This is a genomic window from Saccharothrix isguenensis, from assembly GCF_052936305.1.
The window spans coordinates 2,742,983-2,800,653 of record NZ_CP193626.1; the positions used below are offsets into that span (position 1 = coordinate 2,742,983).

At 70.7% G+C, this 57,671-nt stretch carries 44 protein-coding genes and 1 tRNA gene (2 of these 45 running past the window's edge); 22 read left to right on the forward strand and 23 right to left on the reverse strand.

Translation table 11 applies throughout. The annotated features are described in order from the left end of the window. Window positions 1-87 carry the 5' portion of an RNA polymerase subunit sigma-70 gene (locus ACRAKI_RS13010; protein ID WP_447007321.1) on the reverse strand. Its footprint begins 924 nt before the window's first position, so 87 of the gene's 1,011 nt are visible here — the first part of the coding sequence; its start codon is at window positions 85-87; the stop codon falls past the left edge of the window. A 193-nt stretch (window positions 88-280) separates the two neighbouring features. On the opposite strand from ACRAKI_RS13010, the gene ACRAKI_RS13015 reads away from it, so the two are divergent. Continuing rightward, on the forward strand, window positions 281-1,132 hold the full coding sequence (locus tag ACRAKI_RS13015) for an alpha/beta fold hydrolase (protein WP_447007322.1): 852 nt from the start codon (window positions 281-283) through the stop codon (window positions 1,130-1,132). A gap of 564 nt (window positions 1,133-1,696) precedes the next feature. Next, window positions 1,697-2,113: a DUF6892 domain-containing protein gene (locus ACRAKI_RS13020; RefSeq protein ID WP_447007323.1), complete on the forward strand. Its 417-nt coding sequence runs from the start codon at window positions 1,697-1,699 to the stop codon at window positions 2,111-2,113. Between the two features lie 132 nt (window positions 2,114-2,245). On the opposite strand, the gene ACRAKI_RS13025 is transcribed toward ACRAKI_RS13020, so the two are convergent. After that, window positions 2,246-3,253, reverse strand: a complete 1,008-nt coding sequence (locus tag ACRAKI_RS13025) for an alpha/beta hydrolase (RefSeq protein ID WP_447007324.1) — start codon at window positions 3,251-3,253, stop codon at window positions 2,246-2,248. A gap of 17 nt (window positions 3,254-3,270) precedes the next feature. Next, window positions 3,271-4,593: a cytochrome P450 gene (locus ACRAKI_RS13030; RefSeq protein WP_447007325.1), complete on the reverse strand. Its 1,323-nt coding sequence runs from the start codon at window positions 4,591-4,593 to the stop codon at window positions 3,271-3,273. Between the two features lie 155 nt (window positions 4,594-4,748). On the opposite strand from ACRAKI_RS13030, the gene ACRAKI_RS13035 reads away from it, so the two are divergent. The 4 genes from ACRAKI_RS13035 (at window position 4,749) to ACRAKI_RS13050 (ending at window position 8,611) form a co-directional block, all read left to right on the forward strand. Then, window positions 4,749-5,564, forward strand: a complete 816-nt coding sequence (locus ACRAKI_RS13035) for an SAM-dependent methyltransferase (RefSeq protein ID WP_447007326.1) — start codon at window positions 4,749-4,751, stop codon at window positions 5,562-5,564. 10 nt (window positions 5,565-5,574) lie between these two features. Then, complete coding sequence (locus ACRAKI_RS13040) at window positions 5,575-5,838, forward strand: hypothetical protein (RefSeq protein ID WP_447007327.1); 264 nt, start codon at window positions 5,575-5,577, stop codon at window positions 5,836-5,838. A 400-nt stretch (window positions 5,839-6,238) separates the two neighbouring features. After that, window positions 6,239-7,444 (forward strand): Cmx/CmrA family chloramphenicol efflux MFS transporter, encoded by a 1,206-nt coding sequence (locus ACRAKI_RS13045; protein ID WP_447007328.1) that lies wholly within the window; start codon window positions 6,239-6,241, stop codon window positions 7,442-7,444. A 162-nt stretch (window positions 7,445-7,606) separates the two neighbouring features. Next, complete coding sequence (locus tag ACRAKI_RS13050; protein WP_447007329.1) at window positions 7,607-8,611, forward strand: DUF2399 domain-containing protein; 1,005 nt, start codon at window positions 7,607-7,609, stop codon at window positions 8,609-8,611. A gap of 188 nt (window positions 8,612-8,799) precedes the next feature. Here the strand turns inward: ACRAKI_RS13050 and ACRAKI_RS13055 are convergent, their stop codons facing one another. The 3 genes from ACRAKI_RS13055 to ACRAKI_RS13065 all read right to left on the reverse strand — a co-directional run bounded on the left by ACRAKI_RS13055 (window position 8,800) and on the right by ACRAKI_RS13065 (window position 12,163). Then, a complete protein-coding gene (locus tag ACRAKI_RS13055) occupies window positions 8,800-9,444 on the reverse strand; it encodes a class F sortase (protein ID WP_447007330.1) in 645 nt (214 codons plus the stop codon). Between the two features lie 60 nt (window positions 9,445-9,504). Continuing rightward, window positions 9,505-9,909 (reverse strand): excalibur calcium-binding domain-containing protein, encoded by a 405-nt coding sequence (locus ACRAKI_RS13060; RefSeq protein WP_447007331.1) that lies wholly within the window; start codon window positions 9,907-9,909, stop codon window positions 9,505-9,507. 1,039 nt (window positions 9,910-10,948) lie between these two features. After that, window positions 10,949-12,163: a hypothetical protein gene (locus ACRAKI_RS13065; RefSeq protein WP_447007332.1), complete on the reverse strand. Its 1,215-nt coding sequence runs from the start codon at window positions 12,161-12,163 to the stop codon at window positions 10,949-10,951. Between the two features lie 185 nt (window positions 12,164-12,348). On the opposite strand from ACRAKI_RS13065, the gene ACRAKI_RS13070 reads away from it, so the two are divergent. The 3 genes from ACRAKI_RS13070 (at window position 12,349) to ACRAKI_RS13080 (ending at window position 14,828) form a co-directional block, all read left to right on the forward strand. Next, window positions 12,349-12,549, forward strand: a complete 201-nt coding sequence (locus tag ACRAKI_RS13070; protein WP_447007333.1) for a hypothetical protein — start codon at window positions 12,349-12,351, stop codon at window positions 12,547-12,549. Between the two features lie 352 nt (window positions 12,550-12,901). Beyond that, window positions 12,902-13,147 (forward strand): hypothetical protein, encoded by a 246-nt coding sequence (locus ACRAKI_RS13075; RefSeq protein ID WP_447007334.1) that lies wholly within the window; start codon window positions 12,902-12,904, stop codon window positions 13,145-13,147. 256 nt (window positions 13,148-13,403) lie between these two features. After that, window positions 13,404-14,828 carry a glycoside hydrolase family 76 protein gene (locus ACRAKI_RS13080; protein WP_447007335.1) on the forward strand — a complete coding sequence of 475 codons (1,425 nt, stop codon included), beginning with the start codon at window positions 13,404-13,406 and terminating at the stop codon, window positions 14,826-14,828. Between the two features lie 174 nt (window positions 14,829-15,002). On the opposite strand, the gene ACRAKI_RS13085 is transcribed toward ACRAKI_RS13080, so the two are convergent. Both ACRAKI_RS13085 and ACRAKI_RS13090 read right to left on the reverse strand, forming a co-directional pair. Further along, window positions 15,003-15,185: a hypothetical protein gene (locus ACRAKI_RS13085; protein WP_447007336.1), complete on the reverse strand. Its 183-nt coding sequence runs from the start codon at window positions 15,183-15,185 to the stop codon at window positions 15,003-15,005. Between the two features lie 575 nt (window positions 15,186-15,760). Further along, window positions 15,761-17,023, reverse strand: a complete 1,263-nt coding sequence (locus tag ACRAKI_RS13090; RefSeq protein ID WP_447007337.1) for a hypothetical protein — start codon at window positions 17,021-17,023, stop codon at window positions 15,761-15,763. A 483-nt stretch (window positions 17,024-17,506) separates the two neighbouring features. Between ACRAKI_RS13090 and ACRAKI_RS13095 the strand changes: the two genes are divergently transcribed. The 3 genes from ACRAKI_RS13095 (at window position 17,507) to ACRAKI_RS13105 (ending at window position 20,377) form a co-directional block, all read left to right on the forward strand. Next, on the forward strand, window positions 17,507-18,268 hold the full coding sequence (locus tag ACRAKI_RS13095; protein ID WP_447007338.1) for an HpcH/HpaI aldolase family protein: 762 nt from the start codon (window positions 17,507-17,509) through the stop codon (window positions 18,266-18,268). A 109-nt stretch (window positions 18,269-18,377) separates the two neighbouring features. Continuing rightward, entirely contained in the window at window positions 18,378-19,337 is a 960-nt protein-coding gene (locus tag ACRAKI_RS13100) for an alpha/beta fold hydrolase (protein WP_447007339.1), read from the forward strand. A 188-nt stretch (window positions 19,338-19,525) separates the two neighbouring features. After that, window positions 19,526-20,377: a trypsin-like serine protease gene (locus ACRAKI_RS13105; protein WP_447007340.1), complete on the forward strand. Its 852-nt coding sequence runs from the start codon at window positions 19,526-19,528 to the stop codon at window positions 20,375-20,377. A 93-nt stretch (window positions 20,378-20,470) separates the two neighbouring features. On the opposite strand, the gene ACRAKI_RS13110 is transcribed toward ACRAKI_RS13105, so the two are convergent. Both ACRAKI_RS13110 and ACRAKI_RS13115 read right to left on the reverse strand, forming a co-directional pair. Continuing rightward, the gene (locus ACRAKI_RS13110) at window positions 20,471-21,076 is read right to left on the reverse strand and encodes a CAP domain-containing protein (protein WP_447007341.1); all 606 of its coding nucleotides are present in this window, start codon (window positions 21,074-21,076) and stop codon (window positions 20,471-20,473) included. Window positions 21,077-21,170: 94 nt separating this feature from the next. After that, the gene (locus tag ACRAKI_RS13115) at window positions 21,171-21,821 is read right to left on the reverse strand and encodes a hypothetical protein (protein ID WP_447007342.1); all 651 of its coding nucleotides are present in this window, start codon (window positions 21,819-21,821) and stop codon (window positions 21,171-21,173) included. Window positions 21,822-22,193: 372 nt separating this feature from the next. Between ACRAKI_RS13115 and ACRAKI_RS13120 the strand changes: the two genes are divergently transcribed. The 4 genes from ACRAKI_RS13120 to ACRAKI_RS13135 all read left to right on the forward strand — a co-directional run bounded on the left by ACRAKI_RS13120 (window position 22,194) and on the right by ACRAKI_RS13135 (window position 31,789). After that, window positions 22,194-26,486: an alpha-L-arabinofuranosidase C-terminal domain-containing protein gene (locus tag ACRAKI_RS13120; RefSeq protein ID WP_447007343.1), complete on the forward strand. Its 4,293-nt coding sequence runs from the start codon at window positions 22,194-22,196 to the stop codon at window positions 26,484-26,486. Window positions 26,487-26,491: 5 nt separating this feature from the next. Next, complete coding sequence (locus ACRAKI_RS13125) at window positions 26,492-28,933, forward strand: OmpL47-type beta-barrel domain-containing protein (protein ID WP_447007344.1); 2,442 nt, start codon at window positions 26,492-26,494, stop codon at window positions 28,931-28,933. A 423-nt stretch (window positions 28,934-29,356) separates the two neighbouring features. After that, entirely contained in the window at window positions 29,357-30,910 is a 1,554-nt protein-coding gene (locus tag ACRAKI_RS13130; protein WP_447007345.1) for a cellulose binding domain-containing protein, read from the forward strand. A gap of 312 nt (window positions 30,911-31,222) precedes the next feature. After that, entirely contained in the window at window positions 31,223-31,789 is a 567-nt protein-coding gene (locus tag ACRAKI_RS13135; protein ID WP_447007346.1) for an AAA family ATPase, read from the forward strand. A 51-nt stretch (window positions 31,790-31,840) separates the two neighbouring features. On the opposite strand, the gene ACRAKI_RS13140 is transcribed toward ACRAKI_RS13135, so the two are convergent. Further along, entirely contained in the window at window positions 31,841-32,251 is a 411-nt protein-coding gene (locus ACRAKI_RS13140; protein ID WP_447007347.1) for a hypothetical protein, read from the reverse strand. A gap of 239 nt (window positions 32,252-32,490) precedes the next feature. Here ACRAKI_RS13140 and ACRAKI_RS13145 point away from each other — a divergent pair, with 239 nt between their 5' ends. Continuing rightward, window positions 32,491-33,960 (forward strand): aldehyde dehydrogenase family protein, encoded by a 1,470-nt coding sequence (locus tag ACRAKI_RS13145; RefSeq protein WP_447007348.1) that lies wholly within the window; start codon window positions 32,491-32,493, stop codon window positions 33,958-33,960. Between the two features lie 120 nt (window positions 33,961-34,080). On the opposite strand, the gene ACRAKI_RS13150 is transcribed toward ACRAKI_RS13145, so the two are convergent. After that, window positions 34,081-36,336 (reverse strand): rhamnogalacturonan lyase family protein, encoded by a 2,256-nt coding sequence (locus tag ACRAKI_RS13150; RefSeq protein WP_447007349.1) that lies wholly within the window; start codon window positions 36,334-36,336, stop codon window positions 34,081-34,083. Between the two features lie 1,433 nt (window positions 36,337-37,769). Here ACRAKI_RS13150 and ACRAKI_RS13155 point away from each other — a divergent pair. From ACRAKI_RS13155 to ACRAKI_RS13170, 4 genes are all read left to right on the forward strand, one after another. Beyond that, window positions 37,770-37,841: transfer RNA gene (locus tag ACRAKI_RS13155), tRNA-Arg, on the forward strand. A gap of 22 nt (window positions 37,842-37,863) precedes the next feature. Next, window positions 37,864-40,173, forward strand: a complete 2,310-nt coding sequence (locus ACRAKI_RS13160; protein ID WP_447007350.1) for a hypothetical protein — start codon at window positions 37,864-37,866, stop codon at window positions 40,171-40,173. A gap of 137 nt (window positions 40,174-40,310) precedes the next feature. Further along, window positions 40,311-41,180: an AraC family transcriptional regulator gene (locus ACRAKI_RS13165; protein WP_447007351.1), complete on the forward strand. Its 870-nt coding sequence runs from the start codon at window positions 40,311-40,313 to the stop codon at window positions 41,178-41,180. A 226-nt stretch (window positions 41,181-41,406) separates the two neighbouring features. Further along, entirely contained in the window at window positions 41,407-45,675 is a 4,269-nt protein-coding gene (locus ACRAKI_RS13170; RefSeq protein WP_447007352.1) for a S8 family serine peptidase, read from the forward strand. A 106-nt stretch (window positions 45,676-45,781) separates the two neighbouring features. On the opposite strand, the gene ACRAKI_RS13175 is transcribed toward ACRAKI_RS13170, so the two are convergent. Together ACRAKI_RS13175 and ACRAKI_RS13180 are read right to left on the reverse strand one after the other, a co-directional pair. Continuing rightward, a complete protein-coding gene (locus tag ACRAKI_RS13175) occupies window positions 45,782-46,957 on the reverse strand; it encodes an MFS transporter (protein ID WP_447007353.1) in 1,176 nt (391 codons plus the stop codon). Next, window positions 46,954-47,730, reverse strand: coding sequence for a DeoR/GlpR family DNA-binding transcription regulator (locus ACRAKI_RS13180; protein ID WP_447007354.1), 777 nt, complete (start codon window positions 47,728-47,730; stop codon window positions 46,954-46,956). The genes ACRAKI_RS13175 and ACRAKI_RS13180 overlap by 4 nt, the downstream gene beginning before the upstream one ends. Before the next feature lie 608 nt (window positions 47,731-48,338). Between ACRAKI_RS13180 and ACRAKI_RS13185 the strand changes: the two genes are divergently transcribed. Then, window positions 48,339-48,644 (forward strand): hypothetical protein, encoded by a 306-nt coding sequence (locus ACRAKI_RS13185; protein WP_447007355.1) that lies wholly within the window; start codon window positions 48,339-48,341, stop codon window positions 48,642-48,644. A gap of 62 nt (window positions 48,645-48,706) precedes the next feature. Here the strand turns inward: ACRAKI_RS13185 and ACRAKI_RS13190 are convergent, their stop codons facing one another. The 9 genes from ACRAKI_RS13190 to ACRAKI_RS13230 all read right to left on the reverse strand — a co-directional run. Beyond that, on the reverse strand, window positions 48,707-49,540 hold the full coding sequence (locus tag ACRAKI_RS13190) for an AraC family transcriptional regulator (RefSeq protein ID WP_447007356.1): 834 nt from the start codon (window positions 49,538-49,540) through the stop codon (window positions 48,707-48,709). A 171-nt stretch (window positions 49,541-49,711) separates the two neighbouring features. After that, window positions 49,712-51,706 carry an NAD-dependent DNA ligase LigA gene (gene ligA, locus ACRAKI_RS13195; RefSeq protein WP_447007357.1) on the reverse strand — a complete coding sequence of 665 codons (1,995 nt, stop codon included), beginning with the start codon at window positions 51,704-51,706 and terminating at the stop codon, window positions 49,712-49,714. Window positions 51,707-51,899: 193 nt separating this feature from the next. Continuing rightward, window positions 51,900-52,478 (reverse strand): hypothetical protein, encoded by a 579-nt coding sequence (locus tag ACRAKI_RS13200; RefSeq protein WP_447007358.1) that lies wholly within the window; start codon window positions 52,476-52,478, stop codon window positions 51,900-51,902. 238 nt (window positions 52,479-52,716) lie between these two features. Next, the gene (locus ACRAKI_RS13205; protein ID WP_447007359.1) at window positions 52,717-53,949 is read right to left on the reverse strand and encodes an Nramp family divalent metal transporter; all 1,233 of its coding nucleotides are present in this window, start codon (window positions 53,947-53,949) and stop codon (window positions 52,717-52,719) included. A 98-nt stretch (window positions 53,950-54,047) separates the two neighbouring features. After that, window positions 54,048-55,037 carry a VOC family protein gene (locus tag ACRAKI_RS13210; RefSeq protein ID WP_447007360.1) on the reverse strand — a complete coding sequence of 330 codons (990 nt, stop codon included), beginning with the start codon at window positions 55,035-55,037 and terminating at the stop codon, window positions 54,048-54,050. Between the two features lie 2 nt (window positions 55,038-55,039). Next, on the reverse strand, window positions 55,040-55,270 hold the full coding sequence (locus ACRAKI_RS13215) for a 2-hydroxymuconate tautomerase (protein WP_447007361.1): 231 nt from the start codon (window positions 55,268-55,270) through the stop codon (window positions 55,040-55,042). A 2-nt stretch (window positions 55,271-55,272) separates the two neighbouring features. Beyond that, complete coding sequence (locus tag ACRAKI_RS13220) at window positions 55,273-56,073, reverse strand: 2-keto-4-pentenoate hydratase (RefSeq protein ID WP_447007362.1); 801 nt, start codon at window positions 56,071-56,073, stop codon at window positions 55,273-55,275. Window positions 56,074-56,092: 19 nt separating this feature from the next. Continuing rightward, on the reverse strand, window positions 56,093-56,746 hold the full coding sequence (locus ACRAKI_RS13225; RefSeq protein ID WP_447007363.1) for a 2-keto-4-pentenoate hydratase: 654 nt from the start codon (window positions 56,744-56,746) through the stop codon (window positions 56,093-56,095). 77 nt (window positions 56,747-56,823) lie between these two features. Next, window positions 56,824-57,671: the 3' portion of an aldehyde dehydrogenase gene (locus ACRAKI_RS13230; protein WP_447007364.1), read on the reverse strand. 676 nt of this gene lie beyond the right edge of the window; 848 of the gene's 1,524 nt are visible here — the last part of the coding sequence; its start codon lies off the right edge, out of view; its stop codon occupies window positions 56,824-56,826.

The window sequence follows — 57,671 nt, forward strand, 5'->3', positions numbered from 1 at the left end:
GACCAGCGCGAACCGCGCCGTATCGCCTGAGCGGGCCGCTGCGATGAACGTGGCCTCGTCGGCGTCCAACGGTCTGGCGTCGGTCATGGTCGTCAATCCTTCCACCGGTGCGAGGGGTTACCAGAACTGACGGCGTGGCGGAGGATTTCTGATCGGTTCCGGTCACAGCGGGGGTCATCAGGTTCATTGAGCCTCGCCGGCGTGTTGATGCGGCCGTCGTGAGCGGTGGTGGTGGCAGCGTGCTGCGGACCCGGTCACGGCCGGATGTGAGGATCGCGGCATGAACTCGATCTTCGTCTTCGTCCACGGCACGGGCGGCAACTCGTTCCACTGGGCGCCCATGACCCGCGAGTTGACGCTGCGCGGCCACCGGGCACTCGCCGTCGACCTGCCCGGTCACGGCTTCGGCGCCACGTTCACGGCGGCGTACCAAGCACCTCAGGACCCTGCCGCGCTCGCCACCGCGCCGGCCGGCGCGGCACGGGTGAGCCACGCCGACGCCGTCGCGCACGTCATCGACGTGGTGCGGCGGGCGGCCGAACTCGGACCGGTCGTGCTGGTCGGGCACAGCCGGGGAGGGATGACCGTGACATCGGTCGCGAACGCGGTGCCCGACCTGCTTCACCGGGTGGTCTACCTGTCCGCGTGGTGCTGCGTCGAGCTGGGCGCCGCCGGGTACATGGCGGAGCCGGAGAACGCGTCGAGCCTCCTCAACGACCTCGGTGACGTACTCGCCGCCGACCCGGCCGACCTCGGGGCGTTCCGGTTGAACTGGCGCACCGCGAACCCGGCCGTGCTGACGAAGCTGAAGACCGCGCTACTGGCCGAGGGCACGGAATCGGAGTTCCTGGCCGCCCTCAACACCCTGGAGCCGGACGACAGCCTGGACTCGGGAGACGACCGCGTCGCCCCGACCGTCTGGAGCCGCCTGCCGCACACCTACATCCGGCTCACCGCGGACCGATCCCTGCCGATCGAATTGCAGGACCGGTTCATCCACGAGGCGGACGCCCTGACGCCGGACAACCCGTTCGACGTGCACAGCCTCCACACCAGCCACCTCGGGCCGCTCGTCCACCCGGAGGAAGCCGCCACCGTGCTCGCCGGGCTGGTGATGTCCCGCAGCAGTTGACCCCTGCCATCCACCATCGTGCCCCCGTTCCCACGACGCCAGGCGGCTGTCCTGGAACCATCACTACGGGGGCGCGAGGTGATCGTGCGCACCCGGTCCACTGAGATCGAGGATACTTCGGAAAGGGCGGGGACAACGTCAGTACGGATGATGGCGGTCCGCTCCGGCCTCATCTCGCGCACAACGCGGCACGATCCTCCGCTTGGTCCTCCGGTGTCACCCTTGTGAGTCGTCGACACCGGTATCGCCTGTTCCTCGCGCCGACCAAGGTCGCCGTGGACCAGGCGGTGGGGCGGCTCTGCGAGCTGTTGAGCGCCGAGAGCGGATTCGCCGACGGCTCGTGCAGCGGGTCGGGGACATCCGGTACGTGCCGCACGACACGCCCCGGCACCTCGTGGAGCGGTGGCTGTAGCACGCTCGGTGCGGCAGCCGACGTCGAGCGGTGGAACCAGTCCGCTCGACGTCGGCCGGTCAGGGGCACCGTCACCGCCCCGACCGCCGGGTGGGTCGAGGGCAAGACGACTCCCCGGATGGCGGTGTCATCACCGCCTATACGGTTCGGGCATGAGTCAACCGATTCCGTTCGCCGACGCCAACTTCAAGCTCGCCGTGGTCCAAGAGCTGATGTACAACCAGGACCTCTTGCCGAGGTTCGACCTGCGCGAGTACGCCGCCGAGCAGGGTTTCACCTACGACGGCGGGAGCGTCGAGGCGGTGCCTGAGGCTCTGGCCTACTTCGAGGCGCTCGCGGTCCCCGTCGAGCTCGCGGAGAAGGTCACCGCGATCGAGATGGACGGCGGCAACGAGATCTACCTCGAGATCGCGCCGAACTGGGACGGCGAGGACGGACTGTTCGACGTCGACGAGTTCGCCGACCTGCGGCACTTTCCCAACCTGAAGTCGATGACACTGCTCTACACGGGCAACGAGGAGGCGCTGGAGGCGCTGCGTGCCCGCGGGATCGAGGCAGACTGGCTCTGAACCGGCCGCCACCGCTGGGGTACAGCAGAGCGCGAACCTCATCTGCTTCGGGTGCGTCGAGTTCACTCTCTGCCTCGACCCACCGACAAGGCGTGTCGAGGCGCGGGCGGCACAGCGGCAGGCCGGGGCCCGTCAGCCGATCCCGTTCGTCCACTCGGCGACCGCCCGGTGGTAACCCGGCGCGTTCGGCGAGAAGTTGAGCGAGTGCCCGTAACCGGGGACGACGTAAGTGCTCAACCGGGCCTCGGGTGCGTAGAACCGCCCCTCGGACACGCGCAACGCCTCGCTGGACGAGCAGTCCGCGCCGAGCGGTGGGCCGCAGAAGTTCCCGTCGCCGCCGCCCATGACGACCATGACCGGCACGGTGATCCGCCGTGACACCGGGATGAGCTGGCTGATCAGCACGGTGCTCACGGTCTCCGTCGGCGTGACGACGTCCTTGGTGGCCTCGTCGAAGTCCAGCGCGCCGCGCTCCGGCACCCCGGGGGCGTGGAACGACGAGTGCCGGGAACCGGCGATCGTCGTCAGGTAGCCGAGGTCGAGGCCGAAGCCCTTCAGCCGGGGGTCGAGCGCGGCCGGGGCCAGGGTGGTGAACACCGGCACGGCGCCCGGGAGGTTGATCTGGTGGGTGAGCCCGGTGATCACCACGCCGTCCACGTCGCGGTACCTGACCGCCTCGGTCGTGGCCACCGCCGAGCCGACCGAGTGGCCGACGAGCACGACCCGGTCGAACCGCGGCCGCAGCGACTGGACCACCGCGTGCACCGCCTTGGCCTGCGTGGAGAGGGTGAGCAGGATGCTCAGCGGCTTGGAGCTGCGCCCGCTGCCGAGCCGGTCGACGGCGACGGTCGCGATGCCGGCCCGGTTCATGGACTGCCGGTAGGACCGGGTCTCGGAGGCGTGCCCGATGTCCCAGTACGCGCTGTTGTACGTGCCTCCGGGCACCAGCACCTGGAGCGTCGTCGCACCCCGCGGCACGCACAACCGGCCGTGCACCGAGTGCGCCGCCAGGCCGATCCTCACCGGCACCCTCACGTCCTCGCACGTGACCTCCGCCGCGCCGGCCGTGCCGGGTGTCAGACCGATCCCGGCGGCGAGCAGCACGACGGCGCCGATCCGACGCAAACGCAACCAACCCACGGAGAACAACCTCCAACTCAGTTTCGGGCAACCGCCGTCATCAGCATTCCGCTGGGGTATGCGGCGGACGTGAACTTGACCCGCACGGGCTTGCCCGGCACGGGGACCAGCCGCCACCGCGCCGCGACGGTGGCGGCGGCGACGACGAGCTCGGTGTGGGCGAACAGGTTCCCGACGCACTGGCGCGCACCAGCGCCGAACGGGACGAACGCGCCTTTCGGGATCCCCGCGGCGCGTTCGGGGGACCACCGGTCGGGGTCGAAGCGGTAGGGGTCCGCGAACGACGCCGGGTCGTGGTGCAGCGCGTGCGGGCTGAAGATCACCTCGGCGCCCTCGGGCAACGCCACGCGACCCAGCTCGACCGGCGCCACCGTGCGCCGCATCAGGAACCACACCGGGTACATCCGCAGCACTTCGTTGACGACCCGCTTGAGGTAGACCAGGTCGCCGACGTCGGCGAAGGTGGGCGTGCGCCCGCCCAGCACCTCGTCCAGCTCGGCGTGGACGCGGCGCTCGACCTCCGGGTGCCGGGCGAGCTCGTGGAACGTCCAGGCCAGCGCCAGCGCGGTGGTCTCGACGCCGCCGACGAGCAGCGTCATCACCTCGTCGTGCACCTGATCGTCGGACATGCCCGCGCCGGTGTCCGGGTCCTGGGCCATCAGCAGCACCGACAGCAGGTCACCCCGGTCGACGCCGTCCTCCCGCCAGCCGCGCACGACCTGGAGCACGATCGCCCGCATGCGCGCGACGGCCTCGTCGAACGCGCGGTTGCCGGCCAGGGGCAGCTTCTCGACGAAAGACGGCGACAGCGCGCGGATCATGCCTTGCTTGAGCACGGTGAACAGCGACCGGCGCACCTCTTCGACCGCGTGCCTGCCCAGTTCGGTGGAGAACAGCGCCTCCCCGACGACGGTGACGGCGAGAGCCTGCGCGTCCTCTTCGAGCACGCGCACCTCGCCGGGGCGCCAGTCGGCCGTCCAGTCGGCCGCGGCGCGCGCCATGGTCTCGACGTAGTGGGGCATGCGGTAGCGGTGGAACGCGGGCTGCACCATTCGGCGCTGACGCTGGTGAACCTCACCGTCCGAGTTGGCCAGACCGTTGCCGAAGATCGGCCGGAACCTGTCGAACAACGCGCCCTTCCTGAACGACGATCCCTTGACGACCAGCAGGTCGTGGACTAGTCGAGGATTCGTCACAAAATAGGTGCGCATCCCTCCGAGGTCAATCCGGACGACGTCGCCGTGATTCCGCAATAGTGCGGTGAACTTGTGCCGGCGGCGCAACATCGACACGGTGTGGCCCAGCAGTGGAAGGCGACCCGGGGCAACCGGGACGGGCATGTCCGCTCCTCGCCTAGTTGACGGGACGGATCACAATAGAATCCGTTCGGATGAGCTTGACAGTGCCCGATCGGGTGACTGCGCACACTCGGGTGGCGCAATGACGCAATCGGCCCCGTGGTTAGGATGATGCCTCTACCGAAGGGGTGTTCGCAGTGGTGCAACCGGAGTGGGTTCCCCCGAGCGTCGACATCTCGGTGCCGAACATGGCCCGCACCTACGATTTCCTGCTGGGCGGCGCCCACAATTTCGCGGTGGACCGCCGGCTCGCGACCCAGGTCGAGGCCATCATGCCCGACGCCCGTTCCGCGGCGCGCGTGAACAGGGCCTTCCTCGGTCGGGCCGTCCGGTACATGATCGGGCAGGGAATCACCCAATTCCTCGACATCGGCTCCGGCATTCCCACCGTGGCCAACGTGCACGAGGTCGCGCAGGCGGCGGACCCGGAGTGCCGGGTCGTGTACGTCGACAAGGAACCGATCGCGGTGGCGCACAGCGAGCTGCTGCTGGCGGACAACGACCGCGCGGCCGTCGTGCACGCCGACATGCGCGACCCCGAGGCGATCCTCGGCCACCCGGAGACCCGACGGCTGCTCGACTTCGACCGGCCCATCGGCCTGCTGGTGCTGATGATGCTGCACTGGCTGCCGGACGAGGACGACCCGTGGCAGCTGATGGCCACCTACCGCGACGTGCTGGCCCCCGGCAGCCACCTGGCGATCACCCACGTCACCGCGGAACACCAGGACCGACGCCTGGCCGACGTGACGGACGCGATCAAGGACAGCCGCAGCGCCGACCAGCTCAACGAGCGCTCGCACGAGCAGGTGCTGGCGCTGTTCGGGGACTTCGACCTGGTCGAGCCCGGCCTGGTCGGGTGCGCGGCGTGGCGGCCCGTCGGACCGGGCGACTTCTCCGACACCCCGGGCATGAACATGGTGATCTGCGGCGGGGTCGCCCGAAAGCCGTGACCGCACGGTCGTGAGCGACCTCGGGCCGGACGGACCGAGGTCGCAGCCAGACCACGCGCCCCAGCCCCGACCTGCCCTCCCGGACGGCGCATGCACGCGGGACCTCCTCGCCCGCACGTGGGCCTACCTGCTGAGCGCCGCCGCGGCGATCTCCCTGCGCAAGGAGGAGCTGGAACGGGCCCTGCGCGACCAGCTCGACGCGTTGTGCTCGGTCCTGACCATCGACCCGTTCGACGCCGCGGCGGTCGAGCGGTCGGCGAGGATGTCGTCGTGACCGGGTGCGTCGGGGAGGACGGACTGCGGCGCACGTCGAGGTCCTCGGCAAGGGACTTCCGGCGCTGCCCGAGTTCCGGCCGGCGACGCGCACCCAGGTGGCGGTTGGACATTCCCGAAATGGCGTTGCTACCTTGTTGTGCATGTCCAGCCCTGAGGCAGCGAGTAGGTAGCCACCGGACCTCTCCGGTGGCGTTCTCCGCAGTACGCGCCCACTTGGCGCTGACACCTCGGGCCGTGCCCTGCCGCTGTCGCGGGCTGCTCCCCTGCGGTTCTGGCCACCGTTTCGAACCTCCCACCCGGATCCGTTCCGGGTTCTTGTCGCGCCCACGGCGGCCGTAGCGCCGCTTGGGCAGCTTTGTCGCACACACGGTCTTCCAGAGCAGTCGTGGAGCCTTTCCATGCCATTCGCCGTATACGTCCTCGCGCTGGCGGTCTTCGCCCAGGGGATGTCGGAATTCATGCTGTCCGGCCTGGTGCCGGACATCGCCGACGAACTGTCCGTGTCCATCCCGGCTGCGGGATCGCTGACCTCCGCCTTCGCCGTCGGCATGGTCGTCGGCGCACCGGTGGTGGCGATACTGAGCCTGCGTTGGCCGCGCCGCAACGCGCTGCTGGCCTTCCTGGTGACCTTCCTGGTGATGCACGTCATCGGCGCCCTCACCGACAGCTTCGAGATCTTGTTGGTCACCCGTGTGGTGGCCGCGCTGGCCAACGCGGGCTTCCTGGCTGTCGGCCTGGCCTCCGCTGCGGCCATGGTGGGCCCCAACGACAAGGGCAGGTCGACGTCGATCCTGCTCAGCGGCGTCACCCTCGCCTGCATCGCGGGTGTGCCGGCAGGTGCCTTCATCAGTGAGCTGTGGGGTTGGCGCTCGGCGTTCTGGGCCGTGGCCATCCTGTCCGTGCCGCCGGTGTTCGCCATCCTGCGCGCGGTCCCCTTGACCGCTCCGGACCGACAAGCCCCAAGCGCGCTGCACGAGTTGCGCGCGCTGCGCACTCCACGGTTGGTCGTCGTCCTGGTGTTGGGCGCCCTCGTCAACGGCGCGACCTTCTGCTCGTTCACCTACCTCGCCCCTGTGGTCACCGACGTGGCGCACCTGTCGTCGAGCTGGGTACCGCTGGCGCTGCTGCTGTTCGGCCTCGGCTCGTTCGCGGGCGTGACCATCGGTGGTCGGTTCGGCGACCGCAAGCCCCTCCAGCTGGTGGGATTCGGCGCTGTCGCGCTGCTCGCCGGCTGGTTGTTGTTCGCCCTCACCTCGGGCAACGCGGTCGTGGGCTTCGCGTTCATGTTCATCCAGGGAACGCTCTCGTTCGCGGTCGGATCGACGCTCATCGCCCAGGCCTCCTACTCAGCCAGGGGAGCCCCGACGCTGGCCGGTGGTTTCGCCACCTCCGCGTTCAACGTCGGCGCGGCGGCTGGGCCGGCCCTGGGTGGCATCGCCATCGGCGCGGGGTTGGGCTTCCGCTCGCCGCTGCTGGTGAGCGCCGCGATGGTGGCCGTGGCGCTGGTGGTCGGCGGCATCGCCTTGCTGGCCGCTCGCGGCAAGTCCGCTGGTGGGCCGGTCGAGGAGGGCGCGCGGTCCTCTGCGCAGACCCCCGCGGTCTGACGGGCGGTCGGTGCGGGGCCTACCGCCGGAAGAGCGGCGGCAGGCCCCGCCCGGCCTGCGGCGGATCTCCCAGTGCCCCCTGCGCCATAGGTCGCCCCTGGTCACGGCGAGTGTTCAGAGGTGTCGTGTGCGCCGTTCGGATCGCGAAACTAGGCTCGGGTGGTGCACCTTGACCAACCTGAACTCGCCGAGCTGTGGCGGCTGGCTCGAGAGACCCTGGAGGGCGGCGGCCGGTCTGCGTTCAGCATCCGTGTCGAGGACGAGAAGACCGCCGCGGCGCTCAGCGAACTGTTGCGCAAGCCGGTCGCGCACCCGGCCCGCCGGCAGATCTCCCTGGCGCGCCTGGACGACCACGTCCGCACGCACGGCAGCACGCTGACCGAGGTGCTGGAAGCGCTGCACGGCAAGCCGATCGGCATGTCCACGACCGAGGAGGCGTCGACAGCCGACGCCGTGTTGAAGTTCGCGCTGCGTGAGCACAACCTGTTGCACGAACCGTGGGCCGCACCGTGGATCGCGCACGTGCGCCGGTACGGCAAGATCCCGCAGCCCGCGTTGCCGATGCTCGCCAACCAGGCCGCCAGGGTGCTCGGCAAGCTCGGACCGACGACGACCCGGTTCGCCCTGGCCGGCAACGACCTCGACGACGGGCGGCCGCTCACCCGGATCGTGGGCAAGGCGCTCGAACTCATGGGCACGAGCTGGGAGCGGGCTGGAATCCTGAGGGACGCCTACAGCGACCCGGTGCTGACCTCGCAGGGCTACCTGACGCTGAACGACACCCTCGAGACCTCGGAAATCACCGTCGTCCGCAGCCCACGCCTGCTCGAATCCGGCATGCCCGGCCCGTTGATGGTGCTCCCGAACGGCCTCACCGCACAGGCCAAGCACCACCTCACCGGCAAGGCGGTCCGCTGCCACAACGACTTCACCCCGGACGGCATCCGCGCGACCAACGAGATCCTCGCCTGGACCGGCGGCACGGCGTGGCGCATGTCGGCGAACGACTACCGCGAGGCCGTCGCCACCCTGATCGCCCGCAGTGTCGAGCTGCCGACGTTGAACAGCCGTCCCGCAGACGCCACCTGGGACGCCGACCTGGCCAAGACCATGGCCACCACGGGCCTGGTGGTCACCGAGGAGCACGTGCTGCCGTCACTCCTCTGATGGTGCGGACCACTCCACGTCCCACCGCAGCGCGCCGCCGGCCGCACGATGGGACAGCCGGATCGAGGACACGCTCAGGTGAGCGTGCACCCGCTGCACGAGGTGACCCGCAAGGTGCTCGCGCACCATCGCCGCCGCTCCACAGCAAGGCGGCGAAGGACACCGGACCGCTTCCCATCGAGGGGACCTCACCCGGAAGACCCGTCGCGATGGCGGCTTCCCGTCATCTGCGCGTAGACCACGATGTTGTCCCGGTAACTGCCCGCTTTCCGGTCGAATGGCCCGCCGCAGGTGACGAGCCGCAGCTCGGGCCCCTCGACGTGGCCGTACACCGCCTGGGTGGGGAAACGGTCCTTCGGGTGCTGCTCGACCCGCTGGACCGCGAACGACGCGGCCGAGCCGTCGGCACGTTCCACTGTCACCTCGTCGCCGGGCTTCACCTTGCGCAAGTCGTAGAACACTCCCTGTCGGCCTTGCCAATCGACGTGTGCGGCGAGCAGGGCGGGCCCGCTCTCGCCCGGAGTCGGCGAGTTGGTGTACCAGCCAACGGTTTCGGCATCGGCCGGGACTTCCACGGCGCGGTCGGCGCGCAGCCCGAGATCGATGATCCCGGCCGTGTCGACGCCGATCGCCGGGATGGTCACCCGGGTCGGGCGCGATGCGTCGAGCGCCACCACCGTCGGGTTGTGCGGTGTGCTCGGTGCGGGCGTGAGGAACGATCCGGCCGGTTCGTGCGCCGACGCGGCGGGAGCCGTGTCGACCGGGTGGACGTCGTCGGCTGAGTGGACGTTGTCGACGCCCGTCAGAACCGCCAGGCCCAATGCCGCTGCCATCCCCGCCAGCAGAGGTGTTGTGCTCCGGCGGGGATGGCGGCGCGAGCGGTCGCGCATGCGCTAGCTGCTCCTGCGTGCGCGCCGTGCCGCGACAGCGGTGGCCGAGGCTGCACCGAGTCCGGCCAGCCCGAGGAGGAGTGGCAGGGCGCCCGAGTCGCCAGTGGTCGAGCCGTCGACGGTGGAGCCGTCACCCGTGTCGATCGCGCCGACGGGCGGCTGGGGAGCCTGGGTCCGACGGGCTGTCGGAACGTGGCTGGGCGCCGGGAGGTGCTCGCAAGCGATGCCGTCGTTGTTCGCGTCGAGCCGGTGGTAGTTGACCGCGGCGGAATCGAAGAACCGCTGCGCTTCGGCCTGGTTGCTGAAGTCCGCGCAGTCGCGATCTTGATGCGCGTTCGCGGCCCCGACGAGGGACAGCGTGGTACTCGCCGCGAGGACAGCGGCGCCGGCAAACCTGGAAAGCAGCATGTCGCACATTCCTTCCATGTGGACGAGATAGTGTCTTCGTCGTCGAAACGGCTGCGCCCGGCAGCCGGAGGACCCCGGTGACGCGGTCGGTCCGATGGCGAGGTCGGCGACCTCTGCCCGGCGCGCTCGCGGCGAGGTGTTTCGCAGGTGGTATCGGGTGCCGCCACCGGATCGCAGAACCACCGACGCGACAGGGACCGGGCCCACGTCGAAGTCCTTGGCGACCTCAGAGGTGGTGGTTGCAGGACTCGGAGGGGTGCCTGCGAGGTTCGGCGGGGTGAAGTGAGCGGTGCAGGGCCGAGACTCCGAAGAGGGAGCGGTGAGTTCGTGCCCTTGTCGGGCGGCTATTGCCACGCGTGCTGAGGAACCCCACGGCCGTACCCCCGGTTGCGTCCAGCCGGGCTGCGAGCCGGGCCGTCACGAACAGGACGGGTGACACGGCGGTAGTGGACCCTGCGCATCCCGGCGACCTCCTCGCGAATCGACCACCGATCCTGAAGACGCTAACCCCGTCCCTCGCCCGGTTGGAGGCCGTTCACCCGATCCATCAGCGTCGTGGCCCTATCAGGGACATGGCACCGCAGTGCGGTCGCCGACAGTGCACGGCCGACGCCGCTGAACGGAGGTGCATCGGCGCAATCAACGCCACTGCGGTGTCGTCGGCCGGTGGTGCCGTGATGCCGCCGCGTCCTGGGATCGTCAGTTCCCCGAGCACGGTCTGCGTGGGGGTGGAACTGATCGGTGCCGGCAGCTCGTCCGGGGTCGTCGCCGCCACCACGGTCCCGTACGCGGCATTGACGTCGAAGGCCGGTGACGGAGAGGTCGGCGGCGAAGTGGTCGCGGTGGTACCCGCAGGTGCGACGGTGTGCTGCGGCACCGCTCGGCACATCGGGGAACGCGCACGGCGGCCAGGCGCTGCCCTGGCGGTGACGGCGACGACACCTTGGCGCGTGAGCGCGAGGTAAGCCTCACGCTCACGCGCCGGACGCGGACCGCACCGTTTGATCGACCAGCCCGCGGTGGAGCGGGACGGGCTTCGCTACCCGGTGGTGATCGTGCTCGACCAGACGCTCAGCGCCCTCGGGACCTCGGTGTAGACGCAGTTGCCGTTCTCGTAACCGGAAGCGATGATGCCGACCGCGATCACGCCGCCCTGTCCGTTGTGCGCGAACACCGGGCCCCCGCTGTCGCCACCCTGGCACAGGCTCCCGCCGGAGGTGGGGGTGATCACCTGCTGGCCGCAGTTCTCGTAGTAGCTGCCGTTGCTCGGGTCGTAGGAGGTGATGCAGCGATTGCCCGGACCGGTCAACAGAGCCGCGCGGAGGCCGCTGTACGACCCGTTGACGAAGACGCCGCAGCCCTGGCAGGAGTTGGCCGCACTGTGCACCGGCAGTGAGTAGCTGCTGTTGTCGGTGAGGTTGCTGTGCGCCCACATGCGGCCGTCGTACCCGGTCCCGCCGATGAGCGCGGCGTCGAGGCCGCCGCCACCGAGCCGCCGGAACTGCATCGTCCCGAAGTGCGCGTAACCGACTCCCGCGTCATTCGTGCCCCCGGAGTACGTCGTCGCCGCGAAGGACATGCCGAGCGTGCCGCAATGACCGGCGGTGAGCGAGTAACGCGTGCCGTGGAGGTTCGTCACGGAGAATCCGTGGGTGCACGACTTCTGCGTGTTGCCGTACCGGATGCCCCCGAAGAACGGCGAACTGTCGTTGAACCTGCCGTACACCAGCTTCGGGCGCGCTTCCTGGTGGACCACCACCGCATCGCCGAACTTCGCCCGCACCTCCGCCTCGACCTCGGCGGTCAGCTCCGTCACGCCGACGTCCACCCGGTTGCTCGCCACGTCGATCCCGCGCGAGGCCAATCTCGACGCCAGCACCCCGTTGTCCCGGACGGCGTCCATGACCTTCTCCAGGTCGGCGGAACTCCGCTCGACGAACACCACCTTCGCCCCGATGTCCTCCGAGCGCGCCTCGCGCTGGAGGGCATCGGCGTCGGCGCCGGCCTGACGACCCCTCACCACGTGGATCGTGAGATCCGAGGGACCGTTCGTGCTGATGCCCGCGTAGACCTCGGGCCGGTTCTCCACCCTCGCCCTGATGCGATCCATCGCGGCGAGCCGCCGGGCGTTCACCTTGTCCGCGTCGGACCAGGCGCTCACACCGACGGCGCCCTGCTCAGAAGTCGTGCCGTTGTTCGGCGCGGGCGCGGCGGTGGCCACCGCCGCGCTGGACGCGACGGACAAGGCGACCACAGCGTATAGCGCAAATCTCTTCACAGACCCATCCGATCGTCGAATGAAGAATGGAAACGAACGAGATCGGGCATGACTCACCGACCTGTGGAAATGGTCAACCGAGAGGTGGTGTGAGTCGGTCTGGTCAATTCGCCCCAGCGCCCGTTTCGACGTTATCGGGCACGATCTCCCCGGTCAACGAGATGGTGCCCGCACCGTCTCGCGGGCGGGACGGTGGCCGCTCGATCGCCGACGTGCTGGAGACCACGATCGAGGAGGCCGTCGAGCAGTTCGACGCCGCCGCCTCTCCCGGTCCGCTGCCGCATGGCCCTCTGCGTCACCTTGGCGCGCTCACCCTCCTCCGCAAGGCCGTGGCCCCGGCGGACAAGACCGGGAATGGATGATCCACCGCCGCGTTCCCTTTTCGTCGATGCTATTCGAAAGAAGCACGACCGCATTCCCCGCAACCGGTGTTCTCCCGTGCCAACCGCTCGATCACCACCACGATGGCGTCGTCGGTCGGCGGGCGCCCGATTCGGTTCGGGTGGGTCCACTCCTTCGCCACCGGACATCGGCCGTCGCGGAGCCGGTCGACCGCCGAGTCGAACGCCGAGCGGGCACGGCAGGACCGTCCACGGCTCCGGTCGTTCCGGAGCGTTCTGCCGATCGGCGGTGCTGTGGTTCCCGGTCCGGCTGTCATCCTGAACCGAGTCCCCCCTGCGCGTCCGGGGCCTGTTCCGAGCAAGGAGGCCCACCGTGATCCGTCGTCTGCTGGTCGCCGTCGTGGCGGCACTCGGCGTCGTCGCCCTCGTGCCGGCCTCCGCCCAAGCCATCCCGATGTGCAAGAGCGGCTACGCGTGCCTGTACCAGTGGTACGCCGACCCGGGGCACACGAAGTTCAACGGCTACCGGGCCATCGACTGCGACGGCAGCGTCGACAGCTCCGGTCTGCAGCGCGGTTACCTCGTGTTCGGCGAGGCGCGCTGCAACACCCCCGGCTGAGCCCGATCGAGGGTCGCACGGTCCGGTCGCGGACGTCGCCCGATCGGGTGCGTCCCCGCGCGGTCGCCACCATCCGTCTACTCGGGACTTCGCCGGTGTGTTGCGGTGAAGCTCAAGACGACGACCACCCTCTTGCCGGGCTCTGACACGAACCTGTCCGGTCGGTCGTGTTGACGCCTTCTCGCGGACGGTCCTAGCCTCAGAGGTGAGAGCGCTCTCACGCTCTGTCGGCCATCCCCCCTGCCCGGGAGGTCCCGTGCTGAACATCGCTGTTCCGGCATCCCTGCTCCTGTCCCTCGTCGTCGTTCCGGCCGCATCGGTCCCCACGTCGCCGACCGCCGTCGCCCCGGTGTGCAACCGCTACTGCGACGGGCGCGATCCCGCCCTCTCGGCCGGCGAACGGGTCGCCCAGACCGTGCCTCTCGGTACCCGCCGGGTCGCGCTGCACTTCGACAGCTCCGAGACCATGGGGTGGGCGGTGGTGTCGGGCGGCGGTCAGGGCGACTCGGTCTGGCTGGACCGCTCCTTCGACGCGGGGGTGACGTGGCAGCCGAAGCTCGGCTCGACCACGACCCCGGCCGGCTACGGCGGCTGGCGCACGCTCATGCACAACGTGGACGACTGGGCCGGCCTGGGTGTCGGGCTGCTGCGCGCCTGCGGCCAGCCGGCGGGGTCGTCGTCCATCGCCTGCACGAGTTGGTACCGCACGACCTGGAACGCCGGGGACCGCCGCACCGCCGCGGCCACCGCCCTGATGCAGCGGTACAACCTGAACACCGGTCTCTTCGACACCACCGGCTGGTGGAACTCCGCCAACGCGCTCACCGCGATCATCGACAACGCGCGGGTGAGCGGCATGGGCAGCTACCGGTACGCCATCGCGCGCACCTTCGACCTCAACCGCACGGCCTGGGACGGCAACTTCATCAACGAGTACAACGACGACGTGGCGTGGTGGGGACTCGCGTGGATCGCCGCCTACGACCTGACCGGCGAGCGCCGCTACCTGGACACCGCCCGCATCGACGCCGACCACATCCACCGGTACTGGGACTCGACGTGCGGTGGCGGCATCTGGTGGACGTCGAGCCGGACCTACAAGAACGCCATCGCCAACTCGCTGTACGTCCAGCTCAACGCCGCGCTGCACAACCGGCTGCCCGGTGACACGACCTACGTGCAGCGCGCCCGGGACGGCTGGCGGTGGTTCGAGGGCAGCGGGATGATCAACGGCTCGAACATGGTCAACGACGGGCTCGTCACGTCGACGTGCCGCAACAACGGCCAGACGCCGTGGAGCTACAACCAGGGCGTGCCGCTGGCCGCGCTGACCGAGCTGCACCGGGCCACCGGCGACCAGGCGTACCTCGGCAGGGCGCGCACCCTGGCCAACGCGTCGACCACCGACACCGCGCTCAACCCGGGCGGGATCGTGTTCGACGACGGAGGTGGCGGTGACGTCCCCTCGTTCAAGGGCGCCTTCGTGCGCGGACTCGGTCAGCTGAACCAGGCCCTGCCGGACCGCCCGTACACCGCCTACCTCAAGCGGCAGGCCGACACCGCCCACGCGCGGGACCGCTCCAGCAGCGACTCCTACGACCAGCCGTGGGCCGGGCCGTTCCAGCGCAGCGACGCGGCTCGCCAGCACAGCGCGGTGGACCTGATGAACGCCGCCGGCTGACCGGTAGTGCGCCCGTCGGGGGAGGACCACCGGTCAGCCGCGACCCCCTCGCCGGTCCGCGTGGCCGGCGGCGCTGCCCTGATCCGGTCCACTGGTGTCGGCGGGGGAAGTGGGCGGTGCACGACAGGTGACGTGACGGCGTGAGCACCCCTCCGAGCTCACGCCGCGCAGGTGTCAGCCCGCGTAGGCCGCCGCAACGGTGGCGTGCACCGTCGTCGAGTACTCCGGGTCGGAGATGTGGACACCGCCGAACACCCGCCCGCTGCCCCTGGTGAACGTCCGACCACCGGTGGACTCGAAGTCGGGGTTCGCGATGTGGCACCCGGTCAGCTGGACGTCGTCGAACCGGGCGAGCACCCGGTAGTTCGCGACGCCCTCGGTGCCCTCGCTGGCACGTGCTGCTGGGGCTGACCGAAACCCACCTGAACCTGGGTGAGCTGGAGAAGGCGGAGGAACTGGACAGACCCACGTCATCCTCGCGTCGGCCCACATGCGGCAAGGCGATCACCGTGCGGGCGCGGACAACGCCGACCGTGCCCGATCCCTCCACCGCGACATGTGGCACCCCCTGGCTCAAGCACAGGTCCTGATGCCGGAGGGCTGAACGCCGGGCCGTCGAGCCGTTGTACGCGGAGGGGCCGGCCGCTCCAGCACCCGCACGTGTTGGGAGCCGTCCCGCCATCAAAGCCCGGGTGGTCGTGTCGTCGCCGAGGTCGGTGAATCCCGGCGGGCGGTCGGGTCGGGCGGCCCGACCGCCATCGCAGTCCGGTAGGTGCTGCAGTCCGGAGCCGGGGTGGAGGACTGCCGTGGCCGCCGAGGCCGACGCACGCCGTTTCCGGCTACCACCAATGCACGTCCCACCCTGGCGAGCCGGCACGACGCCCGAGATCGGCCGGTCGGGCAACGCCGGGCAGAACCGACCAGCCGTCGCCTCAGCCGACCGAGATCGTGCCGTTCGACGACCGGGCGCAGGTGACCGCTCGGGTCGTCGTGGCGGCGGCCCCGGAGAGGCAGCGGCCGAGGACCGCGTGGCCGGCGGCGTTGGGGTGCCACGACTCCTGGCAGGTCTGGAAGTACGTCACGCAGGTGTTGGCGATGCGCTGCACGTAGAGCTTGTCCCTGCCGGACAGGCTGGTGACGAACGTGCCGCTCGGGCCGTCCTGGAGCCGGATGGGGGTGGCCAGGGTGTTCGCCGGGCTGTCGCCCTGCTCGCACAGCCGTGCGCCGTCGAACGCGCGCTGCACGTTGAGGTGGACGAGGTCGGCGCCGGGGAACTCGGCGGACAGCCGGGCGTGCGCGCCCTGCACCACGGTGCCCAGCCGGGCGGAGAACACGTGGCCCGGGGCGAGGCTGGCGCGGTGCACCGGGCACCCCGCGGCGTAGCGCTCGGCGCCGAGGTCGCGGAACTTGTCGCGGGTGTCGCTGCGCCCGTCCTCCTCGTGGTACCGGGCGGCGATGTCCAGCGGCAGCGGGTTGGTGTAGTCCTGGAAGACGATCCGGTGGCGGCCGTCGGCGTCGACCTGGGCCAGGGTGGTGAGCAGGGACCGCAGGGCCGTGGTGGTCTCGTCGGTGGCCGCGGCGATCTCGGCCTCGGTGGCCAGGTCGGACACCGCGCACGGTTCCTGCGGCACCGGGCCGCCGAGGTAGGACCAGAACTCCCACCAGCCGGTCCAGGCGTCGGCGATGAAGCGGTTGGCGCACAGCGTGGCCACGTCGCCGAAGGTGAACGAGCTGTTGTTCGAGCCCAGGCCCACCAGGACCAGGTCGATGTCGTGGGTGGCGGCCACCGCGCGGACCTGGTCGAGCTGGGAGGCCACGGTGCGGCCCTTGGCCCGGTTGCCCGAGGGGTTGAGCACGTCGTGCGGCTGCCCGCCCGAGCACGCGAGGTTGAACCGGGCCTGGATGCCGGGCAGGTCGGCCTTGTGCAGCGACGCGTTGGCGGACCGGTGGCAGAAGAAGGCGTTGTTGTTCGGTGCGGACCAGCCGGGGAACCCCTGGGCGACGCCGTTGACGTCGGTCACCGGCTGGTAGGAGCCCGCGCCTTCACCGCTGACGAAGCTGTCGCCGATCGCGACGGCGGCGGTGGGCAGCGCGGCGGCTCCCGGAGCGGGCTCCGCAGCGGCGCCGGCGGTACTGGACCAGGCGAGGGCGACGGCGAGCACCGTCGTCAGCACCGGGCGTCGAAGCAGGGACATGATGACCTCCTCGTTGACGGCCGATCTGACGTGAAATGTGTTCACGTGGGGTGGTGGCGGTCAAGACCGAAGGCGTTTCCGGAATGCCGTTGACGGAACGAGGTCCGCACCGGAACGCGAGGAGGGCTCACTGACCCGGATGTGCGCCCGGGATCGTCCTGCCGGGGCCTCACACCACCCAGCGCCGGAGTGCTCCTCATTTCACCGTGCGCCGCTCGAAGGACCATCGTCGCTGGTTGAGCGACATGTCTGCACCCGTTCACGAGTCCCGCGCAGGAACCGCGCGCACGGCAGTCCGTGGTCCAGGTCGTGCTCCGTGGCGGAGTGCTTCCGCGCTTCGGACGGTGGTTGCTCGCGGTCTTGGTGGGTCCGGTACCGGGTGCAACTGGCTTCGTGGTTGTGACCTGCGCGAAGCCGGCTGTCCATCGCGGGGTTGGGCATGATCTGCGCTAGAGCGCTTCGACGACGACCACGGGAGACACGATGACCCAGACCGGCCGGAACACAGGCGCACCACGCGATCTCAACGTGGGGCTGTGGGTCGGGAGCACCGACCGGCGGGTGGTCCGGGCGACCTCCGGCGGCGGGTTCGACTGGGCGTGCGTCGACGAGCAGCACGGAGGCGCCGCCGGCGGACGGGACAACACCGACCTGATCGCCGCTGTGCGCGCGGCGGGCATCCCCGCCTTCGTCCGCGTTGCCTGGAACCGGCCCGAACTCATCGGCAGGGCCCTCGACAGCGGCGCTGACGGGGTCGTCGTCCCGATGGTCGACACCGTCGAGCAGGCGCGGGAGGCGGCTGCGGCTGCGCGGTTCGCGCCACGGGGCACCCGCAGCTTCGGGCCGATCCGGTCCACTGACGCGTTGACGACCGCGGTGCCGGAACAGGCGAACGCGACTGTCCTGTGCCTGGTGATGATCGAAACGGTCCGCGGCCTCGACGCGGTCGCCGACATCGCGGCGGTGGACGGCGTGGACGGCGTCTTCGTCGGCCCGTTCGACCTGTCGCTGGCCCTCGGCCTGGACGTGAACGAACTGCTGACCGACGGCAGGGAGGACGCCCCGCTCCGGCGGGTGGTCCACGCCTGCCGGAGCAATGGCCTCGTGGCGGGTGCGTACGCGGGGTCCGTGGAGCGTGCCGCCCACCTTCGAACGGCGGGCTTCACGATGATCGCCGCGGTCGACGACATCGCGATGATCGCGCGAAGCGCGAGCGAAGCCGCTGCTGCCGCGAGGACGCGCTGATCCTGGTAGACGGGACGACGTGCCGCTGGGCGCGGTCCGACTTTCGTGGACGCGGGTGTCCACCTTCTCCGCTTCCGGCACGACGGCTCGCTGCGGTCCACTCGGTGTCATGACGAACTCCAGGCATTCCAGGCGCACGGCGTTGCGGGCCGCCGCGGTCGCCGGCGGGTACACCCTGACGACGGGCGGGACGGCCGCGCAGGCGCGGAACGGCAGGCGCGGCACGACGACGTTCGTGGTCGTCACCGGCGCGAGCGGCACACCGGGCGGCATCGACGCGCTGTCGTTGCGCGGGCATCGGACCGTCGGGGTGGACCTCCCGGGGCACGGCGCCACCGACGCGCAGTTCGCTCTCGACTACCAGTGCCCGCAGGACCCGGCGTCGCTGGCGATCCGACCGTCGCCGATGGCGGGTGTCGGCCTGGACGCCTATGTCGCGGCGGCCGTCGAGGTGGTTCGCGCGGTCGCCCGGTTCGGCCCGGTCGTCCTCTACGGCGGCAGCATGGGCGGAGCGACGCTGAACCTCGTCGGCAACGCGGTGCCCCACCTGGTCGACCGGATCGTCTACGACGCCGCGTTCTGCTGCGTGGACCTGGCCTGCCCGGAGGACTACCTCGCCACCCCGGAGGGGGCGACGACCCTGGCCGGCGCCATCATCGCCTTGGTGGCCGCCGACCCCGCGGTCATCGGCGCGGTGCGCGCCAACTACCGCACCGCCGACCCCGACGCCCTGGCCGGGGTGAAGGAGGCCTTGATGGCCGGCGCGAGCGACGCGGAGTTCCACTCGCTGCTCGCGTACCTGCAACCCGACGAGTCGCTGACCGTGGGCAGCGAGAACTCGCAGGTCCAGGAGCACACGTGGGGCCGCATCCCCCGAACGTACATCCGGCACACCGCGGACCGCATGATCCCCGTCGCGCTGCAGGACCGGATGATCACCGAAGCCGACCGGCTGACCCCGCACAACCGCTTCGACGTGCGCACCGTGGACGCGGGACACGCCGCGACCGCCGAGCAGTTCCGACAGGTCGTCGACATCCTGGACGGCTTGCCGGAGTGCCGCCGTTGAGGTCCGGCACGGGGCTGCGCCCTCGGTGCCGGCTACCCGGAAACCGCGGTGGCGGCCATCCGGCCCGTCACCGACCCGGCCGAGCCGCCCCGAGTTCCTGGCATCTGTCAACCACCGCAGGTCGTTGTCATCCGGGCGAGGTAGGGGGTTGACTTCCGGGACTACGCTGCTTGGAGCAAGGAGTGCACATGCGCACAGCAACCGTGGCCGCGGCAGTTGTCGCCTTGGTCGCCCTGACCGCTTCGCCCGCTTCCGCGATCAACACCTACAACGCCGTACCCGCCCCGGAGCGCACTGAGGTCGGCGCACTGGTCGCTACCTGGGACAACGACGGCGACCCCGCCACGCCGGACCGCGTCGACTGGGTGTGCAGCGGCACGATGGTCGACGCCGACACGTTCCTCACCGCGGCGCACTGCGTCGACGGGTGGCCCTCGAACGTCGAGTTCTACGTCTCGCTGCTGCAGGACGTGCAGTCCGCGCTCGACACCGCGACAGGGACTCCGGCGCAGAAGGCGGCAGCGGTCGGCGTGCCGGGCGTGGCCCACGGCGACCCCGCCTACCCCGGCAACGCCGCCGATTCGCACGACATCGCGGTGGTGGAGCTGCCCGCCGATCAGGTGGCGGCGCGCTGGAGCTTCACACCGGCCACCCTGCCGACGGCGGGCAAGCTCGACACGATCGGCCCGAAGGCGCTGGACGCCACCGAGTACACCGTCGTCGGCTACGGCACGGAGGAAGCCCAGAACGGCCCCGGCGGCCACACCCACCCTGGTGGCGGCGTGCGGATGAAGGCCCCGCTGGGCTTCAACGCGCTCAACAAGACCTGGCTGCGGCTGTCGATGATCGAGGCGAAGGGCAACGGCGGAGCGTGCTACGGCGACTCCGGTGGCCCGAACTTCGCCACCATCGACGGCAAGCGCGTCCTGGTGGCGACGACGATCACCGGGGATGCACCGTGCTACGCGACGAACGTCGTGTACCGCCTGGACACCCCGTCGGCCCGCTCGTTCCTGGCCCCGTTCGTCGCGCTCCCCTGACCCGGACGTCGACGCGCAGCGCTGGTTCCCGCCACACCAGGGGAACCAGCGCTGTGGTGAACCGCTGGTCCTGGGAATCGGAGGGGGCCACCCTCAGCGGCACTGCGGTCCCGTCGCCTCCGGGCGCGCGATGGGCTCCACCGGGGGAGTCTCCTCCGCCACCGGCGGCCGGTCGGCGTCGGAGGTCCGGCCGAACTCCTCCGTCGCCCAGACCGATCCGTCGTCGGCGCAGAACACGCCGACACCCAACCGGTTCCACCCGGGGTTGACGACGTTCGCCCGGTGCCCGTCCGAGCGCATCCACCCCGCGTGGATGGTCCCGGCCGGAACCGGGCCGGTGGCGCGGAAGATGTTCTCCCCGACCGCGACGAACCCCGGCAAGCGGTCGCCCCGCAGCAGCCCGCCGGTGTCCTGGTGCTCGAACCGGCCGGTTCGGGACATCTCCTCGCTCCACGTCCGTGCGACCCCGGCCAGGTCCTCGTTCCACGAGACCGGTTCGAGCCCGCGTTCGGCCCGCTCCGCGTTGACCCGGTCGAAGATGTCCCGCGCCATTCGCTGCGCCGGGGGCGCGTCGGCGCGATCGGCGGGCGGCGACTGCGGGGGAGGACCGGTGGAACCGTCCTGGCTCACGACGACGCAGCCGCCGGTGGTCGCGAGCGCGACCGAGGCCGCCGTCACCACAGCCACAAGGAACCTCATGCGCTGAGGCCTACCCGAGGGTGACGTCCTGACACATCGCGGACGACGCCGTGAGCCGCTCCGGAACACCTGACCGTCGGGCGAGCGGGGTCGGTCAGGCGGTCAGCAGTGGCGCGGTGGCGTGTCCGATCCTCTCCAGGACGCCTGCGGCGTCGGCTTCCTTGGGACCGTAGAACAGGGTGCTGGTGAGGAGGTCGGCCTTGCTCATGACGAGTTGGCAGATCCGCATCAGCCCGTGCGTGTAGCAGAAGGCGAACTGGGCGTCGACGTCGAACGCGGGCAGCGTGAGTTCGCGTTCGGGGGCGTAGGGGCCTTCGTCGCCGAACATGAACGGTGCGCAGTCCAGGGCCTCGCGGGCGTGCTGGACGGTCTCGGCCGCGGCGGCGACCCTGCGGTAGGAGACGCGGAACTGGTCGATGTAGGAGAAGGCGGGCTTGTTGGCCCAGCTGGTGGAGAGCCGGGTCACCGACATGGCGCCGTCGGTGGGCAGTTCGTTCGGGCAGAGGACGACCGGGTAGTTCCTCTGCGCGGAGGAGTCCTTGCGGGTGTAGCCGAGCGGGCCGAGCACGTCGTCGGGGATCTCGGCCTTGATGAGGCGGGACTCGATGAGGGCGGGGTCGGGTGCCGCCGGGGTGCCGCTGGTGGTCGTGGTGGTCGGTGTGGTGCTCGACGGCGGTGCGGCAGCGGGTGCGGTCGAGCACCCGGCCAGCACGACGGCCGCGAGGATGGTCCCCCCAAGTCGCATGGGCGGGGACGGTAACACCGCCGGGTGGGTGGTGTTGCCGGTTCATGCGCCGGTCGTCCCGCGCGTGGTGGTGATCACGTGCTCCCCGGCGCGGGCTTGAGCGGTGGTCGTGCACAAGATCGAACCCGCACCGGGGCGGGCTGCTGCGGCGCTGCCTCCCCACTTGTGAGCGCTCACTATGGGCTGTTCTGGGACCCTGAGCCGGTCCGTCGTGGCAAACCGTCCCTTGACGGTCACCGCTGTTAACGCTCACACTCCCCGGTGGTAAACGCTGGCATTTCCTACGGCGGTGGAACTCAGAGTGGAGCACCCCTCATGACGACAGCGCAGCGGTCGGTCGGAAGACCAGGCCGACGGTGGATCAGTGCCCTGGTGGCGGCGGCTCTGCCGGTCACCCTCGGGGTCACGCTCTCCGCGGTGGTCACCCCCAGCGCGGGGGCTGTCGAAGGAGAGACGTGGGCGGACGACTTCGCCTCGACGGCACTCCGGCCGGAGTGGGAGATCGTCAACGAGGACGCGGGCGCGTGGTCCCTCCTCGACGGATCCCTGCGGGTCACCGGCCAGACCGGTGACACCTACCAGGCGACCAACACGGCGCGGAACGTGTTCATGGTCGACATCCCGGCGGGCGACTTCACCGCCGAGGTGACCGTGCGGGCCCAGGTCGCCAAGACCTACCAGGGCGCCGGTCTGATCGCCTGGCAGGACATCGACAACTACGTCCGCTCGGGCCTGACGTTCGTGGGCACCCTGGCCCCGTCCGGGATCGCGATCGAGAACGACATCGAGACCGCCGCCGTGTTCCGCTCCGAGCGGTTCGTCGACCGGCCGGCCTCGACCGGCGAGACGCTGCAGCTGCAGAGGGTCGGCGACACCATCACCACCCGGTACAAGAACGCCTCCGGGGCGTGGGTGGACGCCTCCGCGGTCACCGCCGGGTTCCAGACGACCCAGGTCGGTGTCTACGCCCTCGGCGCGCTCGACGGCACGACGCTCGACGCCGCGTTCGACGACTTCCGGGTCACCGCCGCCGCGGGCCGGGACGTCCAGCCCGGCGGCACGTTCTCGATCAAGGACGCCGGGGGCGCCCACCTGGTCGAGACCGAGGCCGGCCTGGCCCTCTCGCCCGAGCCGCCGCTGTCCACCCTGGCCTTCACCGCGAGCGCCCAGGCCGACGGCACGGTCCACCTGCGCACCGCCGAGGGCGACCGCCCGGTCGTCGTCACGGACGGCCGCCTCGCGCTCGGCCAGACCGGCGGCGCAGCCTCACCCGTGCGGCTCACCGACGCCGCCGGTGGCGAGCTCTTCCTGCGCGACGCCGAGGGCACCGGCTACGCGGGCGGCACCGGCCCGCTGGTGTTCGGCGACAAGGCCTCCGCGGTCCGCTTCAAGCTCGCCCAGGTCAGCACGTCCAACGCCGAGCTGGCCATCGACGGCGACGCGTCCGCCGCGCAGATCAGCGACACGATGTTCGGCATCTTCTACGAGGACATCAACTACGCCGCAGACGGCGGCCTCTACGCCGAGCTGGTGCGCAACCGGTCGTTCGAGTTCAACACCTCGGACAACGCGAGCTTCACCGGCATGACCGGCTGGGAGATCGTCAACGGCGGCGGCGCGGCTCCGCAAGCGCTCGTCGTCGACGACGACACCCGGCTCAACGCCATGAACCGCAACCACTTCCGGCTCGTCGCGGACGGTCCCGGCGACGGCCTGCGCAACCTCGGCTACAACCGCGGCTTCGCGGTCAAGGCGGGCGCGAAGTACGACGCCTCGGTGTGGGCGCGGACCACGACCGCCCAGGACCTGGCGGTCCGGCTGGTCAGCGCGGACGGCGCCGTCACCTACGCCGAAGGCGCCGTGGCCGTTGACGGCTCGGACACCTGGAAGCAGTACCCGGTGACGCTCACCGCCTCCGCCACGACCGACGCCGCGCGCCTCGTCGTCACCGCGGGCGCGGCCTCGACGGTCGGCCTCGACATGATCTCGCTCATGCCGCAGGACCGCTGGGTCGGCGCGGTGAACGGCAAGTCGGTGCTCCGCAAGGACCTGGCCGAGAAGATCGCCGCGTTCAAGCCGACGTTCCTGCGCTTCCCCGGCGGCTGTGTCACCAACGTCGGCACGTTCCGCACCTACGAGGAGAGCGGCTTCACCGACCGTCGCCGCACCTACCAGTGGAAGGAAACCATCGGCCCGGTCGAGGAGCGCCCCACCAACTGGAACTTCTGGGGCTACAACCAGACCTACGGCATCGGCTACCTCGAGTACTTCAAGTTCGCCGAGGACCTCGGCGCCGAGCCGCTGCCCGTGGTGTCGGTGGGCGCCAACGGCTGCGGCAGCAGCATCCCCGAGATGCGCGACCCGGCGATGATCGCCCGTTGGGTCGACGACACGGTGGACCTCATCGAGTTCGCCAACGGCGACGTCACCACCGAGTGGGGCGCCAAGCGGGCCGCACTCGGCCACCCGGAGCCGTTCGGGCTGAAGAAGATCGGCTTGGGCAACGAGGAGAACACCACGACCTTCGAGGCGAACTTCCCGGCCTTCCGGGACGCCATCGAGGCCAGGTACCCGGAGATCACCATCATCTCCAACTCCGGCCCGGACGACGCGGGCGCGCGGTTCGACACCCTGTGGGACTTCAACCGCCGCCAGAACGTCGACATGGTCGACGAGCACTACTACAACGACCCCGACTGGTTCCTGCTGAACAACCACCGCTACGACAGCTACGACCGCAACGGCCCCAAGGTGTTCCTGGGCGAGTACGCCTCGCGCGGCAACACGTTCCACAACGCCTTGGCCGAAGCCTCGTACATGACGGGTCTGCAGCGGAACGCCGACGTGGTCCAGTTGGCCTCCTACGCGCCGCTGCTGTCCAACGAGTCGTACGTGCAGTGGAGCCCGGACGCCATCTGGTTCGACAACGACGAGTCCTGGAACACCCCCAACTGGGAGGTGCAGAAGATGTTCGGCAACAACGTCGGTGACGAAGTCGTGCCGAGCACCTTCGACGGCTCGGTCAACAAGTCGATCGTCGACGGCGGCATCTTCCTGTCCACCTGGAACACCGCTGCCGCCTACGACAACGTCCGGGTGACCTCCAACGCCGGCGGTGAGACGCTGTTCTCCGACGACTTCACCAACGGCGACCAGTGGAACCCGGTCGCCGGCAGCTGGAGCGTCTCCAACGGCGAGTACGTCCAGTCCTCCGCGACGACCACGGACGCCCGCAGCATCATCGACGACGCGTACGCGAAGGACTGGACGAACTACACGCTGGAACTCGACGCCAAGAAGCTCTCCGGCGCCGAGGGCTTCCTCATCGGGTTCGGCGCCCAGGCCACCAACGACTTCTACTGGTGGAACCTCGGCGGCTGGAACAACACCCGGTCGGTGCTGCAGAAGGCCTCCGGCGGCAGCGCGGTCGAGGTCAAGTCCGTCGAGGGCCACAGCGTGGACACCGGCGCGACCTACCGCGTGAAGGTCGTCGTCGCGGGCAACACCATCTCGCTGTACCTCAACGGCGAGCTGCAGATGACCTACGAGTCGGGCGCGGACGAGAAGCTGTTCCAGGTCGTCACGCGGGACAAGGCCAGCGGCGACATCGTGGCCAAGGTGGTCAACACCTCGGCCGAGACCGTCCGCACGAGGGTCACGGTCGCGGATGCGGGAGTGCTGCCCGACGGCGAGGTCACCCAGATGACCGGCGCGCCCGGTGACACCAACACCAAGGCCGACCCGACCAAGGTGGTGCCCACGACCCGGCAGATCAGCGGGCTGTCGAACGACTTCAGCTACGACTTCCCCGCGCAGTCGATCACATTCCTGCGGATGCACACCGCCGACGCCGTCGCTCCGGTGGTCGACGACGTGACGCTGCAGGGCACGACCGTCAACGGCTGGTACGGCGACCCGGTCACCGTGTCGGCGACCGCCACCGACGACCGTCGACTCGACCGGATCGAGTTCCGCGTCGACGGCGGCGCGTGGCTGTCGTACCCCGACGCCAAGGTGCAGGTCAGCGGCGACGGTCAGCACACCGTGGAGGTGCGCGCCGTGGACGCGGCGGGCAACGTCGGCGTGGTCCGTCCCGTCACGTTCGGCATCGACAGCGCCGCGCCGGTCTCCAACGCCACCGTGGACGGCGCCGCGCGCACCGTCGCGGTCCGCTCCGCGGACTCCGGCGTCGGGGTCGACCGGGTCGAGACCCGGATCGGCACGGCCGACTGGCAGCCGTACACGGCTCCGGTCGTGGTCGGCGACGCCGAGACCGCGGTGCAGTTCCGCGCGGTCGACCGGCTGGGCAACGTCGAGGAGCCCGGAACAGTCGTGGTGCCCGCGAAGCAGGCGCAGTTGAAGTCGACCGCGACGACGGCGTCGCCCTCGAAGCCGAGGGTCGAGCAGGGCGCCGTCCTCCCGCTGACCGTGAAGGTCGGCAGCACGTCCGGCGGCACGACGCCGACCGGTGAGGTTCGAATCCTGGAGTCGTCCGTGCCCCTGGCATCAGCGGCCTTGACCAACGGGACCGCCACGGTGTCCCTCGACACGAGCGGCCTGAGCGTCGGTGAGCACACCCTCGTGGTGCGCTACCTCGGCGACGGCGGGCACAGCCCTTCGCAGACCAGCGTGGTCGTGCGGATCACCAAGCCGAAGAGAGGGTGACCGGGATGAAGATCGCGATGCGGAAGCGCGCGACCCTCGTGCTGATGGGCGCCGCACTGGTGGCGGGCGGGTTCGCCGCCGTGCCCGCCCATGCGACCGGGCCGGTCGTGGCCCGGTACGAGGCGGGTGAGACGACGGGCACCGCGGCCGACGACGGCACCGCGCAGGGCGCGGTCGACGCCGTCACGCTGACCGACGCCGATGGCGTCCGGGGGAACCTCACCCTCCCCCTGACCGGAGCCCACGGTGCGACGCTGGCGTGGCAGTCGGGCGACGAGAGCGTGGTGACCGCCACCGGCGAGGTCACCCGGCCCGCGCACGGCGGCGAGCCGGTGACGGTGGACCTGACCGTCACCGCCACGCTGGGCGGCAGCACGGCGACCCGCACGATCCCGGTCACCGTGCTCCCGATGCCCGCCCCGGCGACCCGCGAGGCGTACTTCTTCCCGTACTTCGTCGGTGAGAGCACCGCGGACGGCGAGAAGATCTACTTCGCCGCGTCGAAGGGGAACGACCCGCGGTCCTGGGACGAGTTGAACAACGGCCGTCCCGTGCTCACCTCGACCATGGGCGAGCAGGGTCTGCGCGACCCGTTCCTCATCCGGTCGCACGAGGGCGACAAGTTCTACCTGCTGGCGACCGACCTGAAGATCTTCGGTGGCAACAACTTCAGCGAGGCGCAGGAGTCCGGCAGCAAGCACCTGGTGGTGTGGGAGTCCACCGACCTGGTGCACTGGTCGGAGCAGCGGATGACCAAGGTGTCGTCGGACTTCGCGGGCAACACCTGGGCGCCCGAGGCGTTCTACGACGAGGCGTCGGGCGACTACGTCGTCTACTGGGCGTCGAACCTGTACCCGACGACCGACGTCGCCTCCCGCGACTTCCGGACCTCCTACAACCGGATGATGTACGCGACCACGCGCGACTTCCGCACGTTCAGCGAGGCGAAGCCGTGGGTGGACGTCAAGCGGGGCACCGGTCTCGGCATGATCGACGCGACCGTGGTGCGCGACGGCGACACCTTCTACCGGTTCATCAAGGACGAGGCGTCCATGACGGTCCGGCAGGAGAAGTCGACCGACCTGATGGCCACGGTCACCGGGACGCTGCCGACCACGACGTCGTCGCCGTGGACCCTGGTCCGCGAGCGGATCGGCGTCGGCCAGCCCAACCCGTGGGGCGGGACGTTCACCGGCGGCGAGGGCCCGACGGTGTTCCGCGACAACGTGGTGCCCGGTCGCTGGCACATGCTGATCGACCAGCCGAGCTACCACGGTGGTCGGGGGTACATGGCGTTCCACACCGACGACATCGCCTCCGGCGTCTGGACGGCGGTGCCGGACTCGGCGCTGCCGAGCAGCCCGCGGCACGGCACGGTCATCCCGATCAGCCAGGCCGAGTTGGACGCGCTCCGCGCGGCGATGCAGCCGAACCTGCTGGCCGAGTCGGTCGCGCCGGTGTCGGTGCGGACCCGTGAGGGTGTGGCTCCGTCGCTCCCGTCCACCGTGGACGTGACCTACGCGGACGGCTCGACCCGCGCGACGGCGGTCGACTGGGCCGACGTGGACGCGTCGCGGTACGCGTCGTGGGGTTCGTTCCAGGTGGAAGGCACGTTCGCGGGCCAGGTGGTCCGCGCGACGGCGGCGGTGACCGTGACCGATGGATCGGACCCGGCGGTGTCCTTGAGCACGACGCCCGCTTCGCCGACCGGCGGCTGGTTCACGGTTCCGGTCGAGGTGAAGGCGACGGCCACCGACGAGACCGGCGTGCGGTCCGTCGAGATGGCCGTGGACGGCGCTTGGCGGGACGCTGACGTGGTGACGCTGACCGATGGCAGGCACACCGTGCAGGCGCGGGCGACGGACATCACCGGGAACGTGTCGAGCCCGGTGACGCGGGAGGTCGACGTCGACACGCGGGCTCCGGTCAGCCGTGCCTGGTGGAACACCGCGGCCCGGTCCGTGTCCATCGCGTCCGCGGACGACACCTCCGGCGTCGCGCGGGTCGAGTACCAGGTGGGCGACGCGGCGTGGACGCCGTACTCCGCGCCGCTGACCTTCGGCGATGTCGCCACGACGGTGCGGTACCGGGCCGTCGACCACGCGGGTCTCGTCGAGGAGGTCAACACGATCTCCGTGCCGAGGGAGACCCTCGACCCGAGCACGACGACCGCCACCCTCAACCGGGACGCGGTCAAGCCGGGCGGCGACGTCTTCGCCGCGGTCGAGGTGGAGGGCGGCCCGTTCACCCCGACGGGCGCCGTCCGGATCATCTCCGGCGGTGACCTGGAGGTGGGTCGCGCGACCCTGGTGAACGGACGTGCCACCGTCGCCATCGACACCGGCACGCTCGGCGTCGGCCGGTGGCAGCTGACCGTGGTCTACGACGGCGACGCCAACCACGCCCCGTCGACGACGACGGTCCCCCTGAAGGTCAACAAGCGCTAGTGCCTCGCGGAAGCGGTCGTCCTGACATCTGTCGGGGCGACCGCTTCTTTTATCGGAGCACCAGCGCCGGAGGTGTGGCAGCAGGATTGAACCGCACTTCGCCGAAGCATTCAGGCGCACTGCCGCGACCTGCCGTTTCGACATTTCCGTGATGGCACGCCCGGACGGCGGCCCTCATCGTGCTCGATGGAACTTGATCATTGCACCTGAATCGATTTTTGGCCTGTGATCTGCTGGAACGTAGTCCGCAGTCGCCTTCTGCCGTTCACCGATGTGAATTTCCTTGCCTGTTCCGCAACCTTGCGCAATGCTCCCTGGGAGCGTTCCCAGGGTGAGGTGATCGCCGCTGATCCCGCCAGTCGGCAGTGGTCGGTGTCGTTGGGGACCCATCGTCCAGGAGTGCTGTTCGCAAGGAGGCGAAGCATGAGTCTGCGCATTGGTAAACGCACGAGAAGTCGGGCCGCCGGTATTGCCGCGGCGGTGTCCGTGGCCGCTTTGACCGGGGGCTTGGTGGTGGCGGCAGGCACCAATGCCAACGCGGCGGTCGGGTGCCGGGTCGACTACAGCGTGACCAGCCAGTGGGCCGGTGGGTTCGGCGCCAACGTCACCGTGACCAACCTGGGTGACGCGGTGTCGAACTGGACGTTGGAGTGGTCGTTCGCGGCAGGTCAGCAGGTGACGCAGCTGTGGGGTGGTGAGTTCTCCCAGTCCGGCAGCGCGGTGACGGTGCGCAACACGTCCTGGAACGGCTCGCTGGCCACGGGCGCGTCGGTCACGCCGGGCTTCAACGGCTCCTGGAGCGGTTCCAACCCCGCGCCCACCTCCTTCAAGCTCAACGGCGTTGCCTGCACCGGGCAGCCCACCAACACCTCGACCTCCACCACGACCTCCACGTCGACCACCACCACGACGACCTCGACGTCGACGACGACCCCCACCACCACGACCACCACCACGACGTCGAACCCGCCGCCCACGGGCGCAGCGACCGGCTACGCGTCCGCGAACGGTGGGACGACCGGCGGTCAGGGTGGTGCGAAGGTCCGGGCCACCACGGGAACGCAGATCCACGCGGCCCTGTGCAGCCGGGCCAGCCGCTCGACCCCGATCATCATCGAGGTCGAGGGGACCATCAACCACGGCAACACCACTCAGGTGTCGGGCGGCAGCTGCTCGACCGCCTCGAACGTGATCGAGCTCAAGCAGATCAGCAACGTCACGATCATCGGGGTGGGCAGCGGAGCGGTCTTCGACCAGTTGGGCATCCACATCCGCGAGTCGCGCAACATCATCATCCGGAACGTGACGGTCCGGAACGTCAAGAAGTCCGGTTCCCCGACGTCCAACGGCGGTGACGCCATCGGCATGGAGAGCAACGTCCGCAACGTCTGGGTCGACCACACCACCCTGCTCGCCTCGGGCGGTGAGTCGGAAGGCTACGACGGCCTGTTCGACATGAAGAACGACACCCAGTACGTGACCCTGTCCTACAGCACCCTGCGCAACTCCGGCCGCGGCGGGCTGGTCGGGTCCAGCGAGAGCGACCTCTCCAACGGGTTCGTCACCTTCCACCACAACCTGTACGAGAACATCGACTCGCGGGCGCCCCTGCTGCGCGGCGGCGTGGGCCACATGTACAACAACCACTACGTGCGCCTCAACGAGTCCGGCATCAACTCCCGCGCCGGTGCCAAGGCCAAGGTGGACAACAACTACTTCGAGGACTCCAAGGACGTCCTCGGCACCTTCTACACCGACATGGCCGGGTACTGGCAGGTCAGCGGCAACATCTTCGACAACATCACCTGGTCGGCCCCCGGCAGCGAGACCAGGCCCGCCGGCCCCGACGTCAAGTCCACCACCACGGTCAGCATCCCCTACAGCTACAGGCTCGACCAGACCAACTGCGTGCCCGGCATCGTGAGCCGCACGGCAGGCGCCAACACCGGCATGCAGGAGTCCAACGGCACCTGCTAGCGGGGTTCCACCACCATCGGGCAGTACGGGGACGGCGGCTACCGGGCAACGGGCTCGGTAGCCGCCGTCCCGCTGTCGGCATCGGCGGTGAACGTCGTCCACCCGTCACCTGACCGGCGCGGGTTCGGCCGTTCCCGCCCCGGACCGGTGCACCCGTCTGGCAAGATCCGGCGAACCGGGCTGTGGCTGAGTGCCCTGCGTGAAGTACCTCCCTCGCCGAGTGCGCAGCGGTCCGCCAGGACCCAGGCGACCCGGCCGTGACGCTCGCTCTCGCGCCCAGCCTCGAACCAGGAGACGAGGAACGGCTCCACGATGAGTGGGAACACCACGGGGAAGCTCGTCACCGACGTGCTGGACCGGATCGTGATCTTGGGTACCTGTGGATCCGGGAAGTCCACGCTCGCCGAGGAGCTCGTTCGTCGCACGGGCGCTCCGCACATCGAGCTCGACGGCCTGCACCACGCTCCCAACTGGTCGGCCGTGCCGATCGAGGTCTTCCGGGAGCGGGTGGCCGAGCAGACCGCCGGGAAGACCTGGGTCGTCGACGGGAACTACATCGACCTGGTGAGCGACATGTTGTGGAACCGGGCGAGCACGATCATCTGGCTGGACGTCCCGCTGACGGTCATCCTGCCGAGGATCATCCGCCGCAGCCTGGGCCGGATCATCCGCGGGACGGAGCTGTGGGCGGGAAACAAGGAGACGCTGGGCGGGTTGCTCGGTCGCAAGTCGCTGATCAGGTGGGCGATCACGTCGCACCGCCGCCACCGCCGGGAACTGCCGCTGCGCTTGTCGCCCCCGCGGTTGACCGGCGTGTCGGTCATCCGGCTCCGCTCGTCCGCCGAAGCGGACCGCTGGCTGGCCGGCCTGCCCATCTGAGGCCTGGCACCGCTTCTCCCCGCACCGGGCGGGGCGGGGCCTGCGGCGTGGTCACAGCGCGGGCAGCGGTGAGAGCAGCCAGCGCCCGTCCTTCTCCACGACGGGCTGGGTGAAACTCACCTCGCCGCTGAACTCCGAACGGCCGGACACCACGATCTGCGGAAAACCGCTGCGACTGCTGCCGGGCGTCGTGGTCATCCCGCCGATCTTCGCTTCGTCCAGGCGGCTGAAGTACGAGTCAGCGAAGTCTTCGACGGCCGAACTCGGATAGTCCACCAGGTTCGCGAAGGCGTCCCGATCGCGGTTGTCCAGCGAGACGCGCAAGTCCCTGGCGAGATCGTCGAGCGAGGGAGCACCGGGCACCGGGGCCTGCGCGATCGACATCGCGATGAAGGCGATCCAGCCGACGACGAGGGCGACGACCGCGGGAACGATCACACGCCTCTGCGCCATCCGGACCACCGACCCATGATGGCATACAGGTGTTCAGGAGAGCGTTCCATGCCGAACTTCGGCTGCTGCCCCGTCGCCGATCCGTGGCATGGTGGTGAAGCCCAGGATGTTCGCGGAAGCGAAGTGGGAGTGGAGTGGAGGAACGACCTGCCGGCCGACGTCGTGCTCTTCGCACAGGGGACCGGCACACCACCCCCTCGCCCGTGTCCGTCGAGGCCTGAAGCCCCGATTCCACTCTCAGGAGCACTGTGTCCACCTCGCGAGGACTGATCATCAACGGCCAGGAGGTCCCGGCCTCCTCCGGGCGCACCACCTCCGACGTCAACCCCTGGACCGGCGCGGTCTGCGCGGAGGTCGCCGCGGGCACACCGGACGACGTGCGCCGCGCCGTGGACGCCGCCGACGCCGCGTTCGAGGGATGGGCCGCGACCAAGCCGGCCGAACGCCGCCGGATCTTCCTGCGTGCCGCGCAGTTGATGGCCGAGCGCACCGACGAGGTCGTGCGACTGATGGCCGAGGAGGTCGGCGCGGTCGCGCCCTGGGCGGGCTTCAACGCCGGCCTGGCCGCCGACATCCTGCTGGAGGCGGCAGCCGAGGTGACCCGCCCGACCGGCCAGGTACTCGCGACCAACGCCGGTGGGGTCCACTCCACGCAGGTGCGGGTGCCCAAGGGGGTGATCGCCGCGATATCGCCGTGGAACGCGCCGGTCATCCTCGGCGTCCGCGCGGTCGCGATGCCGATCGCGATGGGCAACACCGTGGTGATGAAGCCCAGCGAGAACGCGCCGATCGCCTGCGGCCTGCTGATCTCGGACGTCCTGCACGAGGCGGGGCTGCCCGCGGGTGTGCTCAACGTCGTCACCAACGACCGCGCCGACGCGGCCGAGGTGGTCTCCGCGCTGATCGCCGACGCCAGGGTGCGGATGGTCAACTTCACCGGTTCCACCGAGGTCGGCCGCACGATCGGCGTCCTGGCCGCCCAGCACCTCAAGCCCGCCGTGCTCGAACTGGGCGGCAAGAACGCCCTGCTGGTGCTGGAGGACGCGGACGTCGACTACGCGGTGGGCGCAGCGGTCTTCGGCTCCTTCATGAACGCCGGGCAGATCTGCATGTGCGTGGACCGGGTCATCGTCCACCGCGCGGTCGCCGAAGAGTTCACGGCCAAGTTCGCCGACCGCGTCCGGGCTCTGCCGTACGGCGATCCGAGCGACCCCGGAACGGCGATCGGCCCGGTCGTGGACGAGGCCGCCGCCCGCCGCGTCTCGGCGCTCGTCGCGGACGCGGTCTCCCGAGGCGCCGAACTGGTCGCGGGCACGGGCGAGATCGAGGAGCCGGGCACGTTGATCCGTCCGATCGTCCTCACCGGCGTCACCACGGAGATGGAGATCTACCACCATGAGATCTTCGGCCCGGCAACCGTGGTCCACGTGGTCGACAGCACGGAGGAGGCCGTCGCGCTCGCCAACGACACCCGGTTCGGCCTGGCCGCGGGCGTCATCACCGAGGACCTGTCGAAGGGCCTGGAGGTAGCGGGCCGTCTGCGTACCGGCATCGTCCACGTCAACGACCAGTCGATCGCGGACGAACCGCAGGCGCCCTTCGGCGGGGTGAAGGACTCCGGCTACGGCCGCTTCGGCGGGCAGGCGGGCGCCGAGGCCTTCACCGACACGCGGTGGGTCACCGCACAAGCGGTGGGCCACGCGCGTTTCCCGATCTGAGGATCGGCGCCGGGCGGCCGGAGGACCGGCCGGCGCAGCTCGGTGAACGGGGGACCGGGCTGTCGCGGGAGACGTTCGCGACAGCCCGGTCGTCGTTTCACCCGACAGCGCCGGACACTCCTACCTGGGCTGGTAGGTGATGTTCGGTCGCGGTGGTGTGGCCATGCCCGCGCCGATGAAGTAGTCGACGTGGTGGGACTGCATGTAGCCCTTGAGGGTCATGGCGTTGCGGTAGGCGGGGTTGTGGGCCAGCGTGTAGAGCCTGGTGTTGCTGGGCCGGTCGGTGGTGAAGATGATCAGTTCGTTGAAGGCGGCGTTGGTGTACAGGACTTCTTCGCGCCAGTCGCCGAAGATGTCGCCGTAGATGACGGGCGAGTTGCCCTGCGCGGCGTCGACCGCGCCGTAGTTGCCGGTGGTCAGCAGTCGCGGAACCCTGCTGGTCGTGGTCGGGCTGGTGGGGTTCCACTTCTCGAACTTGCCGTCGTTGAGCAGTTCCATGGTGGTGTCGCCGTCCCAGTACAAGCCGAGCTGCGGCCAGGGCTGCAACGACGTGTCGGACTGGGTGAGCCGGTTGGTGGGCCCGTTGTAGAGCCCGGAGAAGGCCCAGACCTCCATGCCGGGGTGGCGCGGGTCGATGTCGCCGACCATGCCGCGGCCCACGTCGGCGGTGCCGGGCTCGACGTGCCGCCAGATGATCCTGCCGGTGGCGGCGTCGTAGTAGTAGTCGCGCAGGCCGCTGGGGTTGACCTGCTGCACGCCGTAGCCCTCCAGGCCGGGACGGCTGGGGTCCATGTCGGCGATGTGGAAGCGGTCGCCGTGGACGATGCCGGCCGGTCCGAGGCTGTAGCGCAGGGTGCCGTCGCCGTTGAGCACGAACCCGATCTCGGCGATCTCGTCGCGGCCGTCGCCGTCCACGTCGATGATCCGGGTGTTGTGCCCGTCCGGCAGGTCCTGGTTGCCGCGCAGGAACTTCCACTGCATGGTCAGCGTGCTGCCGGTGAACCGCCAGGCGGCGAACATGAGGTTGAAGCCGCCGTTGCCGATGCGGTTCTTCATGAACGCCACGAGGCTCGGGTTGACGCCGTCGAGGTAGCCCACGCCGAACCGCGCGTACATCGGGCCGTCGGCCAGGTAGTCGGTCGGCACGGGCGCGGTGGCGCGGGGCGCGCCGGTCATCCCGTCGAGGATGGCGATGAACTGGCGGTTGTTGTCGCTGTTGGTGAACCTGACGCCGTTGCCGAACGTGACGCCGTTGGCGATCCGCACCGCGACTTCCGCCCGGCCGTCACCGTCGAGGTCCTGCACGGTGACACCGTCGTTGTGGCCCACGTTGATCGTGGACGAGCCACCCTCGATGTTGTTCTGGTTGGTGCTGTTCGGCCCCATGTCGACCTGCCAGAGGAACCGGCCGTCGCGGCGGTAGGCCTCGATCTTCTGCGGCGAGGTCTGCCGGTCGAGCACGTAGTCGTACTCGCCGTCGCCGTCCAGGTCGCCGACCCACAGGAACTTCACCGCGCCGCCCGCGCGCAGCGGCACGCGCACCACCGGCTCGGTCGCGCGGTTGGCGGCCAGGACGAACGCACCGCTCGCCGCCTGCTCCTCGCCGTTGACCACCGGTCGGACGCGGTAGCTGTTGGACTGCGACAGGTTCGCGGTGGAGTCGACGTAGTTCGTGCCGCCGGTGAGCACCGAGGAGTTCAGCTTGACCTCGGCACCGCCCGCGGTGGAGCGGTAGACGTTGAAGCCGATCCCGACCGGGTCCAGGCCCAGCAACCGCCAGCTGACCAGGACCTGGGTGCTGCTGGACCGCACGGCCACAACACCGCGGCCCAGGCTCTCCATCCGACGACCCTCACCGGGCTGTGTCCCGTCGTCCACCTTGACCAGGCGCCACTGCTGGTTGACCCCGCCGTTGTCGGTGTACTGCGAGATGCGACCACCGTCGGCGGTCGACTGCTCCCACACGTCCATCGCCTTGCCGCTGTTCCGGTTGACCAGCTTGACGTGGGCGCTGTCGGTGTCGAGCACCTGCCACTGCTGGTTGGCCGCGCCGGTGTCGGGCCACTGGATCAGCTCGGCGCCGTTGGCGGTGGACCAGTCCAGCACGTCGATGACCTTGCCGGAGTGGCGGGCCTTCAGCCGGTAGTAGCCGTCGCCGGAGGAGACGAACTGGAACTGCTGGTTGGCCTGGGCGAGCGGCGCCCACTGGTTGATGCAGGCGCGGTCGGCGGTGGACTGCTCGCACACGTCGATCGCCTTGCCGCTGTGCCGCGAGACGAGCTGGTACCAGGCGTTGGTGTCGATGGTGGCCGCGGCGGCGGGAGTCGAGGCCACTGCCGTGACGACGCCGGCCAGGACGACCAGGACGGTCGCCACTATGGTGGAACGCCATCTCCGGCGTGCCGGGTTCGAGTGGATCACGGAACTTCCTTTCGGTGGAAGGGGAACGGTCCTGTCGGCATCCGGGTGTCAGCAGCCGGTCGGCATCCGCGTGGTGAGGCCGCCGGACGGGGTGATCGGGCTGGGCGTGACGGTGGTGCCGGCCGCCGTCAGGCCGGTGCGGGTGGCGCGGAGGGTTGCGCAGCTTCTCCTGCTCCGCCTCCAACTCCAGCGCGTCGAAGCGGGCCTGCCGGCGCAGCGGCGTGTCGAGGATGCGGCCCGGACGAAGGCAGAGGGCGCCTGGTGACAGCAAATCCTCAGACAGCAGGCGGGCAGAGGTGTTAGCGCTAACAAGCCAGCCGTTGAAGCGCCGTGAGGGCTGTGCGAACGACGTCTGTGGAGACGGCGGTCGAAAGCGTGGGCTCAGCTTCGGGGGTATGTGGGCACGGCGGCTGATCGAGCAGTCTTCACGTCGTGCCGATGCAGAATGAACTGCGGCTTTGTGCAGGTATCCACGCGTCGCCTCCTTGCGAGCAGGATCGTGAACGCTCGTGGCCCCGCGTCGATCTACTGGTCTGGGAGCGCTCCCAGAAGACCATAGCGCAATATTTTCGGCGTCGACAAGACCGTTGAACGGGAGATGTCGATCCTGTTAGCGTTCACAGCTCGCTTCGCCACCGCGTTGGCCTCCGTCGTCGTTGGCGGGTCACCCCGTCAGGGGCGCGGTCCGCCGAACATAAAGCGCTTACTGCCGCTGGTCAACCCGTTGACCTCCTTGGATTGGACCCCCTACCGTGGTGTCTCGGTAAACGGTTACATCGTTGCGAGGAGGAGGTCGCGAGCAGCGAGCGCCTGGCCGGCGTCGTCGCGTGATGCCTGAGCCTCGTTGCAGGCGGTGTCAGGCAACCGAGGGCAGTGCGTGGGATGGGTGTTCCTGTTGCTGCTTCCCCGATCAGGTCGTGGACCATCGCCGAGGACACGCGGTCGGACCTCCGCACGCACGACTTGCGCTCGACCAACGATTCCGCCAGTAGGCATATGACGAGCTTGTCGCTGAAGAACCGCCCGCACAGCGGACTCGCGAGCGTGACGCCCACGCCGAGGTCGAGGGTGTCCGGCAGCAGGTCGACGTCCCCGGACAGTCGCACGTCGGGGACGCAACCGCTGTCCGCGCACGCCCCTTCCACGATCGCACGCCGGTGGCCGGTGGCCGGTGGCCGGGGGTCGGGGGTCGGGACCAGCCACTGCTCACCGGACAAGTCCCGCAACGCGACCCGTTGTCGGAGGGGCGCAGCAACAAGCGGATCACGAACCGGTTGGGTATTGGGATCAACGGGGTGAAGCGGCACGTGGGCAACGTGCTGGCGAAGCTGTCTGTCCTAACAATCGGGAGCCCCCGGCGTGCGCGGCCGGATACGATCCGGGCGCCTCATGGAGTAGATCAGTGGCAGATCGCCCCGCTTCGGACGGGGAGGGCGCGGGTTCGAATCCCGCCTCCATGTCTGATCAACCGTGGAGTGCGCCGTGTCCGACCAGATCCGCACCGCTTCGTCCGGTTACGCGACCGGTCGGCTGGCACGGGCGATGGCCACGGCGGCCTCCGCGCGCACCGGGGCCGACCGCGAGCGGACGCTGGGCGAGCTGCGGCGCTGGGAGGACGTCGTCGACGGGATGGCCGACGGCACCCTCACGGTCGGCTCCCGCACCCCCGTCGCGGACACCCCGGCGTGGGTGACGCTCGAAGTCGCGCACGGCGGATTCGCGACCGGCCGGTACCTGGCCGAGGTGCCGCTGTCCGAGGACGAGACGGCCCGCGCCGCCTCGCTCCCGGACGACGTGCCCGGCCGCAACGAGCGGGAACGGCTCAACCTCTGGTACCTCGGCGACGCCGGCCAGGCCGAGTTGCTGGACGCGCTCCGCAGCGGGCACTACCGGGTCGAGGTGCCGGAGGACGCGGCGCTGCCTGTCGTGGCGTTGCTGCTGGACAGGGGTTCCCCGGAGCAGGCCCTCGACCTGATCGCCGAGCTGCGCCCGCTGATGCACCGGCTGAGGCTGACGCCGCGGTTCGCGCCGACCACCCGGCCGTCGCACTCCGCCGTCCGCGTCACCTCCGTGAAGGAGGCCGTCGCCTCGGTGCGTTCCGTGCGGGTGCCGGTGCGGATCGCCACGATGCGCGACACGCTGACCGTGTGGGACCCGCTGTACGACCGGCTGGTCGCGTTGTGGTGTCGCACCGTCGACGGTGAGCTGCCGCACCTCGACGAGAACGGGACCGTGCGCGGCGGCCGGCCGTGCCGGACGTGGCCCGCGGACTGGGCGGCGGCCAGGGCCGAGTGGCTCGCGGACTTCGCCGAGGCGTCCCGCACCCACGCGCTCTCGGGCAGGCAGACCAACCCGAAGGGCAACTTCGCGAGACTGCGCGCCGCCCTGGAGTCCTGTCCGGACGGCAGCGACGCGCTCACCGCACGGGACGTCGGCTGGGTCCGCCGCGCGATCGCGAACACGGTGAGCCGGCGGGGCGCCCCGGAGTCCGACCAGCGCGACGCGTGGCGCACCGCTCAGGCGGCGGCTGTCGCGGCGCCGACCACCGCCGCGCTCGCCGGTGTGCTCGCGCGCCGGCTGGACCGGTACCCGGCGGAGGGCGGCCTGCCGTCGCTCGACGTCGCGTCGGCCGCGGTGTCGGAAGCGGAGACGACCGCCGAGGTCCCTCGCGGCACGGCGATGCCGGACCGCTTGGTGCACAAGGCCGCGCGAGCGCTCGAAGCACCGGTGGACGAGCTGGTCCGCCTCGGCTTGATCACGTCGGGGGAGACGCTGGCGGTCGTGCTGCCGCAGCTCACCTCGCGGCTGCTCAGCGCGGCGATCGACGACCCGGCCGCGGCGGGGCTGCACGAGCAGGCCTACACGGCGTTCCGACGTCGCCGCGGCCTCCTGCTGCTCAACCTCGAGCACCAGGTGCGGTTCACCGAGCTGCCGTGGGTGGAGGCGCTCGCCCCCTTCCGGTCACCTCGGCCGGACAACGCCGCGACGGCGTATCGCGTGCTGCGGCAGACCACGATGCTGGCGCTGACCGCGTTCCCGCACGCACTGCTGCCGAACCCGTTGATGACCGAGCTGAGGGCGCTGGCCAAGCAGGCAGGGCTGGAGCTGCCGCTCGTGGAAGAGGTGGCCGCGGACATCTTCACCGGCACGTTCACGCCGAAGTGGCGTGACGCTGCCGTGGTGGCGAGTCGTCTGCTGGCCGACACGGTCTACGCGAACTACTACGACCTGCCGGCGGACTGGCCCGAGCCCCAGCGCACGGTCCTCCGCTGGGGCAGGCGGACCTCGGCGGACTTCGCGGCGCTGTGCCGGAGTCGGGCGGGCACCTCCGGTGGCTCCGTCGCGGCCAACGGCATGGTGCTGGAGCAGAGCCAGATCCTGACCACGCACAACCTCGCCGTGCTGGTCGACGGCCTGGACCTGACCGACGAGCTGCGCGAACGGGCGCCGGAGCCGGCGTGGTGCGCGTTCGCCTGGATCGTCCGCCGGCTGGGCCAGCCCGCGGACCACCTGCACGCGGCGTTGATCCAGGTGAAGAACGCGGCGTACGCGTGGCGGCAGGCCCTGTTCCTGCTCGGCTTCTGCGAGCCCGCCGTGCAGTTCGCCCACGTGGAAAGGCTGGCGGGGGAGACGCGCGGCACCGTGCTCGAACCGGCGGTCGAAGGCCTGCTGCACGTGCTCCGCGGTGGCCGTTTCACGGCAGCCGGAACCGTGCGGCGAGGCGCAGGCCTGCGGTTCCTCGGCTGGGCCGAGGGCACGAACCCGTTCCTGGTCCACGCCGGTCGCAGCTGACCCGGGGTCCACCAGGTCCTCCGGAGGACTTCAGCGCGTTCGTGACGGGACCGGGTGCGGCCACTGATCGCATCGGATCGCTGCGATCGGGTGTGGGCGGGGGCTCGTCGGTCAGGGTTGGTGTCGAAGGAGGGCTTGTGATCTTGGCACTCAACCGGCTCGTCGACCTGGTCGAGGAGCGCCTCACCGAAGAACTCGACGTCGGCGTGGTGGCGAGGGCGCTCGGCACGACCGAGTACCACCTGCGCCGGATGTTCTCGTCGTTGGCCGGCATGCCGCTGTCGGAGTACGTCCGCCGGCGCCGCATGACGGTCGCCGCCGCCGAGGTCGTCCGGGGCGCGGACGACCTGCTCGGCATCGCGGTCCGCTACGGCTACGGCTCGACCGAAGCGTTCGGACGGGCGTTCCGGGCCGTCCACGGCGCCAACCCCGGTGACGTCCGCCGAGACGGAGGCCCCCTTCGCGCACAGCCGCAGCTCAGGTTCCGCCTGACCGTCGAAGGGATCACCCCCATGGACACCCGCATCGTCGATCGCCCCGCGTTCAAGCTCGTCGGACACGCCGTCCGCGTGCCGCTCGTCCACCACGGCGTCAACCCGCACATCCACCGGCACGTCACCTCACTCCCGCAGGAGGAGCACGTCCGGCTCAAGGCCCTCGGCGACACCGAACCGGCAGGATTGCTGCAAGTCTGCGACGAGCTCGACCCCGATCGCACGGAGGGCAGCGAGCTGACCTACCTGCACGGCGTCGCCGTCGACCGGGGCACGCGGGCCCCTGACGACCTCGACGCCATCGAGGTGCCGGCCGGCACGTGGGCGATCTTCCGCACGGCCGGACCGCACCCCGACACGCTGCAGGCGGCCTGGGCGGCGACGGCCACCGACTGGTTCCCGTCCAACCCGTGGCGCCTGAGGCCCGGACCCTCGATCGTCGCGTTCCTCGACCGCGCGGACGACTTCAGCACCGCCACCTGCGAACTGTGGCTGCCCGTCGAACCCGCGTGACCGCCCCTGCGGGAACCCGAACAGCGTGAGGAACCCCGGCCCGACCGGCACCCGGACTGGAGCCGGTCGGGCCGCACGCGTCCTGCGCCCCGACCTGAGGTGGCCGCCGAAAGGACTGGCCACGTGCGGCATTCGGCTCGCGGTGTAGAGCCATGCGACCCATTGACTGGTAGTGATTTTCAACCAGTCTCATAGGTACAAAATCACCACACCAAGGAGACGCTGGGTGCCCCACATCCCCCTGCTGAAGCACAGACGCCCCCTGTGCGTCGTGGCAAGACCCTCGCTGGCCATCGCCACCGCGCTCGGTCTGTTCGCCGCACTCTCCCCGACCAGCCAGTCCCCGGATTCCACGCCCGCGTCCATCGCGCCCGAACTCGTCGCCCAGGTCCGATCGGCCTCGGCGGGCGAGCCGGTGCAGGCGCTGCTGATGCTCCCGAACGCCGAGCTGTCCGGCGACCGCGACGAGGTGCTCGCCACCCTCCACGACCACGCGGCCGGCACGCAGGCCGACGTCGCCGCGGCCATCGGTGAGACCGCGACCGTGGTGAACCGCTTCTGGCTCACCAACATGCTGCTGGTCGAGTTCCCCGCGGACACCGACACGCTGAGCTCGCTCGCCGCCGTTCCGGGCGTGGAGCAGCTCATCCCGAACTTCGAGGTGGTCGCGCCCGAGCCGGTCGCCGGCACCGCGGACGTCACCCCGTCCGCCGAGCTCACCTGGGGTCTGCAGAAGATCGAGGCGGCCCGGGTCTGGGGCGAGCTGGGTGTCGACGGCAGTGGCGTCCGCATCGCCACCCTGGACACCGGTGTGGACATCAGCCACCCGGACCTGGCCGGGAAGATGGTGACCGACAACCCGAGCGACCCCCACCACCCCGGTGGCTGGATGGAGTTCGACGCGTCGGGCAACCTGGTCGCCTCGGCGCCGCGCGACTCCGCCTACCACGGCACCCACGTGGCGGGCACCATCCACGGCGGTGCGACCTCCGGCACCGCGATCGGTGTCGCGCCCGGCTCCGAGATGATGCACGGCCTGGTGATCCCCGGCGGCAGCGGCTCGTTCGCCCAGGTCGCCGCGGGCATGCAGTGGGCCGTCGCACCGGTCGACGCGGCGGGCAACCCTGCCGGCCGTCCGGCGGACGTGGTCAGCATGTCGTTGGGCGGCAACGGCTTCCAGAACACGATGATCCAGCCGACGCGGGCGATCCGCGCGCTCGGCTCGTTCCCGGCCTTCGCCATCGGCAACAACTGCGGCACGGCCGGCACGGCGAGCCCCGGCAACGTGTACGAAGCGGTCGCCGTGGGCGCCACGGACAGCTCCGACAGCGTCGCGTCGTTCTCGTGCGGCGGCGTGGTGCGCAAGGACCAGTGGACCAGCCCGCCCGCCGACTGGCCGGGCAGCTGGGTCAAGCCGGACATCTCCGCACCGGGCGTCGACGTGTACTCGGCCTCGCCGGGCGGCGGCTACCGGACCCTGTCCGGCACCTCGATGGCGACCCCGCACACCTCGGGCGTCGTCGCGCTGATGCTGTCGGCCGCCGGCTCCCTGCCGGTGACCGAGGTGCTGAACGTGCTGGCGGACACCGGCTTCTGGGACGACCGGTACGCCAGTGCCCCGCCGGACACCCGGTTCGGCCGGGGCCGGATCAACGCCTACGAGGCCACGCGGTTCGTCGCGCTGGACTCGGGCGCCCAGGGCAAGGTCACCAACGCCGCGTCCGGCTCGCCGGTCTCCGGCGCGACCGTCAGGATCGAGCCGGGTGGCCGCACGGTCGCCACGGGGGCGGACGGCTCGTTCGCCAGCAGGCTCGAACCCGGTGACTACACCGTCGCCGTCGAGGCGTTCGGGTTCGAGAAGCGCACGGCCAACGTCACGGTCGCGCCGAACTCCTTCGCCACGGTCGACGTCGTGCTCACGCCGGCGCCCTTCGGCCGGGTGACCGGTGTCGCGAGCCTCGACTCGTCCGGCGCCGGGATCCCCGGTGTCGCGGTCAAGGTGTTGGGCGTGCCGGCCGACTTCTCCGCCGTGACCGGCGCCGACGGCAGGTACACGATCAACGGCGTGCCCGCCGGCACCTACCGGGTGGGCGCCACCTACCCGACGTTCCGGGCGCCCGGCGCGGTCGAGGTGACCGTCGTCGCCGGTGAGGCGGCCACGGCCGACTTCGCCTTCGGCGCCCCACCGCGCACGGTGGCGATCGTGGACAGCTCGGAGTCGCGGGCCAACCAGTACCGCGACGTGGTGTTCGCGCCACGCGGCGTCCAGACCACCTACTACAACTGGAACGAGCTGGACAAGGCGGCGCAGCACGCGACCGTCGTGCTCGGCTACGGAACCCTGACGTCGAACTACGACGCGGCGAGGTTCCAGGCGTTCCTGGACGCGACGGACGCCAACGGCACCGGCGTGATCTTCACCGACCACGCCTACACGACCGGCAACGGCATCCGGCAGCTGTCCGCGCACACCAAGCAGCCGGCGACGACCGGGTCCAACACGGGCGGCAGCACGTCGGCCGTGTCGTACTACGAGGTCACCGCGGCGCACCCGATCTTCGACGGGTACGCGGTGGGCGACAAGATCCCGCTCGACGACAGCACCCAGGCCAAGTGGGTGGCGTGGTTCGACGGCTACTCCGGTGACGGCAGGCAGACCATCGCGGGCCTCGGCCGGACGGTCGACGGCGTGATGGGCGGCGGCATCGGCGTCGACCAGCGGGCCACCAACCGGCACGTGCTGCTGTCGCTGCACGGTGTGTCGGCGTCCCGCGGCCCGGCCGACTGGACGCCGCAGGCGACCGACCTGTTCCTGAAGGCGATCGACTGGGCGTCACCCGCGCCGGACCCGAACCAGCCCTACTACGCCGTGCACGACCTGAAGGTGTCGCCGGGCCTGGTGAAGGCCAGTGAGAACGTCACGGTGACGGTCCAGGTCAAGAACGTCGGATCGTCGGCGGGCACCTACAACGCGGTGCTCACGGTCGGCGGCGCGGTCCACACGACCACGCCGGTGCAGTTGGCGGCCGGCCAGGCGAAGACCGTCACGTGGACGGTCGACCCCGACAAGCTGGGCACCTTCACGGTCCAGGTCGGACACCTGACCGGCTCGTTCCGGGTGCGCGCGCCGCGCGTCGACCTCGCTGTGTCCACAGTGGACGCACCGGGTGCCGCCGCGGTCGGCCCGCTCGCCGGGGCGACGGTCGAGCTGATCAGCGCGGGCCAGCTCCGTTCCCTCGGCAAGACCGACGGCGCGGGCAAGCTGTCGTTCGAGATCCCGGACACGGTCGGCAGGTACACGCTCGTGGTGCGCAAGCCGACGCCTGGAGGCGGCGGCGACGCCTACCTGCTGCACCGGCAGATCACCGTGATCGACGACGACGCGATCTCGTTCGCGCCGCGCGTGCTGGCGAGCAGGCAGGCCGCGTCCGTCGGGGAGAACTTCGCCGTGCGGACGAACATCGCGCTGGACGCCGCCGACCAGCGGCACACCGGCTCGGTGTTCCTGCGGCCCTCGGCCACCGCGCCGCACGGGTACCGCTACGAACCGGGCACCCTGGTGGCGACACTGGACCGGTACGAGGCGGTCACCGTGCACTCGGTGAAGCACCTCGAGCAGGACTGGTTCCTGCCGAGCACGAAGGTCGGCGGGCTCGACTGGACCACCCCGTACGACGTCCCGTTCGCCTTCGGCGGCCCCGCGAAGGTCGCCGTTGGCGACGTCGTGGTCGGCGCGGACGGCAAGGCCACCGTGGACTGGTCGGTGACCGACGCGCACGGCGTGCCGTTCGCGACCGTGATGGCCTCGGCCGTGCGGCCGTTCCTGGCCCTGCCCGAGCGTGCGGCGCTGGAGGACGTCGAAGGCCTGGTCAGGGCCGCGGCGCCGAACGAGCTGAAGCCGGTCCTGCGGTTGTTCGCGCCGGACGGCACCCCCGTGCGCGCCGGTTCGATCAACTGGAACGCGCGGCCGCACACGTTCGCGGTCGAACCGGGCACCCCGAACGGGGCGTACCGGTTGGCGCTGGACGTGGACACCGGCGGCTACTCCGGTGGCCTCACCGGTGAGGCGAAGCTGCGGGTCGGGCCGGAGCCGGTGGCCGACGTGTCCGTGACGGACACGCGGGGCACGTTCGCACCGGACACGCACACCCCGTACGACGTGCGCGTGGTCAACAGCGGCACCGCCGACTCCGGGCCGATGGCCTGGACGGTCCGCATCGCGGCCGAGCAGGCGTTGGCGCCGAAGGACGTGGTCCTGCGGCTGAAGGTCGACAACAAGTGGCAGCGGGTGGCGCTCACCCGCGACGGCAGCGCGCTGACCGGCACCGTCGTGGCCGACGCGGCGGTGGCCGCCGGGGCGGAGCGCACGTGGCAGATGTCGCTGCTGCTGCGCACGCCCGGGACGTACAACGTCACTGACACGTTCGCCGGCGGCGGTATCTCCGTCACCAACGCCGACGAGCTGCTCGTGGCCGAACCGGTAGGCGTCCGGTAGGCAGGACGTCCGGTCCCGTGGCAGCTGCCACGGGACCGGACGGCCGGGCGGCGGACCCGTCAGGGGTCCGACCGCGAAGACTTCCGATGGTCGGCGTTCGGAGATGTCAGCGTTCTGACAGGACGGGCTGCGGACGCGGTGCCAGGACGTTCGCGAACACCACCCCGAGCAGGCACAACACCACCGGCACCAGGAACGCCACGTTCAGCGGGATCCAGTGCGCCAGGCCGCCGATCAGGGCCGGACCGGCGAGCAGGCCCACGTAGCCGAGCCCCACGACCCGCGCCATCAGAGCGCCGGACGCCCGCTTGTCCAGGTTCCCCGCGGCCGAGAACAGCTGCGGCACGCTGCCGGACAGGCCGAGGCCGAACAACGCCCACCCGGTGAACGCCAGCCACACCCATGGCGAGAACACCACGAGCGTGAGCCCGAGCGCGGCCAGCGCCGCCCCGTACCGCACGATCGCGACCGGCCCGACGAGCGCCGCGACCCGGTCGGTGGCGAACCGGCCGATGGTCATCGCCACCGCGAACGAGCCGTAGGCGAACGCGGCCGTGCTGGTGGACGTGCCCAGGACATCCTCGGCGTGCAGCGCGGCCCAGTCGTTGGCGACGCCCTCCGCGAGCATCATGGCGAACGCGATCGCGCCCAGCAGCCACACCAGCTTCGCGGACGGCTTCGCCGCCGGGGCGGACGACGTCGTCTCCTCCGGCTCCGGCACGTCCGCGTCGATCAGGAAACGGCCCGTCAGCAGCGACACCACGATGGTGAACACGCCGCAGGCGCTCAACGTCACCGCCGTCGGCACCTCGGCCCCGAGGGTGACCGCTCCGACGACGGCCGCGAACGCGCCGCCGATCGACCACATCGCGTGGAACGAAGCCATGATCGGCCTCGGGTAGGCGCGTTCCACGACCACGGCGTGCGAGTTCATCGCCACGTCGATGGTGCCGTTGCCGAAGCCGAAGAACAGCAGGGCCAGGCCCAGCGCCCACCACGACTCGGCCAGGCCCGGGAAGAACAGGGCGGTGCCGAGCAGCACCCCCGCCGCGGGGAGGAGCTTGCGCTGGCCGAACCGGTCGGCGAGCGGACCGGCGATCTGCATGCCCAGGAACGCGGCGCCGCCGAGCAGGAGCAGCAGCCCGCCCAGCGCGCTGTGCGAGATGCCGGCCGCGCGCTCGACGTTCGGGATGTGCACCACCCACAGGCCGACGGCGAACCCGTTCAGGCTGAAGTAGATCCACGTCGCGACGCGGGCAGCGCGCGGCAGGGCGGTCGTCACAGGTTCTCCAGTGGTTCGGCGACGTGCACGAGCACCCCGCGTTCGGCCAGTTCGAGGCGCACGCCGGCAGGGGCGCCCGAATCGGTGACCAGCACGTCCGGCCGGTCGGCGGGGCAGACGTGGGCCAGCGCGGTGTGGTCGAACTTCGTGCTGTCGGCGAGCACGATCGTCCGGCCGGACACGGCCATCGCCTGCTGCTTCACCTCGGCGTCGGCGAGGTTGTGCGCGGTGAGCCCGGCCTCCAGGCCGTACGCGCAGGGGCTGAGCACGGCGACGTCGAAGCGCAAGGCCCGGAGCGACGCCAGCGCCAGGGGGCCGACCATCGCCAGCTCACCGGGCCTCGGCTCGCCGCCGGGCAGCAGCAGCCGCACTTCGGGCGCGTCGAGCAGTTCACGCACCGCGTGCAGGGACAACGGCATCACGGTGACCGCACGGCCGCGCAGCAGCTTGGCCACCTCGACCGCCGTCGTGCCGCTGTCCAGCACGATCGTCTCGCCGTCCCGGATCAGCTCGACGGCGGCCGCGGCGATGGCGCGTTTCGTGGCGGTGGCGGTGGCGGCGCGCGCGGTGAACGGCGGCTCGACGCCTGCCGGGCTCAGCGGCACGGCCCCGCCGTGCACCCGGCGCAGCACACCGCTCGCCGAGAGCAGGTCGAGGTCGCGGCGGATGGTCATCTCCGACGCCCCGGTGACCGCCGCCAGCTCCGCCACGGCGACCTGTGCGCCGGAGCGGAGCCGGTCGACGATCACCCGGTGCCGGTCAGTGTTCTTCACGTGGGCAACTGTGGCAAATGATGTTCGTTCGAACAAGCAGTTTGTGCTTATGGTCGCTCTTTGTGCGACCGCTCGCCGGTGAGCGGTAGCCGGTGAGCGTGTACGCCCGGATGATCGTCTGCGCCCGGTTTGACCGAGCGGCAGCGCAGCGTCCCGCTCACGACCGACACCCCAAGGTGGGCGTGGCGCGGACCTGGACGACCACGCCCGCCGACGAGATGGCGAACCTCGGTCTGCACGCCTACACCTCGCCGCAGGACGTGACCCCCGGCGCCGCCGATCCCCGTGGACCCGGACGGGACCACCCTGGCGCGGAGCACCCCTGGGCGCGTGGTCGAGATCAACGGCAACCCCGGCTACTTCGACGGCCAAACGACCATCACGTGGCAGGTCGACCCGGAGACGAAGCTGAAGCGCTCCGCGCCGGAACCAGGCTTGTCGGAGGACGACCTGTTCCGCATCGCACGCTCGGTGCGGCCGGACGACACGCGGCTCCACCTGCCGCTGCACCACACCGGCCCGCTGCCAGGCGGCGTCACCGCCCTGTTCACCACGGTGGGGGCGAGTCGCCGGACGCCTGGGAGGCGCACCTCTTCGCGGAACGGACGATGGCCGCGTACGCCTCCGTCCGGTTCGGCACGATCGACGGCGAGTCGTCCGTCGAAGGCGAGGAGGTGACCGTCCGGGGAGTGGCCGGCCGCCTGGCCAAGCTCACCGGCGACAAGTCCACCCAGGCCGGGTACCGGACCGACTGGGTGCTGACGGCAGACCTCGGCGAAGGGCGCCGGCTCACCGTGCACGGCGGTACGGTGCTCCACTCGGCGGACACCGCGCTGACCCGTGAGGACATCCTCCAGGTCGCCGAGCAGGTCGCACTCGACCCGAGCGCCGACCTGGGGTGGCTCGGCGGTTGATCCGGTGCGCGGTGGACGCCGTCACCGGCCGACTGCGCGTGGTCGACCTGCTGGACGGAGCCTCACCGGCCGACCTGCACCGCACCCACCCGGTGATCTCCGGCAATCCGTCCCCGGCGTCGAGGACCGGGTTGGTCGCCCGTCCTGACCGGGGCCCACCTCCGGTGCGCTCCGGGGGTGACGCCGAAGGCGCGGCGGAAGACCTCGATGAACGCGCTCGCCGACGACCAGCCGCACAGGTGCGCCACCGTCGTCACCGGGAGGTCGTCGGCCAGCAGGACCAGGGAGTGGTGCAGCCGCAGCTGGGTGCGCCATTGCGGGAAGCTCATGCCGAGGTCGGACTTGAACAGCCGCGTCAGGGTGCGGTCGCCGGCGCCGACCTCCTTGCCCAGCGCGGCCAGGGTCCGGTCGTCGGCCGGGTCGGTGGTGAGGATCGCGCACAGCGCCCGCAACCGGGGGTCGCGGGGAGCGGGCAGGTGCAGCGGCTGCTGGGGTGACGCCCGGAGCTGGTCGAGCAGGACGCCCCGCAGCCGCTCGCGCTCCGGGCTGTCGTCGTGCGGGGGACGGGTGTAGGCGAGGATCAGCTCGCGCAGCAGCGGGCCGACCGTGAGCACCGTGGGCCGGTCCAGCCCGAGCGGGTTCTGGTTCGCGGGCAGTCCGACCAGGTGCAGTTCGAGCCGGCCGCGCGCCTGGTGGGCGTGAACGGTGCCGGCGGGTACCCAGATGGCACGGGTGGCCGGTGCGACCCAGGAGCCGGCGTCCGTGGTGACGGCCAGGACCCCGCGACCGGCGTAGACGATCTGGTGATCGTCGTGCCGGTGCGCGTCGATGGCCGCTCCCGGCGCGAGCCACTGGGCACGCGTCGGGGCCACCTCGACGTGGCGGGTTTCCGTCATCACTGCACGTCCGGTGCGCAACGGCACTCGTGGAAGCTGCTGTCCAGGCACCCGACCTCCGAAGGCGGCGTCGAGTACCGCCGCTGCGCCTGCGGCGGCATGGCGATCCTGTACGAGGGCGCCCCGGTGGCCCACCCGAAGCCCCACCGGGGCTGACGACCCGCCGACCTCCTAGGCGATGCCGGCCGCGATCAACTGCTGCCAGATCACCCCCTGGTCGACCACCTCGACCTCCAGCTTCTCGGCCTTGGTGAGCTTGCTCGCGCCGACGTCGGCGCCCGTGATCAGGTAGTCGGTGCTCGCCGAGACCGAGGACGCGGTGGTCGCGCCGGCCTTCTCGCACAGTCGCTGGAAGGTGGGGCGGGGGACCTTCTCGCCGGAGCGCGGGTCGCTGATCGCGCCGGTGACCACCACCGTCTTGCCGGCCAGTGGCGCGTCGGACGCGACGACGGGCGGCAGGTCCTCTTCCCGGACGTCCAGCGAGACGCCGCGCTCGCGCAGCCGCTCCAGCTCGGGCCGGAGCCGGGTGAGGTGTTCGATCAGGGATGCGGCGACCTTCGGCCCGATGTCGTCCACGGCGACGAGCCGTTCCTCCCCGGCGTCGGCGACCTCCTCCAAGGAGCCGAACCCCGCGCGGCACAGGCGGGTGGCTGTTCCCTCGGAGGCCATCGGGATGGCGAGCCCGATCAGCGCCCGGCGCAGCCCGACCCGACGGCTGGCGGCGATCGACTCGATCATGCGCGTCGCGGAGGTCTCGCCGATGCGGTCGAACTCCAGCAGCTGCTCCTTGGTCAGGCCGTACAAGTCCGACGGGTGTTCGAGGATGCCGGCTTCGGCGAGCCGTTCGATCCACACCGGACCGACGGCCTCGATGTCCGCCGCCGCCCGTGACGCCCAGTGGATCAGCCGCCGCACGGTCTGGGCGGGGCAGGCTACGTTGGTGCAGAACAGTTCCCGGCTGTTGCCCTGCTCGGTCAGGCCCTGCCCGCACGACGGGCACTCGGTGGGCGGCACGATCTCCCGCTCCGCGCCCGTGCGCTTCGACTCGTCCAGCACACCGGCGACGAACGGGATCACGTCACCCGCGCGGCGGACCAGCACCGTGTCCCCGATCATGATGCCGCGCGCCCGGATGACCTCCTGGTTGGCCAGCGTCGCCCGCGTCACCGTCGTGCCGCCCACGAACACCGGTTCGAGCCAGGCGACCGGGGCGATCTTGCCCGTCTTGCCGACGTCCCAGACCACGTCGGCCAGCACCGTCGTCTTCTCCTCGGCGGCGAACTTGAACGCCAGCGCGCCACGGGGCGAGTTCGACCGGGTGCCGGCGGCGGCGTAGGCGTGCCGGTCGGCCAGCCGCAGCACCGCGCCGTCCAGGTCGTAGTCGAGGTCGTTGCGCTGCGCCTCGATCTCCCCGATCACCACCTGCGCCTGGGCCGCGTCCACGCAGTGGCGCATGTCGGCGCCGGTGAACCCGAGCTCCCCCAGGCCGTTCTCCAGGTCGGTCCAGGCGTCCGGGTCGGTGGACGTGTCCAGGTCGAAGGCGAAGAACTGCAGGCGCCGTTCGGCGACCGTGGCCGGGTCCTTCGCGCGCAACGTGCCGGCGGCAGCCCCGCGCGGGTTGATCAGGGGCTTGTCCGGGTGCGCGGCGTTGTAGGCGGAGAACGTGGAGCGCAACATCACCGCCTCGCCCCTCACCTCCACCCGCCCGGACGCGTCGACCCGGCCCGGCACCCCGTCGATCAGCGCCTTCACCAGCATGGTCACGTCGTCACCGGTCGTGCCGTCACCGCGGGTGACGGCACGCGCCAGCCGCCCGTCCTCGTAGACCAGGGCCAGCGACAGCCCGTCCAGCTTCGGCATGACGACCACCGGCTGACCGGGGAAGCGGTCGAAGAACGCGGCGACCTGCTCTGGTCGGGTCGCCTTCTCCAGCGACAACATCGGCCGCGAGTGCCGGACGGGCGCGTGCAGCACCCCGGGCGCGCCGACCTGCTCCAGCGGGTTGGGGACGGGCGCGGACTCCGGGTTGGCCTCGATCAGCCCCCGCAACTCGTCCTCGATGGCGTCGTACTCGGCGTCCGCCACCAACGGCGAACCCCGGTAGTAAGCGTCGCGCAACACCACAACCTGGTCCGCGAGCTCCCGGATGCGTTCCTCAGCGTTCACGTCGCACAAGCTACCGGCGACCACCGACACCGCCCGCCGATCAACGGCGGGCGGTGACGAGTCCGAGGGCCACGCCGCACTCTTCGGGCACTTCTCCGAATGGCCACCGGCGCAACGAAACGTCATTCGACAACGATTTCCCGGGTGCCGCGTGCCCGGCGGGCGAAATTCCGCCGGGCACGCGGCCGTCCGGTCAGCCGGTCGTCAAGGCGACGTCGTCCAGGATGAACGAGGTCTGGACGTCGAAGTCCTCGCGGCTGATGAAGTTGATCGTCACGGTCTGGCCGGCGAAGGCGCCGACGTCGAACGACCGCAGCCGGTAGTCACCCTTGTCCACGTTGGAGAAGCGGCCGACCGTGGTGGTGCCCACGCGGACGGTCAAGGTGTCGTAGGCGACCGGCAGGGTTTCCGCCGTGTTGATCTTCAGCATCACCGACAGCGTCGAGTTGGTGCAGCCGGCGGGGATGGTGACGGTCTGGCGCAGCGACTCGACCGAGGGGGCGGCGGCCCCGCCCAGCCACGCCGACCAGCTGCCCGAGTGCGGCGCGGCCTTCCCGGTCCACGTGTGGATCGACCAGTTGGCGCCGTCCCAGCCGGCCGGACCGCTCTCGAAGCCCGGGTTGACCAGCACCTGACCCGGGTTCGCGCAGGCGGCCGGGCTCATCTCCGCCTGGGCGACGGCGGGCGGGGCGAGCACGGCGGACGCGGCGGCGAGGGCCGCCCAGGCCAGCGCGACCCGACGGGCTGAGGATCGGCGAACAGGTTCCTTCACGTTCACTCCCTGATTCCAGCGTCAGAACCGACAGGCGAGACAGGACCGCTTGCCGGTCACGGCGTGCCGAACGTGTTCGCGCGAACGTGGTCGAACGCTAGAGCAGCGAATCGGCAGGCGCCATTGCCGAATGCGGGGCCGACATTGGTCACTTCGGTTTTCCGGGATCATTCCCCCGTTCCGCCGCACAATCCGGTGGTTGATCTTCGGGTTCCCGTTCCCCGCAGCGGCCGGCGTCTCAACCGGTCGCCACCAGGCCGACCAGGGTCAGGTTCAGCGCGATGATCGCCCCCACCGCGATCCACGCGCACACGGTGGTCGCCCGCCGGTTGACGTGGTCGCCCATCGTCGCGGTCGACGACGTCAGACGGACCAGCGGCACCAGCGCGAACGGGATGCCCATCGACAGCACCACCTGCGAGAGGACCAGTGCGGCGGTCGGGTCGAAGCCGGAGGCGAGCAGCGCGAGGGCGGGGACGAGCGTGACGACCCGGCGCAGCAGCAGAGGGACCCGCACGTGCAGGAGCCCGTCGAGCACCACCGCGCCGGAGTAGTTCCCGACGGCCGTGGACGCCAACCCGGAGGCGAGCAGGCCGATCGCGAACAGGAACGCGATCCCGCCGCCCAGGTTCGCGCCGATGGCGGCGTGCACGCCCGAGATCTCGTCGATGTTCTCCGCGCCCCGGAGCGCGCTCGCCGCGACCAGGAGCAGCGCCAGGTTGACCGCGCCGGCCAGCAACATCGCCATGACGACGTCGGCCCGCGTGGCGGCGAGCACGCGTCGGACGGCGGGCCCCGTGACGTGACCGTGGCGGTCACGCGCGAGCGCCGAGTGCAGGTACACGGCGTGCGGCATGACGGTGGCCCCGAGCATCCCCGCGGCCAGCAGCACGCTGTCGGTCCCGTCGAAGCGGGGCACCAGGCCACCGAACGCCTCGGCCGTCGGCGGCGCGACGAGCAGCCCCGCCGCGAACCCGCACGCGATCACCACCAGGAACGTCGTGATCAGCCGTTCGAACGGCTTCTGCCCCCGCCGGTCCTGCACGAACAGCAGCACGGTCGACACCACGCCGGTGATCAGGCCGCCCCACAGCAGCGGCAGGCCGAACAGGATGTGCAGCGCGATGGCCCCGCCCAGCACCTCGGCCAGGTCGGTCGCCATCGCGACGATCTCGGCCTGCCCCCAGTACGCCAGCCGCGCGGGCCTGGGCAGCCGGTCCCGGACCGCCTCGGGCAGCGAGCGCCCGGACACCAGGCCGAGCTTGGCCGACAGGTACTGCACGAGGCCCGCCACGACGTTCGCCGCGACGAGGACCCAGACGAGCAGGTAGCCGTAACGCGCGCCGGCCGCCGTGTTCGTCGCGACGTTGCCCGGGTCGACGTAGGCGATCGCGGCGACGAAGGCGGGGCCCAGCAAGGCGGCCCTACCGCGCAGGGTGGCCGCTTTCCTGCGAACGGGTGTGGTCGTCACGCCTTCCTCCCTGGTGAGTGCTCGTGGTGAGTGCTCGTGGTGACACCGCCGGCGGGGACGGGTGGTCCGCCAGTCCCCGCCGGCGTCCGCGCGCGGCCTCAGGCCGTCTCGGCCTCGGGGTCTGCCACCGGGGGAGTGCCGTAGGTGAAGTACGTCTCCTGGGGGAGGTTCGTGCCGCCGATGGCGGTGGCCGTGTCGATGTCCGCCATCGTCCACGTCCTGGTCTCGAAGTCCGGCTCCAGCTCCAGGATCCCCGGGTCGCCGAACAGCTCGATCCGGTTGCCCCCGGGCTCGAACACGTACAGGAACGCGCCCTGGGTGATGCCGTGGCGGTCCGGCCCGGCCTCGATCTTGATGTCGTAGTCCCGGAACATCTCCGCGGCGTCCACCGTGTGCTGCTGCACGCCGTAGTAGAACGCCACGTGGTGCAACCGGCCTCGCGCGCCGCGGGCGTCGTGCATGATCGCGATCTCGTGCCCGAGGATGTTGCTGCTCAACCAGGCGCCGATCTCCACCTCGCCGTCCACGACCCGCTCGCGGGTCTGCATGCCCAGGTAGCGCTCGAACGACTTCTTCGTCGGGGTGACCTCGCTGGCGAGCAGGTTCAGGTGGTCGATGCGCTTGATCGGCAGGCCCTGCAACGGCTTCTTCGACGGTCGGGTGAGGATCTTGCTCTTCAGCTCCGGCGGCGCCTGGTACTTCTCCACCTCCCACAGCAGGTTCATCCGGTGGCCGTCGGGCGTGTCGAACTGGAACGTCTTGCCGTACCCGTAGTCACCGTCGTGCCAGTTGCCCTCGACGTTGCCGTTCCGGATCGCCTTGACCCGCCGCTCCAGGGCGTCCGGCGACGCCGTCCGCATGGCGAAGTGGTCCATCCGGGGCTGCGCGGCCTCGGTGACCTTCAAGCTCCACTGGTACGGGTCCTCGTAGCCGCGCAGGTAGACCGACTGCCCCTCGCGGTACGTCTCGTACATGCCGAGCAGGTCCTTGAAGAACCACAGGGTGCCGTCGGGGTCGGGTGTGTGCAGCTCCACCCGGGCCAGATGGGCGATCTCGTGCCGGCGGAACTCCGGGTCCAGGTCGGACATCGTCATTTCTCCTGTTCGCTGTGCTCAGTGGTGGCCGCCGCGGCGGAGGTCCGCTCGGCGATGGTGACGTCGCCGGCCGCCCAGTGCGCCGGCTCGACCTCTCTGATGACGACCCGGATGTTGGCCTTCGGCGCGCCCACGGCCCGGTGCGCGGCCTCGGTCAACTCGTGGATCAGGTCCCGGATCTGCTGGGGCGTGCGCCCGGTCCCGAGCGACACGTCGATGAACGGCACGGTCAGCCTCCTGCGAGCGTGACGGTTCCGAGGGTGGTGAAGTGCGCGGCGACGCGGGCGCCGGGTGTGACGTGGACGGCGTCCGTCATGCCGCCGGTGAGCACCAGCCAGCCGGGTTCGATGGCGAGACCCCTGGCGCCCAGGAGGTTCGCCGCGAGCGCCAGCGCCTCGGCCGGGTGGCCCTGCACAGCGGCGCCGGTGGCGGCGTCCTCGACCTGACCGTCCACTTCCAGCAGGCAGGCCTCGTGCGCGAGGTCCAGCCGTTCGGGGGAGACGGCGACCGGCCCGAGGACGAACAGGCCGGACGAGCTGTTGTCCGCGACCGCGTCCTGCATGGTGAACTTGAAGTCCCGGTACCGGCTGTCGATGACCTCGATCCCGCCGTGCACGCTCGACACGGCCCGCAGTGCCGTGGCCGCGGTGACGCCGGGACCGGCCAGCCGGCCACCCACCACGAAGACGATCTCGGGCTCCGCCCTCGGGTGGATCAACCGTTCCCGCGGCAGCGGCGCACCGGCGGGGAGGACCATCGCGTCGGTGAGCCAGGCCAGGGACGGGTAGTCGATGCCCATCCGCCGCTGCTTGGCGCGCGACGTCAGCCCGAGCTTCACGCCGATCAGCCGTTCACCGCGGTCCAGGCGGCGGCGCAGTGCCTCGAACTGGATCGTGTAGGCGGTGGTCAGGTCCAGGTCCGGCCACAGCGCGGTGATGGGACCACGGGCGGTCCGGGACCGCTCGGCGTCCAGCAGCACCTGCGCGGCGCGGGCGACGTCGCCGGGTCGGACGTCGGTGGATCCGGTCATCGGGTTCCCTCCATCGCCGTCACGCCCCGAGCACCGCGGTGACCGACCCCAGACCGGGGACGGAGACGACGGCTGCCGCGCCCGCCGGCAGGTCCGCCGCCCTGGTCATCGAGCACACCAGGACGACCTGGCCCGCCGCCAGGGCGAGCCCTTCGCCGAAGGCCTCGTTCGCCAGCCACACCAAGGCGTTGAGCGGTGAACCGAGCATCATCCCGCCGGCGCCGGTCTCGACGAGCTCGCCGTCGCGGTGCAGCAGGCAGCCCGCCAGCCTGAAGTCGATCCCGTCCACACTGGACGGTCGCGTGCCCAGCACGACGATCCGGCGCGATCCCGTGGAGTCCGCGGACTCGGGCGATCCACTGATCTCGGCGGCGAGCAGCACGTGGTCCACGGCACGCACGACGTCCACCACGGTCACGTCCGGACCCGCGAGCGGACGGCCGAGCACGAACGCGAGTCCGGTCTGGACGGTGGGCGCGGTGAACCGGACGTCGATCGGCTGGTGCTCGGGCCGGAAGTCCGCGGCGGCCAACTCCCCGAACACCGGCCTGTCCACGCGCAGCGCGCGTTGCGCGACCCGCGATGTCGCGGTGACCACGTAGCCGTACGGGCGCGTCGGTCGCTCGGGCGGGTGCTTGCCCTGCTTCTCCTGGGCGATCTCGGTCGAGACCATTCCTCCCCCTTCGTACGTGGGACGTCCTGGCGGCGTGGCGCGGCTCAGGGGTGGCGCAGTCGTGGCTCAGTCGTGGCTCAACGAACGCGCACCATGACCGCGCGCGGCTCGGTGAAGAACTCGCGCGAGTACTGGCCGCCTTCCCGGCCCACCCCGCTGGCCCCTTCACCGCCGAACGGCAGGCGCAGGTCGCGGTCGAGGTAGGTGTTGATCCACACGGTCCCGGCGCGCCACCGGGCGGCCAGCCGGTGGGCCCGGTCGAGATCCCTGGTGAACAGGATCCCGGACAGCCCGTAACGGCTCCTGTTCGCCAGCGTGATCGCTTCCTCTTCGGTGTCGAAGGGAATGATCGACTCCACCGGTCCGAAGATCTCCTCCTGTGCGGTTCGGCTTTCGTTCGACAAACCGGTGATGATGGTCGGGGTGTAGTAGAAACCGTCGCCCAAACCCGCCGACGTCACCCGCGCGCCACCCGTCACGACTTTTCCGCCTTCTTCGGCGGCCAGCTCCACATAGCTGTGGACTTTGTCCAGGTGGCGTTTCTCGATCAGTGGCCCCATGTCCGTCGCCGGGTCCTTCGGGTCGCCGACCACGATCTTCGCCGCCGCTTCGGTGAATCGGCTCAGGAATTCGTCCAGGATGCCGCGCTGGACGAACAACCGGGTTCCCGCGAAGCACACTTGACCGTTGCCGGCGAATGCCGCCTTGATGGACTCCGGCACCGCCACGTCCAGGTCCGCGTCGTCGAACACGATGTTCGCGGACTTCCCGCCGAGCTCCGCCGAGACCGGTGTGAGATTCGCCGCCGCCGCTGCCATGACTTTCACCCCGGTGGCGGTCGACCCGGTGAAGGTGATCCGGTCCACCCTCGGGTCGCTGGTGAGCGGCCCGGCCACCTCGTCACCGCCGAAGCCGTGCACGATGT

What these genes read in the sequence shown, in the direction of transcription:
- ACRAKI_RS13105 (WP_447007340.1), top strand. Translation starts at nt 19,526, where the DNA reads ATGCGCACAGCAACCGTGGCCGCGGCAGTTGTCGCCTTGGTCGCCCTG.
- ACRAKI_RS13110 (WP_447007341.1), bottom strand. Translation starts at nt 21,076, where the DNA reads ATGAGGTTCCTTGTGGCTGTGGTGACGGCGGCCTCGGTCGCGCTCGCG.
- ACRAKI_RS13190 (WP_447007356.1), bottom strand. Translation starts at nt 49,540, where the DNA reads ATGACGGAAACCCGCCACGTCGAGGTGGCCCCGACGCGTGCCCAGTGG.
- ACRAKI_RS13210 (WP_447007360.1), bottom strand. Translation starts at nt 55,037, where the DNA reads ATGTCCGACCTGGACCCGGAGTTCCGCCGGCACGAGATCGCCCATCTG.
- ACRAKI_RS13225 (WP_447007363.1), bottom strand. Translation starts at nt 56,746, where the DNA reads ATGGTCTCGACCGAGATCGCCCAGGAGAAGCAGGGCAAGCACCCGCCC.
- ACRAKI_RS13115 (WP_447007342.1), bottom strand. Translation starts at nt 21,821, where the DNA reads ATGCGACTTGGGGGGACCATCCTCGCGGCCGTCGTGCTGGCCGGGTGC.
- ACRAKI_RS13020 (WP_447007323.1), top strand. Translation starts at nt 1,697, where the DNA reads ATGAGTCAACCGATTCCGTTCGCCGACGCCAACTTCAAGCTCGCCGTG.
- ACRAKI_RS13055 (WP_447007330.1), bottom strand. Translation starts at nt 9,444, where the DNA reads ATGGCAGCGGCATTGGGCCTGGCGGTTCTGACGGGCGTCGACAACGTC.
- ACRAKI_RS13130 (WP_447007345.1), top strand. Translation starts at nt 29,357, where the DNA reads ATGAGTCTGCGCATTGGTAAACGCACGAGAAGTCGGGCCGCCGGTATT.
- ACRAKI_RS13135 (WP_447007346.1), top strand. Translation starts at nt 31,223, where the DNA reads ATGAGTGGGAACACCACGGGGAAGCTCGTCACCGACGTGCTGGACCGG.
- ACRAKI_RS13125 (WP_447007344.1), top strand. Translation starts at nt 26,492, where the DNA reads ATGAAGATCGCGATGCGGAAGCGCGCGACCCTCGTGCTGATGGGCGCC.
- ACRAKI_RS13060 (WP_447007331.1), bottom strand. Translation starts at nt 9,909, where the DNA reads ATGCTGCTTTCCAGGTTTGCCGGCGCCGCTGTCCTCGCGGCGAGTACC.
- ACRAKI_RS13030 (WP_447007325.1), bottom strand. Translation starts at nt 4,593, where the DNA reads ATGCCCGTCCCGGTTGCCCCGGGTCGCCTTCCACTGCTGGGCCACACC.
- ACRAKI_RS13100 (WP_447007339.1), top strand. Translation starts at nt 18,378, where the DNA reads ATGACGAACTCCAGGCATTCCAGGCGCACGGCGTTGCGGGCCGCCGCG.
- ACRAKI_RS13015 (WP_447007322.1), top strand. Translation starts at nt 281, where the DNA reads ATGAACTCGATCTTCGTCTTCGTCCACGGCACGGGCGGCAACTCGTTC.
- ACRAKI_RS13045 (WP_447007328.1), top strand. Translation starts at nt 6,239, where the DNA reads ATGCCATTCGCCGTATACGTCCTCGCGCTGGCGGTCTTCGCCCAGGGG.
- ACRAKI_RS13220 (WP_447007362.1), bottom strand. Translation starts at nt 56,073, where the DNA reads ATGACCGGATCCACCGACGTCCGACCCGGCGACGTCGCCCGCGCCGCG.
- ACRAKI_RS13185 (WP_447007355.1), top strand. Translation starts at nt 48,339, where the DNA reads ATGGCCGCGTACGCCTCCGTCCGGTTCGGCACGATCGACGGCGAGTCG.
- ACRAKI_RS13095 (WP_447007338.1), top strand. Translation starts at nt 17,507, where the DNA reads ATGACCCAGACCGGCCGGAACACAGGCGCACCACGCGATCTCAACGTG.
- ACRAKI_RS13070 (WP_447007333.1), top strand. Translation starts at nt 12,349, where the DNA reads ATGGTGCCCGCACCGTCTCGCGGGCGGGACGGTGGCCGCTCGATCGCC.
- ACRAKI_RS13090 (WP_447007337.1), bottom strand. Translation starts at nt 17,023, where the DNA reads ATGTCCCTGCTTCGACGCCCGGTGCTGACGACGGTGCTCGCCGTCGCC.